General features: G+C 36.4%; 53 protein-coding genes and 1 other annotated feature. Of the genes, 23 read left to right on the top strand and 30 right to left on the bottom strand.

The genetic code is table 11. The features are described 5' to 3' along the window. Positions 1-490 precede the first annotated feature (490 nt). Positions 491-1,921 (bottom strand): MocR-like pyridoxine biosynthesis transcription factor PdxR, encoded by a 1,431-nt coding sequence (gene pdxR, locus AC2CGN_RS22135; RefSeq protein WP_429981797.1) that lies wholly within the window; start codon positions 1,919-1,921, stop codon positions 491-493. A 355-nt stretch (positions 1,922-2,276) separates the two neighbouring features. Between pdxR and qoxA the strand changes: the two genes are divergently transcribed. The 4 genes from qoxA to qoxD all read left to right on the top strand — a co-directional run bounded on the left by qoxA (position 2,277) and on the right by qoxD (position 6,052). Then, positions 2,277-3,155, top strand: coding sequence for a cytochrome aa3 quinol oxidase subunit II (gene qoxA, locus AC2CGN_RS22130; RefSeq protein ID WP_484516269.1), 879 nt, complete (start codon positions 2,277-2,279; stop codon positions 3,153-3,155). A 68-nt stretch (positions 3,156-3,223) separates the two neighbouring features. Next, entirely contained in the window at positions 3,224-5,173 is a 1,950-nt protein-coding gene (gene qoxB / locus AC2CGN_RS22125; protein WP_484516267.1) for a cytochrome aa3 quinol oxidase subunit I, read from the top strand. Continuing rightward, a complete protein-coding gene (gene qoxC / locus AC2CGN_RS22120; protein ID WP_283868049.1) occupies positions 5,170-5,766 on the top strand; it encodes a cytochrome aa3 quinol oxidase subunit III in 597 nt (198 codons plus the stop codon). The genes qoxB and qoxC overlap by 4 nt, the downstream gene beginning before the upstream one ends. A 1-nt stretch (position 5,767) precedes the next feature. Further along, positions 5,768-6,052: a cytochrome aa3 quinol oxidase subunit IV gene (qoxD, locus tag AC2CGN_RS22115; protein WP_484516265.1), complete on the top strand. Its 285-nt coding sequence runs from the start codon at positions 5,768-5,770 to the stop codon at positions 6,050-6,052. 61 nt (positions 6,053-6,113) lie between these two features. Here the strand turns inward: qoxD and AC2CGN_RS22110 are convergent, their stop codons facing one another. After that, on the bottom strand, positions 6,114-6,668 hold the full coding sequence (locus AC2CGN_RS22110; RefSeq protein ID WP_484516263.1) for a helix-turn-helix domain-containing protein: 555 nt from the start codon (positions 6,666-6,668) through the stop codon (positions 6,114-6,116). Between the two features lie 145 nt (positions 6,669-6,813). Between AC2CGN_RS22110 and AC2CGN_RS22105 the strand changes: the two genes are divergently transcribed. From AC2CGN_RS22105 to AC2CGN_RS22090, 4 genes are all read left to right on the top strand, one after another. Then, the gene (locus tag AC2CGN_RS22105; protein ID WP_484516261.1) at positions 6,814-8,013 is read left to right on the top strand and encodes an MFS transporter; all 1,200 of its coding nucleotides are present in this window, start codon (positions 6,814-6,816) and stop codon (positions 8,011-8,013) included. A 216-nt stretch (positions 8,014-8,229) separates the two neighbouring features. Beyond that, a complete protein-coding gene (locus tag AC2CGN_RS22100; protein ID WP_484516259.1) occupies positions 8,230-9,756 on the top strand; it encodes a spore germination protein in 1,527 nt (508 codons plus the stop codon). A gap of 16 nt (positions 9,757-9,772) precedes the next feature. Continuing rightward, a complete protein-coding gene (locus AC2CGN_RS22095; RefSeq protein WP_484516257.1) occupies positions 9,773-10,894 on the top strand; it encodes a GerAB/ArcD/ProY family transporter in 1,122 nt (373 codons plus the stop codon). Further along, entirely contained in the window at positions 10,881-12,005 is a 1,125-nt protein-coding gene (locus AC2CGN_RS22090) for a Ger(x)C family spore germination protein (protein WP_484516255.1), read from the top strand. The genes AC2CGN_RS22095 and AC2CGN_RS22090 overlap by 14 nt, the downstream gene beginning before the upstream one ends. A gap of 1 nt (position 12,006) precedes the next feature. Here AC2CGN_RS22090 and AC2CGN_RS22085 read toward each other — a convergent pair whose 3' ends face one another. From AC2CGN_RS22085 to AC2CGN_RS22070, 4 genes are all read right to left on the bottom strand, one after another. Then, on the bottom strand, positions 12,007-12,951 hold the full coding sequence (locus AC2CGN_RS22085; protein WP_484516253.1) for a nucleoside hydrolase: 945 nt from the start codon (positions 12,949-12,951) through the stop codon (positions 12,007-12,009). Positions 12,952-13,093: 142 nt separating this feature from the next. Beyond that, positions 13,094-16,264 carry an ATP-binding cassette domain-containing protein gene (locus AC2CGN_RS22080; protein WP_484516252.1) on the bottom strand — a complete coding sequence of 1,057 codons (3,171 nt, stop codon included), beginning with the start codon at positions 16,262-16,264 and terminating at the stop codon, positions 13,094-13,096. Positions 16,265-16,412: 148 nt separating this feature from the next. Further along, on the bottom strand, positions 16,413-16,823 hold the full coding sequence (locus tag AC2CGN_RS22075; protein WP_484516251.1) for an SRPBCC family protein: 411 nt from the start codon (positions 16,821-16,823) through the stop codon (positions 16,413-16,415). Continuing rightward, the gene (locus tag AC2CGN_RS22070) at positions 16,820-17,146 is read right to left on the bottom strand and encodes an ArsR/SmtB family transcription factor (protein ID WP_283868043.1); all 327 of its coding nucleotides are present in this window, start codon (positions 17,144-17,146) and stop codon (positions 16,820-16,822) included. Before AC2CGN_RS22070 ends, AC2CGN_RS22075 begins: the two co-directional genes overlap by 4 nt. Positions 17,147-17,559: 413 nt before the next feature. Between AC2CGN_RS22070 and AC2CGN_RS22065 the strand changes: the two genes are divergently transcribed. Together AC2CGN_RS22065 and AC2CGN_RS22060 are read left to right on the top strand one after the other, a co-directional pair. Further along, on the top strand, positions 17,560-18,192 hold the full coding sequence (locus AC2CGN_RS22065; RefSeq protein WP_484516249.1) for a TetR/AcrR family transcriptional regulator: 633 nt from the start codon (positions 17,560-17,562) through the stop codon (positions 18,190-18,192). A 124-nt stretch (positions 18,193-18,316) separates the two neighbouring features. Further along, positions 18,317-19,003 carry a M23 family metallopeptidase gene (locus tag AC2CGN_RS22060; RefSeq protein WP_484516247.1) on the top strand — a complete coding sequence of 229 codons (687 nt, stop codon included), beginning with the start codon at positions 18,317-18,319 and terminating at the stop codon, positions 19,001-19,003. A 278-nt stretch (positions 19,004-19,281) separates the two neighbouring features. Here the strand turns inward: AC2CGN_RS22060 and AC2CGN_RS22055 are convergent, their stop codons facing one another. After that, entirely contained in the window at positions 19,282-19,998 is a 717-nt protein-coding gene (locus AC2CGN_RS22055; protein WP_484516245.1) for a Dph6-related ATP pyrophosphatase, read from the bottom strand. 352 nt (positions 19,999-20,350) lie between these two features. On the opposite strand from AC2CGN_RS22055, the gene AC2CGN_RS22050 reads away from it, so the two are divergent. Both AC2CGN_RS22050 and AC2CGN_RS22045 read left to right on the top strand, forming a co-directional pair. Beyond that, the gene (locus AC2CGN_RS22050) at positions 20,351-21,346 is read left to right on the top strand and encodes an NAD(P)/FAD-dependent oxidoreductase (protein ID WP_484516243.1); all 996 of its coding nucleotides are present in this window, start codon (positions 20,351-20,353) and stop codon (positions 21,344-21,346) included. A 31-nt stretch (positions 21,347-21,377) separates the two neighbouring features. Beyond that, a complete protein-coding gene (locus tag AC2CGN_RS22045; RefSeq protein WP_484516241.1) occupies positions 21,378-21,623 on the top strand; it encodes a ferredoxin in 246 nt (81 codons plus the stop codon). A 79-nt stretch (positions 21,624-21,702) separates the two neighbouring features. On the opposite strand, the gene proS is transcribed toward AC2CGN_RS22045, so the two are convergent. The 7 genes from proS to AC2CGN_RS22010 all read right to left on the bottom strand — a co-directional run bounded on the left by proS (position 21,703) and on the right by AC2CGN_RS22010 (position 28,669). Continuing rightward, positions 21,703-23,139, bottom strand: coding sequence for a proline--tRNA ligase (proS, locus tag AC2CGN_RS22040; protein WP_429987306.1), 1,437 nt, complete (start codon positions 23,137-23,139; stop codon positions 21,703-21,705). Positions 23,140-23,475: 336 nt separating this feature from the next. Further along, positions 23,476-25,197: a putative bifunctional diguanylate cyclase/phosphodiesterase gene (locus AC2CGN_RS22035; protein ID WP_429981775.1), complete on the bottom strand. Its 1,722-nt coding sequence runs from the start codon at positions 25,195-25,197 to the stop codon at positions 23,476-23,478. Between the two features lie 392 nt (positions 25,198-25,589). Beyond that, on the bottom strand, positions 25,590-25,760 hold the full coding sequence (locus AC2CGN_RS22030; RefSeq protein ID WP_054771784.1) for a hypothetical protein: 171 nt from the start codon (positions 25,758-25,760) through the stop codon (positions 25,590-25,592). Between the two features lie 269 nt (positions 25,761-26,029). Then, a complete protein-coding gene (locus AC2CGN_RS22025) occupies positions 26,030-26,179 on the bottom strand; it encodes a transcriptional regulator (RefSeq protein WP_283868035.1) in 150 nt (49 codons plus the stop codon). A 162-nt stretch (positions 26,180-26,341) separates the two neighbouring features. Further along, positions 26,342-26,863 carry a DinB family protein gene (locus AC2CGN_RS22020; RefSeq protein WP_484516238.1) on the bottom strand — a complete coding sequence of 174 codons (522 nt, stop codon included), beginning with the start codon at positions 26,861-26,863 and terminating at the stop codon, positions 26,342-26,344. A gap of 110 nt (positions 26,864-26,973) precedes the next feature. Further along, the gene (locus AC2CGN_RS22015) at positions 26,974-27,936 is read right to left on the bottom strand and encodes a tyrosine recombinase XerC (protein ID WP_484516236.1); all 963 of its coding nucleotides are present in this window, start codon (positions 27,934-27,936) and stop codon (positions 26,974-26,976) included. 319 nt (positions 27,937-28,255) lie between these two features. Continuing rightward, the gene (locus tag AC2CGN_RS22010) at positions 28,256-28,669 is read right to left on the bottom strand and encodes a hypothetical protein (RefSeq protein ID WP_429987303.1); all 414 of its coding nucleotides are present in this window, start codon (positions 28,667-28,669) and stop codon (positions 28,256-28,258) included. Between the two features lie 75 nt (positions 28,670-28,744). Here AC2CGN_RS22010 and AC2CGN_RS22005 point away from each other — a divergent pair, with 75 nt between their 5' ends. The 3 genes from AC2CGN_RS22005 (at position 28,745) to AC2CGN_RS21995 (ending at position 32,070) form a co-directional block, all read left to right on the top strand. Next, positions 28,745-30,235: a circularly permuted type 2 ATP-grasp protein gene (locus AC2CGN_RS22005; RefSeq protein WP_484516234.1), complete on the top strand. Its 1,491-nt coding sequence runs from the start codon at positions 28,745-28,747 to the stop codon at positions 30,233-30,235. Beyond that, positions 30,189-31,154, top strand: coding sequence for an alpha-E domain-containing protein (locus AC2CGN_RS22000; protein WP_484516232.1), 966 nt, complete (start codon positions 30,189-30,191; stop codon positions 31,152-31,154). The genes AC2CGN_RS22005 and AC2CGN_RS22000 overlap by 47 nt, the downstream gene beginning before the upstream one ends. A 61-nt stretch (positions 31,155-31,215) precedes the next feature. Beyond that, positions 31,216-32,070 carry a transglutaminase family protein gene (locus tag AC2CGN_RS21995; RefSeq protein ID WP_286924375.1) on the top strand — a complete coding sequence of 285 codons (855 nt, stop codon included), beginning with the start codon at positions 31,216-31,218 and terminating at the stop codon, positions 32,068-32,070. 472 nt (positions 32,071-32,542) lie between these two features. Here the strand turns inward: AC2CGN_RS21995 and AC2CGN_RS21990 are convergent, their stop codons facing one another. Then, positions 32,543-33,418, bottom strand: a complete 876-nt coding sequence (locus AC2CGN_RS21990) for a tyrosine-type recombinase/integrase (protein WP_484516230.1) — start codon at positions 33,416-33,418, stop codon at positions 32,543-32,545. A gap of 334 nt (positions 33,419-33,752) precedes the next feature. Here AC2CGN_RS21990 and AC2CGN_RS21985 point away from each other — a divergent pair, with 334 nt between their 5' ends. After that, positions 33,753-34,547 carry an enoyl-CoA hydratase/isomerase family protein gene (locus AC2CGN_RS21985; RefSeq protein ID WP_484516228.1) on the top strand — a complete coding sequence of 265 codons (795 nt, stop codon included), beginning with the start codon at positions 33,753-33,755 and terminating at the stop codon, positions 34,545-34,547. Between the two features lie 47 nt (positions 34,548-34,594). On the opposite strand, the gene AC2CGN_RS21980 is transcribed toward AC2CGN_RS21985, so the two are convergent. Further along, the gene (locus tag AC2CGN_RS21980) at positions 34,595-35,410 is read right to left on the bottom strand and encodes a hypothetical protein (RefSeq protein ID WP_484516226.1); all 816 of its coding nucleotides are present in this window, start codon (positions 35,408-35,410) and stop codon (positions 34,595-34,597) included. Positions 35,411-35,634: 224 nt separating this feature from the next. On the opposite strand from AC2CGN_RS21980, the gene AC2CGN_RS21975 reads away from it, so the two are divergent. Next, on the top strand, positions 35,635-36,810 hold the full coding sequence (locus tag AC2CGN_RS21975; RefSeq protein ID WP_484516224.1) for an aminotransferase class I/II-fold pyridoxal phosphate-dependent enzyme: 1,176 nt from the start codon (positions 35,635-35,637) through the stop codon (positions 36,808-36,810). A gap of 80 nt (positions 36,811-36,890) precedes the next feature. On the opposite strand, the gene AC2CGN_RS21970 is transcribed toward AC2CGN_RS21975, so the two are convergent. Together AC2CGN_RS21970 and AC2CGN_RS21965 are read right to left on the bottom strand one after the other, a co-directional pair. Further along, positions 36,891-38,090, bottom strand: coding sequence for an AI-2E family transporter (locus tag AC2CGN_RS21970; RefSeq protein WP_286924370.1), 1,200 nt, complete (start codon positions 38,088-38,090; stop codon positions 36,891-36,893). 64 nt (positions 38,091-38,154) lie between these two features. Beyond that, positions 38,155-39,105, bottom strand: coding sequence for an LCP family protein (locus AC2CGN_RS21965; protein ID WP_286924369.1), 951 nt, complete (start codon positions 39,103-39,105; stop codon positions 38,155-38,157). Positions 39,106-39,279: 174 nt separating this feature from the next. Between AC2CGN_RS21965 and msrA the strand changes: the two genes are divergently transcribed. Further along, complete coding sequence (gene msrA / locus AC2CGN_RS21960; RefSeq protein ID WP_429990225.1) at positions 39,280-39,801, top strand: peptide-methionine (S)-S-oxide reductase MsrA; 522 nt, start codon at positions 39,280-39,282, stop codon at positions 39,799-39,801. 128 nt (positions 39,802-39,929) lie between these two features. Here msrA and recQ read toward each other — a convergent pair whose 3' ends face one another. From recQ to AC2CGN_RS21935, 5 genes are all read right to left on the bottom strand, one after another. Next, complete coding sequence (gene recQ, locus AC2CGN_RS21955; RefSeq protein WP_484516222.1) at positions 39,930-41,708, bottom strand: DNA helicase RecQ; 1,779 nt, start codon at positions 41,706-41,708, stop codon at positions 39,930-39,932. 8 nt (positions 41,709-41,716) lie between these two features. Then, positions 41,717-42,820, bottom strand: a complete 1,104-nt coding sequence (locus tag AC2CGN_RS21950) for a hypothetical protein (RefSeq protein ID WP_484516220.1) — start codon at positions 42,818-42,820, stop codon at positions 41,717-41,719. Positions 42,821-43,063: 243 nt separating this feature from the next. Then, the gene (locus AC2CGN_RS21945; RefSeq protein WP_484516218.1) at positions 43,064-44,248 is read right to left on the bottom strand and encodes an MFS transporter; all 1,185 of its coding nucleotides are present in this window, start codon (positions 44,246-44,248) and stop codon (positions 43,064-43,066) included. A gap of 139 nt (positions 44,249-44,387) precedes the next feature. Next, positions 44,388-46,067, bottom strand: a complete 1,680-nt coding sequence (gene argS / locus AC2CGN_RS21940; RefSeq protein ID WP_484516216.1) for an arginine--tRNA ligase — start codon at positions 46,065-46,067, stop codon at positions 44,388-44,390. 46 nt (positions 46,068-46,113) lie between these two features. After that, positions 46,114-46,332 (bottom strand) — a binding site (T-box leader). A gap of 221 nt (positions 46,333-46,553) precedes the next feature. After that, entirely contained in the window at positions 46,554-47,078 is a 525-nt protein-coding gene (locus AC2CGN_RS21935) for a GNAT family N-acetyltransferase (RefSeq protein WP_429981762.1), read from the bottom strand. Positions 47,079-47,343: 265 nt separating this feature from the next. On the opposite strand from AC2CGN_RS21935, the gene AC2CGN_RS21930 reads away from it, so the two are divergent. Together AC2CGN_RS21930 and AC2CGN_RS21925 are read left to right on the top strand one after the other, a co-directional pair. Beyond that, entirely contained in the window at positions 47,344-47,808 is a 465-nt protein-coding gene (locus tag AC2CGN_RS21930; protein ID WP_429981761.1) for a DUF4429 domain-containing protein, read from the top strand. A 40-nt stretch (positions 47,809-47,848) separates the two neighbouring features. Then, entirely contained in the window at positions 47,849-48,184 is a 336-nt protein-coding gene (locus tag AC2CGN_RS21925; RefSeq protein ID WP_429981760.1) for a hypothetical protein, read from the top strand. 319 nt (positions 48,185-48,503) lie between these two features. On the opposite strand, the gene AC2CGN_RS21920 is transcribed toward AC2CGN_RS21925, so the two are convergent. Beyond that, the gene (locus AC2CGN_RS21920; RefSeq protein WP_429985327.1) at positions 48,504-48,671 is read right to left on the bottom strand and encodes a hypothetical protein; all 168 of its coding nucleotides are present in this window, start codon (positions 48,669-48,671) and stop codon (positions 48,504-48,506) included. Positions 48,672-48,977: 306 nt separating this feature from the next. On the opposite strand from AC2CGN_RS21920, the gene AC2CGN_RS21915 reads away from it, so the two are divergent. After that, entirely contained in the window at positions 48,978-50,582 is a 1,605-nt protein-coding gene (locus AC2CGN_RS21915; RefSeq protein ID WP_283868015.1) for an ABC-F family ATP-binding cassette domain-containing protein, read from the top strand. Positions 50,583-50,632: 50 nt separating this feature from the next. Here AC2CGN_RS21915 and AC2CGN_RS21910 read toward each other — a convergent pair whose 3' ends face one another. The 4 genes from AC2CGN_RS21910 to AC2CGN_RS21895 form a co-directional block, all read right to left on the bottom strand. Further along, positions 50,633-51,376 (bottom strand): amidohydrolase family protein, encoded by a 744-nt coding sequence (locus tag AC2CGN_RS21910; protein ID WP_484516213.1) that lies wholly within the window; start codon positions 51,374-51,376, stop codon positions 50,633-50,635. A 171-nt stretch (positions 51,377-51,547) separates the two neighbouring features. Then, complete coding sequence (fabF, locus tag AC2CGN_RS21905; RefSeq protein WP_429981757.1) at positions 51,548-52,783, bottom strand: beta-ketoacyl-ACP synthase II; 1,236 nt, start codon at positions 52,781-52,783, stop codon at positions 51,548-51,550. 29 nt (positions 52,784-52,812) lie between these two features. Next, positions 52,813-53,370, bottom strand: coding sequence for a TetR/AcrR family transcriptional regulator (locus AC2CGN_RS21900; RefSeq protein ID WP_429981756.1), 558 nt, complete (start codon positions 53,368-53,370; stop codon positions 52,813-52,815). Positions 53,371-53,451: 81 nt separating this feature from the next. Continuing rightward, positions 53,452-53,922 (bottom strand): DinB family protein, encoded by a 471-nt coding sequence (locus tag AC2CGN_RS21895; RefSeq protein ID WP_429981755.1) that lies wholly within the window; start codon positions 53,920-53,922, stop codon positions 53,452-53,454. 202 nt (positions 53,923-54,124) lie between these two features. On the opposite strand from AC2CGN_RS21895, the gene AC2CGN_RS21890 reads away from it, so the two are divergent. Both AC2CGN_RS21890 and AC2CGN_RS21885 read left to right on the top strand, forming a co-directional pair. Further along, positions 54,125-55,093: a S66 family peptidase gene (locus AC2CGN_RS21890; protein ID WP_484516210.1), complete on the top strand. Its 969-nt coding sequence runs from the start codon at positions 54,125-54,127 to the stop codon at positions 55,091-55,093. A gap of 406 nt (positions 55,094-55,499) precedes the next feature. After that, on the top strand, positions 55,500-56,306 hold the full coding sequence (locus AC2CGN_RS21885; RefSeq protein WP_484516209.1) for a S1C family serine protease: 807 nt from the start codon (positions 55,500-55,502) through the stop codon (positions 56,304-56,306). Between the two features lie 175 nt (positions 56,307-56,481). On the opposite strand, the gene AC2CGN_RS21880 is transcribed toward AC2CGN_RS21885, so the two are convergent. Together AC2CGN_RS21880 and AC2CGN_RS21875 are read right to left on the bottom strand one after the other, a co-directional pair. After that, the gene (locus AC2CGN_RS21880) at positions 56,482-56,682 is read right to left on the bottom strand and encodes a cold-shock protein (protein WP_004230088.1); all 201 of its coding nucleotides are present in this window, start codon (positions 56,680-56,682) and stop codon (positions 56,482-56,484) included. Between the two features lie 355 nt (positions 56,683-57,037). Continuing rightward, a partial coding sequence (locus tag AC2CGN_RS21875; RefSeq protein WP_484516207.1) for an IS4 family transposase occupies positions 57,038-57,671 on the bottom strand: 634 nt, incomplete at its 5' end.

Here is a 57,671-nt window from a genome sequence, read left to right as displayed (position 1 = left end):
GTGCCTATTACCCTTATACACAGTTGTGGGAAATTTAAAATATAATAAGTAGTGACTGCCTTGATTTTTTTCATCAGCAGTAAAAGCTAAAAAATTGAGACTGTTAGAACAGGTAAAACACAGAGACAAAATTAACGATACGTGTTGTGAATGTTATAACCTCTTTTAAAAAAAGTGGGTTTTTTACTTGTAGCTTTTTAATAACCCCCTTAACATTTAAATCACACTGAATTAGATAACTACCTCTTACCTAACGAATTTACATGGCAACAAAGGGTTTATCCTATCACCTACCTAATAACTTACAGATTTCATTACCTGTGTGAATAATTGTGAATCAATCCACACTTCAATGATAGTAGATAGCCTTTATGGATTTTTTTCTGATCCATGTCTATATCATAAATAGTTTACGAATATTTTTAACCATCCACTTTGCCACTATTTTAATCATCCATTTGTCTATAATTTACAAAAATTCATCTTCTTACTATAAGCTATTAAGAGCTTGTGCAAACCTTTTAATTCCTTCATCGATTGAATCCATATCTTCTCTAGCATACGTAAAACGGACAAAGCCATTCTGGGATCCCATGGTTGAACCAGGAACATAAATGACTCCTTGTTTAATCGATTCTTCCAGTAATTTTGTTTCACTATAATTCTTCAACACTTTACACCATATGTGGATACCGCCTTGAGGAATAGAAAACGCCACCTGGTTTTTTAAATAAGTATCGAGACTTTGAACAATTGTATTTCGTCTTTTTTCTAATTCTCTAATTAAACTTTTGATATGCAAATTAAAGTTTATTGATTCTAAAAAATCATTGGCTATCCACTGTGTAAAGCTAGAATGACCAAAGTCAATTTGTTGCTTTGCATCAGATAACCTTTCAATAACGGATGTGGGACCAACAATCCATCCAATCCGTAATCCTGAGGCAACAACCTTAGACAAAGAGCTAATGTATAAAACATTGCCATTTTTATCTAATGATTTTAGGGTAGGAATTTTATCCCCAGAAAATGCTGTCAAGCTATAGGGATCATCCTCTACAACTGGAATACCAAGCTTTGAGGATATATCTAAAATAGCCTCTCTTCGCTTAATATCTAAAGAAGTGCCTGTTGGATTGTGAAAATCAGGATTTAAAAAAATCATTTTAATACGATGTTTTTTATATAATGTTTGCAAATCGTCTGGATTGATACCATCTTTATCAACAGATAAATAGTGTATTTGTAAGCCTGCAGATTTAAAGATAGGCAGATTATAATTGTACGAAGGATCTTCGATTGCAATTGCATCTCCAGGCTTTAATAAGCATTGAACAATCAAATGTAATGCTTGCTGCGCCCCTGATGTAATCAGTATGGAAGAAGGTTTTGTGTCAATTCCTCGGCTATCTTTAATATGTTTCATGAGGGTAGTTCGAAGTATTTCACTCCCCTGTGGATGATCATATCCAAGGCTACCAATAAAAGAGCGTGTTGCTGTAATTTCTCTTAATGAGCTTTTAGGGAAAAGATCTTCTGATAATTCTCCTGTCGCTAAATTTATTAATTTGTGTTCCACTGCTTCCTTTCTTATTTTTTGTGTGACAGGTAGATTTGGTAAAAAGGAGCCTGCCTCAATATATCGATTCCAGCTAGGAATTCTTTTCCTTGTGATCCCCCATATATCCTTACTAATGGTTGTGCCACTTCCTCTATTCCGTTCAATAAGTCCCAATGCTTCCAATTCGTCATATGCACTAACGACTGTACTTCTATTTACGTTCAAAACGTTTGCTAAGTATCGCTCTGATGGTAAAGGTTTATCGGGAGGAAATGTCCCATCTGCAATACCTTTTTCAATATATTCTGCGAGTTGTTTATAGATAGCTTTTTTAGCATTTCGATCAGGTTTCCAATCCATATATACTCACCTCTATAGAGCATGATAATTTTTTTTAGCAGTATCAGATTAGCTAAAAAATCAATCATAATATAACATCTTCTGTCACTAACCATCCACTTTATTATTACTTTCACCATCCACTTTAAAATTCAATCCCTATCATCCTATAAAAACCCTTACTAGACGTGTATTTTTCTCGATAAAGCTATACTGAAATTATTTTTTTCGTTTTAGAACATTCTGTGTTATCTTGCAAAACGCCTTGTCTTTCAAAGTATGTGCCTCTATGATAAAAATCAATTGTGAATCAAAATCCATACAAAACCTATAGTAACCGATAGCACTTCAAAGAATTAGTTAAAGGGGTTTGTATATGAAAAAAAGTTGGCTTAAATTAGTCAGTCTTTTCACTATTGTCACTATGTTAACCGGCTGTGACCCGTTATTAGTATTAGATCCAAAAGGTCCTCAGGCTCAAGTACAAGCCAAAGATATTATGCTTTCTATAGGAATTATGTCTTTTATTGTACTAATTGTTTTCGTGATTTTAGCTTATATGTTAATGAATTATCGTGCTTCTAAGCAAAGTCCCGACTATAAGCCTCCCCACATTAAGGGGAGTACAATGGTTGAAATCATTTGTGTAGGCATACCTGTTTTAATAGTTGCTTACATGTCTATTATTTCCGTTCAAAGTAATTATAAGGTGGAATCGACGCCAGAAAAATACAAAGATGAGAAGCCATTGGTCATTTATGCTTCAACCTCTAACTGGAAATGGCATTTTAGTTATCCAGAAGAAGATATTGAAACCGTAAATTATTTGTATATTCCTGCAGAGCGACCAATTGAATTCAAACTTTATTCGTATGGACCGATTACTAGCTTCTGGATTCCCCAGCTTGGTGGTCAAAAATATGCAATGGCCGATATGGTGAATACATTGCATTTGGCTGCAGATAAGCCAGGAGAGTTTATGGGAAGAAATGCAAACTTTAATGGAAAAGGGTTCGCTGAAAACACGTTTAACGTTACAGCAGTGACTCAGGATGATTTTGAAGACTGGGTAATGGAAGTAAAAGCAACAGCAGATCTATTAACGGAGGAAAAATTTAATACGTTACTAGAACCAGGGCATGTGGGACAGTCCACTTACACAGGAACGCATTTAACGTTTTTGCCAGCACCTGAGGGTGAAAATGGTGGACATCAGCATGGTTCTTCTCACGTAAAAGATCATGCATCTCAATAAAACAATCTTGAAATTCTCGAAATGAACTAGTTTACGATAAGGTTGATGTCGAAAGGAGACATAGTCAGATGGATTACTTTGAACGATTTGCGATACCCCATCCAAGCCCGGCTATTTATGCCTCAATGGTCGCTATTGGTCTTACGGTGATAGCGATGATTGTAGGATTAACCTATTTTAAAAAATGGGGCTACCTTTGGCGTGAATGGTTAACAACAGTTGACCATAAACGAATTGGTATTATGTATTTAATTTCAGCCCTTCTTATGCTTTTCCGTGGTGGAGCGGATGCTATTATGATGCGAGCACAAATGGCAGTACCTGACAATAAGTTACTAGATGCCCAGCATTATAATGAAATATTTACAACACACGGAACTGTAATGATTATATTTATGGCCATGCCGTTTATTATGGCCTTTATGAACTACATTGTGCCACTTCAAATTGGGGCAAGGGACGTGGCCTTCCCACGTTTGAATGCTCTAAGTTTTTGGCTTTTTTTCATGGGGGCCATGCTATTAAATATTTCCTTTGTCATTGGCGGCTCTCCTGATGCTGGCTGGACGAATTATTTCCCTCTTGCTAGTAATGAATTTAGTCAATCAGTAGGGACGAACTATTACTTGTTTGCTCTACAAATTTCTGGTCTCGGTACATTAATTACTGGTATTAACATGATTGTTACGATTCTTAAAATGCGAGCACCAGGTATGACATTAATGAAAATGCCAATGTTTACATGGTCTTCTTTCGTCGCAAATGTAATTATCGTTTTTGCCTTTCCAGTATTAACGGTTGCACTTGTCATGGGAACTTTTGACCGCCTATTTGCTACGAATTTCTTCACATCTTCCAACGGGGGTATGGATATGCTGTGGGCGAATTTCTTCTGGGTATGGGGACATCCGGAGGTTTATATCCTGATTTTACCGGCCTTTGGACTTTACAGTGAGATTATTTCTACATTCTCTGGCCGCAATCTCTATGGCTATAAATCGATGGTCGGTTCAATGGTTATTATCTCCTTCCTATCGTTTTTAGTATGGACCCATCATTTCTTTACGATGGGACAAGGTGCTTTAACAAATAGTATTTTTTCAATAACAACGATGGCCATTGCTGTCCCTACTGGAGTTAAAATCTTTAACTGGTTATTCACCCTATGGAAAGGAAAAATTGTCTTTACAACGCCGATGTTATATTCCATGTTGTTTATCCCTACGTTTACAATAGGTGGCGTAACAGGCGTGATGCTTGGTATGTCTGCGGCTGACTACCAATACCATAATACAATGTTTTTAGTAGCACACTTCCATATGGTAATTATTCCAGGTGTTGTATTTGCGATGTTAGCAGGCTTACATTACTATTGGCCAAAAATGTTTGGCTTTATGTTAAATGAAAAAATAGGCAAAGTAACCGCCTGGATTATTGCGATCAGCACCTTACTAGCCTTTATGCCAATGTTCTTCTCTGGCTTAGATGGACAAGCACGGCGTATGTACACTTACTCAGCCTCCACAGGTTTTGGTATGTGGAATATGGTTTCTTTTATCGGTGCAATTGGCCTTACAATTGGCTTTATTTTAATTGTATACAACGTTTATTACAGCATACGTTATGCTCCAAGAAACGTTGGCTCAGATCCATGGGACGCACGTACATTAGAATGGGCTACACCAAGTCCTGTGCCGTACTATAACTTTGCAAAGGTGCCGTATGTCATTTCAACGGAGGCCTTATGGGATGCAAAATATCGTCAGCATGATTTGTTCCCAGAGCAATTTGAAAACATTCATATGCCAAATAACAGTGGTGTACCTTTCATTTTAGGCTGTATTTTCTTTGCTTGGGGCTTTTCATTTGTATTTGGTATGTGGATTCCAACTATTGTTACAACTATCGGTATTTTTATTTGTATGGCGCACCGTTCGTTGGAAAAAGATCCAGGACATTATGTTTCTGTCGAAAAAGTGAAAGCAACGGAATCGAAATTGCGAGGTAGTCAATCATGAAAATCGATCAATCACTTCCTTTAGAATATAGTACACAGCAAAATCAATTGAATATTTTAGGCTTTTGGGTTTTTATTGGTGCTGAAATCATGCTTTTTGGGACGCTGTTCGCAGCTTATTTTGTTTTAGTGGATCGCACTGGAAATGGCCCTACAGGAGCTGATATTTTTGAAATTACACCTGTTTTATTTGAAACTTTTATTCTCTTAACAAGTAGCTTTACCATTGGCTTAGGCATACATGCCATGCGCAAGGGTTATACGAAAGCGATGATAACGTTCTATGTTTTGACGCTACTACTTGGTGTAGCATTTATTGGTTTTGAAGTGTATGAGTTCATTCATTATGTGCATGTTGGTGCAGGATTACAAACAAGTGCCTTTACAGCTACCCTTTTGACAACATTAGGGACGCATGGTGCGCACGTCACTTTTGGGGTGTTCTGGGGTATGTTTATTGTCTACCAACTAATTCAGCGTGGGTTGACGCCTGAGACAGCCAATAAATCTTTCATCTTCTCCTTATACTGGCACTTTTTAGATGTGGTATGGATCTTTATCTTCAGTTTCATTTACTTGAAAGGAATGGTTTGAAATGAGTGATTTATTCCCACTAAAACAAGTTATGGGATTTGCCCTGTCAATTATCCTTACCATCTTTGCAGCATGTGTGTATTTTTTTGATATATCATCGCCCATTACCATGACAATACTTTTAGTCACAGCATTTATTCAGGCTGGCTTACAGGTAGTCGTCTTTATGCATGCTGGTGAAACAGAGGATAAACCTGCGATCTTTACCAATATTTATTATGCGTTGATCATTGCGCTCGTTACCATTTTTGGGACGTTATTATGTATGATTTGGGGATATCTCTAGACGAGAGTATGAAAAAAGTCGTCCTTTACTTGATGAGTAAGGACGATTTTTTTATGACAAACTATCGAGTTGTGTAGCTTAACGAGAGCATCAAATGTACTTTTTCGTTGGAACGATTAATGTATGTGTGAAGCTCTTCGCCATTAAATTTAATGACATCCCATTGATTTAATTGATGAATTTTTTCTCCTACCTTCATCTCCAATTGCCCGTTTAATACAAGGACAATTTCTTCTGATCCCGCTAAGTGACATTCACTGTACGCACTATTTGGTTCGATACAACCTCTATACCATTCCGTTCCATGTGTATTAAATAATGGCTCGACAAACCAATCATTATTATTTCCTGAAAATTGGTAATTTGATCCAAATCTATGCACTTCTATATTTTCCTTAAATGATAGTAAAGAGACAAGTGGAATATTAAGCCCTCTACATATTTTCCAAAGAATATTGACGGTTGGATTCGTTTCCCCTCTTTCAATTTTTCCTAACGTCAATTTACTAACATTACTTACATTTGCTAAATCATCAAGACTCATCCTTTTGCTTTTTCGAATTTCTCTTAGATTAAGCCCAACTTGACTAGATAAGTCAATATTTTCCTCATTCAACGTGTCGCACCCCTTCTGTTGACTTCATACATTTAGTATATTATAGTATACAAGTCGGTTAATTATAGTTTATTTATTTGTTTAGAAAGTTAACTATAGTATATCAAACAATCATTCATATTTACAAAAAGAGGTGTTTTCAGTTATGACTAAATCAAAAAATCTTACAATTATTTGGAGTGTTTTTTCATTGTTTATACTCTCTATGAATCTACGAGCTTCCATTACATCCATCTCACCAGTATTGAAAAATATTCAAATGGATTTACAGATGTCTAGTGTAGTAGTAAGTTTACTAACTGCCCTACCTGTTTTTTGCATGGGGATTTTTGCTCCATTGGCTGGGAAGTTAAGTGAAAGATGGGGTATTGAATTGACGATTGCTTTATCCGTTTTATTAATTGGTGTTTCTACGGCATTGCGTTTTGTAGCGACTTTTCCATTGCTTTTATTACTAACAGCTATTTTTAGTGGGATAGGTATCGCCATTACAGGCCCACTGATCTCTGGCTATATTAAAAAGGAATTTCCTAAATATTCTTCTACTATGATTGGTGTATATTCAGCAGGGATGGGAATTGGAGCCTCTTTAAGTGCTGGTTTAGTCGTGCCTGTTATGCATGCTTTTCATCAATCGTGGAATGCAGCTTTAGCAATATGGTCAGTATTCGCACTTATGGGAATCATTGTTTGGATGCCTATTATCAAAAAATCAAAGCAAGCTGAAGTAACAATCGAGAAATCTGGCAGTCAAAAAAGCCGATTACCTTGGGGAAATCGATATGTTTGGCTCCTTATGATAATGTTTGGTTTACAATCAGGTGTTTATTACGCCCTGGCGACCTGGCTCGCTCCAAAAGTGCAGGACGTTGGTTATAGTGATGCCTACGCCGCAACAACGGTAACTATTTTTTCCGTTATGCAAATGATTTGTAGCTTTATTATTCCGATTTTAATTAATAATAGTGTAAAGAGAAAACCTTGGATGCTACTTTGTGCGTTAAGTTCTTTTATCGGCATTCTGTTATTAATAACTGGCGGGATGTCACCCATTTTCTGTGCCACATTAATGGGCATTGGTGCTGGAGGCCTATTCCCATTAGCTATGATTCTACCATTAGATGCAACTGCTACGCCAAAAGAAGCAAGTGAATGGACTGCCATGGTTCAATTTGGTGGTTATATTATTAGTGGCATTATTCCGATGCTTGTTGGTGTTATAAAGGATGTAACAAACACTTTTGACTTTGCATTTTTCGCATTATTATTTATTTTAGTTGTATTAATGCTGATGACGTTTAAAGTTAGAGCAAAAAATGATTCAAATACTTACTTCCTTCAATAGAGAAAAAAGGTCGAAGCTACCATTAGCACGAATCATAAGTGATTTGTGCTATTTTTTTCTAATTAGCAATGGGTGAAGGAGTACTAAATAAAGACTGCTATTTTAGGCTATACATTTAGCGATGCCTATTAGAAGATGTACAAAATAAGTATAGAACGCCCTTCAAAAGTCAATTCTATAAACTAAGTTAGTAATGAAGGGAGCCTATAATTCTGCATGCAATTTAAACTACCTTTCAATAAAAAACAACCACCATCTGTCGAAGCGGCGCCTAAAGAAAAAGAAAATCTTGTGAGGGTCGCTATTGCAACAGATCATTTTATTCAGTCGATTAAAAATGCTACAAATAATCCAGCTGATTTAATCATTAAGACGATTCCACCGAACCTTACGCTTTTTTATATCGATAAATTAGTTGACAATCAGACTTTGAATAATGATATTATCGCCAATTTACAAAACAAACCACATGATACGCCAAATTCTATTGAGGCTGCACTTTCTGTTCCTGAAGTCGTTATATCCAGTCTACTAAAGGAAGCAATAGATGGTATCGTCAATGGTTCTGTTGTTATTCATGTCGGGGGCTTCCCGCAAGTACTTTTAGTCAATATCGCTAATAGAGAATCTAGAGCTTTAGCAGCGCCTGAAAATGAATCACAAGTAATTGGCACACAGGTTGGTTTTAATGAGAGTCTTTCCACAAATATTTCCGTAATCCGCCGTTACATAGTGTGTCCCGATCTTTGTAATGAAAAACTAAAAATTGGCACGCGCACCAATACTTCTGTTGCACTCTTATATATGAATGGGATTGCTAATAATCAAATGGTGAATACCTTGCGCCAACGAATCACAGATCTTCATCTCGATGAACTACTCGATAGTGCAGTGCTCTCTGAAATGATTGACGATAACTCTCTATCTGTCTTCCCACAGATGTTGTTAACTGAAAGACCAGATAGGTTTTGTGATGCGATTTTAGATGGCAAAATAGGCATGATTGTAGATGGTAGCTCCTTGGCCATTATTTGTCCGCAATCATTTACTGAATTTTTTCAAAGTCAGGAGGATCAAAACTTAAGATGGCAAATTGCCACGTTTGTTCGATTATTACGACTTGCTGCCTTCTTTTTATCCGTCTATTTAACACCTTTTTACGTAGCAGCTTTAACCTTTCACTATGAAGTCATTCCTCAAGCCTTTTTGGTGCCATTAAGTGAATCTAGAGCCTTGGTTCCTTTCCCACCTATATTCGAGGCATTACTATTGGAGTTTATCATTGAATTACTACGAGAAGCTGGGGCAAGGCTACCAACTAAAATTGGTCAAACCATTGGTATCGTAGGTGGTATTGTTATTGGGACAGCAGCTGTGCAGGCAGGTATTACAAGTAATATTTTACTGATAATTATTGCTTTAAGTGCACTAGCATCATTCACGTCACCAAGTTACATGATGGGCAATGTGATTCGACTAATTCGCTTCCCGATTATTATACTAGCAGGATTTTGGGGCTTTTATGGCATCATGCTGGCTTTTTGTTTCATTCTTATTCATCTTTTACGTCAAACAAGTCTGGGTGCCCCGTATCTGTCTCCTTTCTATCCACCTAGGATGAAAGAAATGCGGGATAGTATTATCAGGATGCCTATTCCGTTAACAGCGAAAAGACCTGCTTTAACTAGAGCAAAGGATAAAAATAAATTCGAACCTGAGCCTGTAAAACCGGAAAAAAGTTGAACTGAAGGTGAAATAAATGAAAAATCCTATACAGCTTAGCCCTAAAGAGATGATCAACGCTTATATGCTTTTTTTTGTCGTGCATGGCGCTCAAGTTGGGGTTGGTATACAGGGATTTCAACGCATTATCTACCAAGAGGCAAGACAGGATGCATGGATTTCAGTTCTTCTAGCTTGTATTGCCACACATATCGTCGCCTTTTGTATGATTAAAACATTAGAGATCTATGGCTCCAATGATCTATACGGAATACAGCAAGATATCTACGGAAAATGGATGGGCAATTTTTTAAATGCTATGTATGTCTTTTATTGCTTTGTCGCGTTTTTTTCTGTTTTACGAAATTATATTGAAGTTATCCAGGCATGGATATTCCCCAGTATAGGGACGTGGTTTCTTTCAGCTACTTTACTAATCATCATTATCTATGCCTTTACTGGCGGGCTTCGAGTAATAGTGGGTGTGTCTTTTTTCAGTGTTATTCTCTCTCTTTGGATAATTCCGATGTTAGCCTTCCCGCTGAAGTATTCCAGCGTAGACAGTCTTTTTCCTATTTTAGAAAACGACATTCGTTCCATCTTAAAAGGTGCACACTCGATGACATTTACCATTATTGGCTTTGAAATTTTAAACGTTTTTTATCCCTTTGTAAAAGATAAAAAAAATATTCGAAAACCTGTGCATTTAGGGTTATTGTTTTCAACTTTTATTTATTTATCAGTCATGCTAGTGTCGATTACCTATTACAGTGAGGGAAAGCTAGTGAAAACAATATGGGCAACATTGACTTTATTTAGTTTTATCAGCTTCCCTTTTATAGAGCGTTTTGAATTTGTAGCTGTTTGTTTTTGGATGCTGATTATTATACCGAATCTATGTCTGTATTTATGGGCTGCTTACCGTGGAGTAATTCGATTAGTCAATATTCGAGGTACAACATTTGTTTGGATATTCTCTTGCTTTGTGTTTATCGCCACATTAATTATCCAAACACGCACACAGATTAATACGATTAACACAATATTTGGACATACAGCCTTTTATGTTGTCTTTGTCTACCCTATTTTACTATGGCTTTTGGCTATACTAAAAAAGAACTTCCGATTGAAGAAGGTGCAAAAAAATGAACAAACTTAGATGCTGTTTTATTGTACTTCTCTCCCTAATTTTTTTATATGGTTGTGTACAGACAAATATTTTGGATAAAGTGGGATTAACAACATTAATCGGCTACGATGTAGGAACAGAGAAAAAAATTTCTACAACAGCGGTAATTCGTGAAGTCAATCCAGAATTCCAAAGTAAGGTGGAGGTCTTGACGACAGAAAACGATACAAGTAAAGGCAATCGTATGGAAGCCAATCGAAAGCTTTCTAAAAAAATTATGGTCGGTCAAATGCGGGTTGTTTTGTTTGGCGAAGAATTGGCGAAAGATGACCTCCACTATTATATTAATACCAATTTAGAAAATGCTAATGTCAGCAATAGTATTTATATGGCAGTGGTAGAAGGTAAAGCAGCACCATTTCTGAAATATGAATATAAAGATATTGAAGATATCGGCCAACATATATTCAGGCTTATTGAACAAAATATTGAACAAGAATATATGATTTCGGCAACGCTCCATCAAATAGCTCATGATTATTATTCAATTGGTAAGGATTTAGCGATGCCGATTGTCAAAAGAGATGGTGAATTTGTGAAGTTAAGTGGCGTAGCTCTGTTTAAAGGTGGAAAAATGGTTAGTTCACTCCCTGCAAGAGATAGTTTTTATGTAAAGATTGTTAGGGATACATTTAAAGTTGGCTTATATGAGGCAATTTTGGAAAAAGAGGATATTCCACCTAAATTAAAACATAAATCTTCAGACAAAATCACTGTAGCTTTTGATGCGATTCATTCGAAAAGAGATATGGTATTGGTGGATGCATCGAAGCCAGAGTTTGATTTAAACATTCAAATTCGATCAAGGGTATTAGAAGTTTATCCTGACATCAATCAAGGCCATCGAGAAAGTGTGGCTGCACTTGAAAAAGCGATCGAAAAAAAACTGGCGAAGGAAATTACAAGAGTGATTGCCCATAGTCAGGAAGTCGAATCTGATATTTTTGGTTTTGGAGAGAAGTATCGAAGCGCTGTAAGACATTCCAATCTAACCAAAGATAAATGGCATAAGATGTATAAAGACATGAAAATAAATGTAAAAGTCAAATTTGTGATCTTAAGAGACGGCGTTTTTGAATAAGTTATTTATGGCCTGTCATAATGGACATAAAATTATGAAAGAACATATCATAATAGATATCGAACGCAATGCGGTGTCTTTTTTTTCCATCATTTAAATTCTCATAGGGTCGTGTTTCCGCTATACTTTGCCCTCTAGCAGGTCCCTCTAATTTATCGACAACTGTTACAGGGTACGACTCATAAATGAACATATTAGGATAAATCGTTGCCATAAGTGTTAATGCATCATGTACGGGGCTCCCAAGAAGTGAAGGGTCCCGTTCTTGATAAAATCGGGTATAATATTGCATTAAGGGTTTGAGGATTTTCGTTTTTCCAAAAGAATCGATATAATCAACCATTCCCGGTGTGACAATGGCCTTTTGTGTGGCATTCAAAGGAATGATCGTTACATTCGTAGCGTAAGTGAGTACAATATTAACTGCAAATGGATCTCCATGAAAATTTGCTTCCGCCACTGTTGTGACATTGCCAGGCACCCAAAATGCCCCACCCATCATATAAATTTCCTTCACATTCTTCATGAGTTTATTATAGAGAATAAACATCGTCGCAAGTGAGGTAAGACGACCGATATTGACGATTATTAGCTCATCTTTATATTTTTCAATAATTTTGATGATCTCCCAAAAGTTTTCGATTTTTATTTCGGGATCTTCATTCGGTATAATGGGACCAAGCCCTCGTTCCCCATGAATTTCTGGATAATATGTTGGCTGTTCTCCCGTTAACGGAATCTCTGCCCCCAAAATAACAGGAATTCCCTTAGGAAAGTCAAATAATTTCATTACATAATAGATATTGGATACTGCATCCTCTCTCGATACATTTCCGTAATCAGCGACTAGCCCTACGATTTCTATTTCTTGGTTTAATCTTGCATAGATTAAAGCAACGGTATCATCAATTCCAATATCACCAAATAACAATACTTTTTTTACCAAAGAATATCTCCCCTTTTAATACCCATCCATTAACTTATAATACGGTCGAGGTGTCAAAGACGACACTGTTTGAATTTCTTTGGAAATTGTTCAACAAAAAACCCATTTGCAACGGATTACTGCAAATGAGTTTTTTGGTTTTTTAATTATTCAGCTCAAGGTATTGATAAATCGCCATCATCTCTTGTTTATTCAGCTCTCTAATGCGATTGAAAATAGGAATATCGGCAACAGCCTCAAGTTGTGTGCCTTCTGAAACAACATCTTTTACTGTGCCAGTTAACCAAGTTTGTACGTCAATGCCATCGACGATTTCCTTTCGTCCTTCTTCATTGATTCCACTTGCTTTACAACTCACACAAGGAACAGATAATTTAAATATACCATCATGAAGATTATCCTCTGAAATGACTTTCTTCCCTTTACAGAATGGGCATGGATGACTTGTTTTCACCTTGTTAAGTTGCGTAACGATTTTTTTGTAGCCAAATGCCTCATAGACATACGTTAGTTTTTTGAATTTTCCATTGGTGAAATATTTATCGATAATGGCTTCTCGAGTTTCGTTAATAGTAGCAAAATCACAGATGGTAATTAGATTTTTATTGCTTATTGCTTTCATGTTATCCTTAATACTATCCCAGAATGGCAGCGCGTTTTGTAAAACGATTTCATAACCGACAAATCTTGCAAGCTCTAATTCAAGCATTTTCAACGATACCTTTGTTTCCCTAGGTAGTAAGGAAACATCGGTTGTAAGCGACATATCTCCCCCAACGATGGCTTTGATTTTTTCTAGCTCCGGTAATTCCCCAACTGTTTTTATAACCTCATCAATCGGTTGATGAATAATTTCACGTATATCGAAATCACCGAATTGTAATTTCTTTTGGTGATTGAGGACCGAACCATGACATATTGGGCAAGGTATCATCACTCTAGTTTCTTTCATTTGCTCTTTAATGATTGATTTGGAAATGACAATATAGCGACCAATAATAAAATTAAAGCCTTCCCATTTTTTTGAGGATTTCGTTGCTTTATCATAAAATGATTTTTCCCAATAACCATATAAAAATGTATGCTTTTCATCTTCGGTCATGTCATTATAGCTTTTACTAATATCTTGCCCAAGTTCATTTTTTATCTCTTCAAAGAGGAACTCCAGTTTGGAATGTTGATAGTATTTTAAGACCTCCATCACATCTGGATGTAGTAATCCATCCCAAAATGGAACGTTTTTGTCTTGAATGACAAGCTCAAAATCAAATTTTTCGATTTCTAATCTTCCTGAACAGCTTGGACAATGATTTTCTTGACTAAAGAAATCGAAGCTTCTTGTATCCTTATTTGTTGGATGTGCAGCAATAATGCGATTTATGAGTCCAGCTATTTCATATAAAAAACTATATTGACTATACAGATGTCTTTCAAGATCAATAGCTATGACGGGGGCTATCTTGATTGATTCATATTCACCATAAATGAGACGGGCCATTGAGGATAGGCTTTTTAAGATGCCACCTTTATAAACATTTTCTGCATTTTTAAAATAACTTATAGGATGGTCTTCTAAGTATTGAATACCATTTCTTGATTCCAGCGTGGATGCGATTTGTAATGGAGCTGTATCTTTTGCATAGTTATCCTGATTAAAATAGTGTTCATGGCTCACCACCTCAAGATGTGTCACTGGCTCCTGCTGTCTTTTACCAAAATCAACAATAAAATCTGAGCTTTCTAACATATAGGCATTGTGCTCAATCATCATGATGGAGATGGATTCTTCTTGTAAAATGTCTCTGATACTATCAATAAATTGATTTAAAATGTTTTGAGATAGCCCTTTAGAAGGCTCATCAAAGATAAAGAGTGTATGTGGATTTCGAGAATTTGCAAACAACTCTGACACTAAATGCACACATTGGAATTCACCAGTTGATAGGGATTGTGTTTTTCTTTCCAGCGTCAAATAACCAAGTCCAAGCTTAATAAGCAAGCTTAGACGCTTATGGGCAATATCTTCATTCGGAAGTTCGTCAATAATATCCTCAATCGAGCGTAGAAAAATATCATCAATATCCTCACTATATTTGGTTAATTTCTTTTTAATATCGAGGAATGTTGCGACAGTGGAACGGCTAGTAATCGATTGGTTGCGATCTTGTCCTATCATCACTAGTTTATCTTTTGGATAGCGCTTTACAAAATCCTTTGCAATACACTCATTGACAAGTGTTGACTTCCCACAGCCTGACTCTCCTGTAAAGGTTACCAGTCGGTTTTGAGGGATTTCTATTTCGTCCATTTGAATATTTCGGCAATGTAATTCATGGAATTGATAGAAGGTAGTTGGTTTTTTCTGATTTCGTTCCCAAAAGACTGGCTGTGGTCGAGGAGATGCATCGACGATTTGTCCACCATATTTGCCACTACCTGGTCCAAAGAATATAGGCTGATTAGCCGTGTCTAGCACTGTATCGGAATGATCGATAAGCCAAATTTGATTTTTAGAGCCTAATTGCTGTATTTGTTCTAAAATTTTAACTAGGGTGTTATGATCAAGACCAACAGAGATTTCATCAATAATTATGACCGTATTTTCACTTGTTGCCATAAATTCTGCTAAGTAAAGTCTAGTTAATTCCCCTCCTGACAAGGTGCCCATAATGCGATTTAATGTTAAATAGCCAATATTCATTTGGATAATATTTTGAAGAATATGTTGTTTCTCTTCACTAATTTTTAATTCCTTTGTCAGGGAAAAGATTGTTTCGATGCTTAAATTGTGAATGTCAGATATACTAAATTGTTCATTCCATAAAGTTACTTTATGTTGTTCTACTTCCTGACTATAGCGCTTGCCCTCACATTTTTTACATTCTATATTTTTTGTTGTACCGCGTCCTTTACAAGCAGGGCACCAGCCCAATGCATTGTTAAAGGAAAAAACCTCAGGAGACAGATGGAATTCATCTGCCAGTCGATCACGAATCTCTTTAAAAACACCCGTATGCGTGCCAATTGTTGAACGTGGATTTGTAGAAATGGATGATTTCCCTAAAAAAAGAACTAAGGGCATGTCCTCCATTTTGATGGCACTGAAATTTGTTTCCATAATATTTGGAAATAAATATTGATATTCTGCCTTTGGCAATAAAGAAACAAGGCGTTTTTTTGATTCTTCCCCAATTGTTTGACAAAATGTAGTTTTTCCTGATCCTGACAAACCTGCAATTCCTAGTGATTGATCCTCTGGTAAGACAACATCTAACCGATTAATATTGTTAGCAATTAGTTGATTGATCTTCATTATATTATCCTTCCATATACTAAATTAAGTAGGTGCTTAAGGTTTTTCAAAGATCCCCTTGCTTTCTTTGAAGAGCTTCCTTCAGAAAATGAAAGAACACAATTCTTGCTAAGGAATTGCGCTCTCATTTGTCTCAATTTTGTTTGAACTAAGCTAATACTTTTTCAAGCTGCGAACTCATATTCGTCCAAGCGTATTTTGCCCCTTCGATAGCTCCTTGACGAGCTTTTGTTTCTTCACTAAATCCACCTTGATCAAGATGTAGCTGTGTTGAACCGTCTGCTGTTTGTGTTAATGTCCAAGTAACGGTCGTAGTTTCTCCAGCACTTGTCCAAGTATATGATAATTTATGTGGCTCTTCTATTTCAAGCACCTCACAATCGACAATGCCATCCCACCATTCGTTTGGCTCAGCACGGAACTGAAATTTATGGCCTATAATCGGCTGAAAATCATTGCTCCAAATCCATTTTGCAAGTGTATCCGAATCTGTCAGGGCATGCCATACCTGCTCAATCGAACTTGTAAATTTAAAATCTAATGATACATCTGGTTTCATTTTTTCTCCTCCAATAGTAAATGTAATTTTGAAATTCTTTCTTTCCAGAAACCTTCATAAATTGATACCCAATCTTGTATTTCTTTCAATGGAGCCGCATTCAGCCTATATCTCGTTTCTCTACCCTCTTTTCGAGCAATAACAAGACCAGCATCTTTTAGGATGGTCAAATGTTTAGATACAGCTGTACGCCCCATTTCAAATTGAGCCGTTAATTCATGAAGCGGTAACTCATCTGCCTTTGCTAACAAATTGAGCAATTGACGCCTAGTTGGATCAGCAATGGCTACATAAACGTCACGCTCTTGATGCTTGTTACTCAAAACCACCACCCTTTCTAATAGGACACTAAATGGTGTCTTAATTATATGACACCATTTAGTGTCCAGTCAATTATTATTTTAGTCAAAATGATATTGGTTTTATACCATTGCAAAACATATGTTCAAAATGCAATAAAGTTACAGAAGTTAAACCCTTCGAACTCCCTATCTGAACAACGTTAAGACAGTTTTACTTGTCTTAGAGAATCTACCAGCACCATTTTTTTAGAATTAAAACGCACACATCCTCCTAAGTACATTGCTCAAAATAATTTTTTGTAACCCTTTGGACGCTTATCAAAGCAAATAAAACTACATCATACTGTCTTTACATTGACCTTATAGGTAAACATTTATATAATGAAATTAACCTAATAGGTAAAACCTCATTTCTTATAAAGGAGTGACCGATGTTGACAAAGTTATTAGATTTAAACCCTCAAAGGAGGGACGCTATTCTAAATGCAGCATTAAAAGAATTTTCATCAAAGGGGTATGACAATGCTTCAACAAATGTAATCGCAAAAGAAGCCGGAATTTCTAAAGCTCTTATGTTCCACTATGTAAGTAGCAAGCAGGAGCTATTTCTTGTTGTGTATGATTACTTCTCTGACCTAATTAAAAATGAATATGTTGAATTGATGAATTATGATGAAAAAGATATTTTTGACAGATTACGTCAATCGTATCAATTGCAAATTAAATTATGGGCAAGGTACCCCTGGATTTTTGAGTTTCATAAAATTTTACAGCCCACTAAATCCAAAGAGATTAGTAAGGAACTCGAAAACAGAGTACACAAAGAACATTCAAGCTGTTCTCCTAAATTATTTGATGGAATAGATGAAGCTAAATTTAGAGTAGGGTTGGATATTGAAAAGTGCAAACAATTTATACGCTGGGTTAATGTTGGATTTACCAATGAAATATTAGAGGATATTAGAGATTCAGATTCTCAGGCTATAAACTATGAACTCGTAGTTGAAAAACTTGATGGATATTTTGATGAACTGAGAAAAGTATACTATACGTCAAGTAAAGAATAAGGGGTTGGGAAATGTGCTTTCAACACGAAAACGTATGTACTTATCAGTATTGTATTGCCACTTCCCCTTGTGGCATTAGTCATTTTTAATAATGTAGGTAAAGAATGACAGAGGAGGAATAATGATGATTGATGCGCGTGAGCCGATAATTATAGGGTTTCCTTTGAGGGGGGAATGGCACTCTCCTAACACTCCAGGGACAAAAATTCCGAGTCATGGTACAAACAAATTAGGATCAAGATATGCTTATGATTTTATACAAGTGGATTGGGAAAGAAAGGGTTGGCCGGCTTATCGCGTTAGCTTGGCGCAATATCTACTTTTTGGGGTTCCCTTAGATGAATATTATTGTTGGGGGCAAGACGTATACGCTCCTTGTGATGGGATCATTGTCAAAGCAGAGGATGGTTATAAAGAACTTACACGAACAAGAGTACTTTCAGATATGACTAACGCTTATAAAAATGCTCATTATTTCGATCCAAAGAAAGACAACATACAATCAGTTGCTGGTAACTACATCATTATAGAATGTGGCGACAATGTATACGCTGCATTAGTCCATCTTCAAACAGGCTCCATTCAGGCTTCAGTTGGGCAGAGTGTAAAAAAAGGTGAAGTAATTGGTAGAGTGGGACATTCAGGTAACTCCTTTGCGCCGCATTTGCATTTTCAGCTTATGGATAGTAGTGACATCGCTACTGCAAAAGGATTGCCTTGTGCTTTTGAACAATACGAATTATTTAAAAATGGGACATGGGAAAAAGTAAATAATAGTATTCCAACAAATAAGGATAGAATAAGATTTTAAAAATCCAATACATAGGCATGAATTGAAACTGCATAAAGGGGTACCGTCAGGAAAATGGACTTGTAAATGCGCATTATCCTGACGGTACCCTAGCAACAAGCAGGAACGTTACAATGGCTTTATTAACATTTCTTTTAAAGGCTAAGGCAAAATATACTTTCAATAATTTAAAGGCCAATCCACAGAATGGAGATTTTATTCATTTAACGCAAATGAACTGAAAGCAAAAAGATGAAAACCATGATTATCAATGTTTTGTAATAAATCTAACTTTGGGCTCATTTTCCCCCCCTTTTTTTAGATTCTTTTTTTGCAAGTTCCAAAGGTAAAAATGCGTATCCTCCATCTCTAATAATCGGACATTTTCGAACAGTAATTGGATATTGGAAAAGAGGACCATCAATAACCGTTGTGTGGAATTCTCCACCTTCCCCACAAGGGTCAATGTTTCGGGCTTCAAGTTCCTTAATATAATCTGGTGTAAGAACTCGCCCTAAATCATCCTCCGTCATGCCTAAAGATAAATTGACCGTGACGATCATCGTAACAAATCCTAGGTGAATAAATTCATCGACAGCTTCTCGATGATCCATCTCCCATAAAGGCATGCCGAGCTTTAATCCTACCTTTTTTGTGATCTTTTCATGCCAGCAGCCATGTGCAGGCATATCTAAATCACCAGTAACCAATACCTCTGCCCCTTGATTTTTAGCCTGTTCTAAAAGACCTAAAAATACACTTTCATATTCTGCCCAACTTGCAGCAGCTGTATAGACAGGTAAACCTATCGAGTCAGCTTGTGCCTGTATTACCTCCGGTGGCATTCCATGTGATCTAGAACGCTGCCCTTCTTCCTCCAACATGACGATAAGACCCATCGCTTGGCCAACTTGTGATGCTTTATATATGGCTAGGACACTATCCTTTCCTCCACTAAAGGAAGCTATAAATTTGTGTCCTTTCGCGCCATTTTTCCAATCGATTAATGCTACCATTTATTTTATTCTCCCTTTTCTTAGTTAGCTATTATCAATAATTAGTTTGCACCATAATGGTGAGTCGCGAAAATAATCTACCAAGTTATTTATTTCATCAAACTGAAAGTGCAGAATATAGGTAACATGATTCTGTAGCAGTGTGTGAAAACAATAATTTTGGTAAGGGTTTGAACAATCATTTGAATGTTTTTGATACGACACATTTATCGTACTACATTTTGAAAATATTCATAACTAAATCTATCATTATTTAATTTAGAGTAAATATTAAATCTTTCACAGAATTTCAGCTACATTTCATTCTTGTTATCTAAGATATAACCATAAAGAATTAAGGAGAGTGAAATTAATGCCACAAGATGATCAAGTTTTTGACATAACTATTATAGGAGGCGGACCAGTAGGATTATTTGCTGCCTTTTATGCAGGTATGAGGAAATTATCCGTGAAAATTATTGAAAGTCTTCCGCAGCTTGGTGGACAATTATCCGCATTATATCCTGAAAAATACATTTATGATATCGCAGGTTTCCCGAAGATTCGTGCTCAAGAACTTGTCGATAATTTAAAGAAGCAAATGAATCAATTCACCTCCTCAATTTGTCTTGAACAATCGGTTGAATATGTAGAAAAACAAACTGATGGCATATTTAAGCTGATGACAAATTCTGAAATTCATTATTCAAAAACAATTATCATCACAGCTGGTAATGGCGCATTTCAATCAAAGAAGTTGACACTTGCAGCCGCAGAAAAATATGAAAATAGTAATATTCATTACTTCATTAATGATGTAAATAAATTTGCTGGAAAAAGAGTCATCATATTCGGTGGTGGTGATTCTGCTGTTGACTGGGCATTAATGCTAGAATGGATTGCTAAACAGGTAACATTAGTGCACCGTAGAGAAGTATTCCGTGCGCACGAAAAAAGTGTAGAATATTTACAAAACTCCACAGTTCAAATAATTACACCATTTGTCCCAGCTGAACTAATCGGAGAGGAACGAATTGACAAGGTCGTTTTAGAAGAAGTAAGAGGAACCCGCAAAAAAACAATTGACGTAGATGACGTTATTGTAAATTACGGCTTTGTTTCCTCCTTGGGTCCCATAAAAAATTGGGGGTTAGAGATTAAAGATAACTCAATTGTAGTAAACAGTCGTATGGAAACAAATATAGCGGGCATTTACGCAGTTGGAGACATTTGCACACATGAAGGCAAGCTGAAATTAATTGCAACTGGATTTGGAGAAGCACCTATTGCTATTAGTAATGCAAAAGTATATATTGATCCAACAGCAAATATACAAACGCCTCATAGTACAAGCTTAATGGAAAAATAGAAAGTCTAAACTATTTAAACAGGAGGAAAAAATGAAATATACAATTGTTGATAAAGATACTTGCATCGGTTGCGGTACATGTAGCGATGTTGCACCAGAGATTTTTTGCCAAGATACTAAAGGAAATTCACATGCACTGCTTGATAACAATAAAGGAACTGTTCAAGTACCAGAAGAACTTTATGATGATCTATATGATGCTTATGAAGGGTGTCCATCCGAATCCATCAAAATAGCAGATAACTCTTTTGATGGAAATCCAAATAAATTTGAATAATTAGCCTCCCATTATTGTACATCACCCCAATTATTAGACAATTATCTAACAATTGGGGTGAATTTTTTATCACAATTTTTTAATATGCCTGAGCAAACCAAACGGTATGCTTTGCTTCGTTTCCGCAGCAAATACATGTCGTTTTAGCTGTTGGTGGATTAAATGGAATGTTACGAGTCGTATATTTTGTCTCTTCTTTCACTTTTTCCTCGCATGCATCATCCCCACACCATCCAGCAAGAACCCAGCCTGGAATAGTGCTATTATCTTTGGCTGTTTTAATGTGCTGCTGTAATTGTAATAGGGTGTCAATCGTTGTATGAGTGTTTGCCTCACGGAATTGACGAGCTTTTTCAAGTAAACGCTTTTGCATCGTCGTTAGTTCTTCCTCAATGGCTGTCACAACATTAGACAAATCAATGGTTTGTTTTTCATTTTCATCACGTGCTTTCAGTAAAGCTTGATTGTTTTCAAGGTCTCGAGGTCCTAATTCAATACGAACTGGCACACCTTTTAGCTCCCATTCATTAAACTTAAAGCCTGGCGATTGGTCTGAATCATCAAGACGTACCCGAATACCTTTTGCCTTTAGTCCTGCAAAAATCTCATCCAAATGCTCCATAATTTGAGGGTTCTTTTTCCATGGACCCACAGGAATCAATACTACCTGAGTTGGTGCAATTTTTGGTGGTAAAATAAGCCCTTGCTCATCACCATGCACCATGATGACAGAACCAATTAAACGAGTAGAAGTACCCCAGGACGTTGTGTGTACATATTCGTGCTGGTTCGCTTTATTTAAATATTTAATATTAAAGGCTTCAGCAAATTTTGTACCTAAATAATGGGATGTACCAGCTTGAACTGCCTTGCCGTTTTTCATCATCGCCTCAATGGAATACGTATCGACAGCACCTGCGAAACGTTCAGAAGGCGTTTTTTGTCCATCATAGACAGGAATCGCCAATACTTGCTCCACAACTTCCTTATAAATCTCTAGCATTTGCATTGTTTCCTTACGGGCATCATCTTCATCTATGTGAGCTGTATGTCCCTCCTGCCAAAGAAATTCAGATGTCCGAATGAAAGGAAGTGTTTTCTTTTCCCAGCGGAAGACATTAGCCCATTGATTAATAAGAACTGGTAGGTCACGGTAGCTTTTGATCCAATTTGAGTAAAGATGGCCAATCATCGTTTCCGATGTTGGACGAAGCGCCAAGCGTTCCTCTAATTGCTCACCTGCTGCCTCTGTCACCCAAGGAAGCTCTGGTGAGAACCCTTCAATATGATCCTTTTCCTTTTGGAAGAAGGATTCAGGAATTAGCATTGGGAAATAGGCGTTACGATGTCCTGTTTCTTTAAAACGACGGTCCATTTCCTCTTGAATATGCTCCCAAATTTCATAGCCATCTGGTTTAAAGGCAATACAGCCACGAACCGGAGTATAATCCATTAAATCTGCCTTTTGAATGGTCTCAATATACCATTTCGAAAAATCTTCTAGTTGTTTTGACATGTGTGTTTTCCTCCATTTTTATAAAATAAAAAGCACAAAAGCATCCTCTGAATAAGGACGTCTTTGTGCTAGATTGACGTGGTACCACCTTTAATTTAGTTTTAAGCGGTAAACTTAAAACCCTCTAACGTTTGGTAACGAAAACGATCCGGTTATGTTTGCATAACATCTCCGTGGTAGGTTTTCAGATAAGAAGCGGTGATATAGCTCTCAGCAGCTGCTATATTTTCTGGTTCACAATTCTTTCTTACTTGGCCACATCATCAATTTCTATATTTTCAATAACTTTAGCAAAACAGTTAAAAAATATCAATCATTTTGAGTTAACTTTCATATTTAAAAGTCGGATTTATTCACTGATACACTATCATCAATCAGTTTTGTAAAGTCTTCTACCGATAGTGGTTTACTAAAATAATAGCCCTGTACGTACTCACAGCCCTGCTCACGAAGCACTTTTAACTCGGCTTCTTCCTCTACGCCCTCTGCTACTACCTCAAGGTTTAATGCATGTGCTAAAGAAATCATCGCGGAAATCATGGCGATTCCTGACTTTTCTGGGACAATATCACGAACAAATGCACGATCTATTTTTAAAACATCTACAGGGAATTTCTTTAAGTAATTCAACGATGAATAGCCCGTTCCGAAATCATCTAAAGAAATCGTTATTCCTAGAGCTCTTAATTGCTTAATTGTATCAATTAAGTCCTCTGTGTAATCCAACATGCTCATTTCTGTAATTTCAATTTCTAATAAATGAGGATTTATTCCTGTTTCTGCAATAACGTCTCGAACCATGTCAACAAAGCCTGTTGTACTGATATGGATAGGAGAGATATTAACAGCCACTCGTAAGTTTAAATGGTAGTTTTCGTTCCAAGCACGTGCTTGCGCAGATGCTTTTCGTAACACCCAAACACCTATATCATTAATAAGTCCACATTCCTCTGCAAAAGGAATAAAGCGGTCAGGTGGCATTTGACCTAATTCAGGATCATACCAGCGAAGTAACGCCTCCATTCCAATCACTTTATCTGTTTTTAAATCTATTTTTGGTTGATAATGTAGCTCTAAAATATCTTTTTTTAAAGCTTGATGTAATTTTGTTTCGAGTAATAGCCATTTATCATTTGCCTCTTCCATATTTGGACGGTATAAGCGATATTGATTGCCGCGTGTAGATTTTGCTGCATACATAGCAATATCAGCATTTTTTAATAGCTCTTCAATGGAACTTGCGTGATCTGGGAAAATACTAATGCCAATACTAATACTTGCATAGAACTCATACGTATCGACAATAAAGCTATCATTAAATACACCAATGATTTCCTTGGCCATCTCCTCAATACGGCTTACATCGTTAAGAATCATCACAAATTCATCACTATTGTGTCGGTAGAAAGAATTAGATGTATGATCAATATTGCGTAGGCGATTCGCCATCTCTACTAAAAACATATCCCCGATAATATGACCAAGTTCATCGTTAATGTTTTTAAAACGATTAACATCAATGAAAAACAACGCAAACTTTTCTTCTGTACGTCGGGATTGATGGAATTCATTTTCTAAACGTTGTTCTAATTTACGACGGTTTGGTAGTCCTGTTAATTCATCGTGATAAGCAATGTGAGTAATTTTTTTTATATCCTTCTGAGCAGTAATATCAACTCGTATAGCAATATATTGATATGGCTTTCCGTTATCATCCAGGAACGGAATAATTGTTGTTTTTACCCAATACAGGCTGCCATCCTTTGCGCGATTACATACCTCGCCATTCCACATATTCCCCTTACCAATTGTTTTCCACATTTCTCTGAAGAAAGATTTTGGATGGAAGCCCGAATTAAGCAAACGGTGATCCTGACCTAATAATTCTTCACGCGTATATTTTGATATTTTGCAAAAATGATCATTAACAAAAGTGATTTTTCCAGTTCTGTCTGTAATGGCAACAATGATTGAACTATTCATGGCTGAAAAAATATCTTGTAATTCTTTCAAACTGTAGTTAACTTGATTGATACTACTAGGCGTGATATTCATCATTTTCATTCTCCGTTCATTAAAATAAGAAGGGTTTGGTACTTTTGCTTTATCTTACTTCGAGGTATAAAGTTGTGGTATAGTGCCCTTTTTTATGTAATTATATTATAGTCCTAGAAAAGCAGTTAATTCAACCCAAATATCAAAAACATTCAAATCTGGATTTGATAAATTTCAAGGAAATCGACAAAATTTAGGTGCATTAAACATACATTATTTCTCTTATTTTAAAGATATGTAATTCTATAGTACTATCTAAAATGTTATCTTTAGGCTTTTTATCTTTAGAATATATGATTTTGATGTAATTTTTACGATACTTAAATAAATTCTTCTTTTAGGGTACATTCAAAAATGCCTTACTGTCACATACAGGCAGTAAGGCATTTCATGCGCTAAGAGATTTCATATTCTATTCGGCCTCCCAATGCTTTTGCTTGTTCATTGTATGCATCTAATTGCTCCTGCGATAAATTTAAAATGTAATAATGAAAATTGATTGGTTCAAGTCCGTGTTTCTCACATACTTGTCGATAAAATTCATAGCCTTCTCGATAATCTGTCATCCTAATAACTTCCTTTCAAATGTGTAGCTTAAATAATAATAATTGTTCTATAACAGAAACATTATTTGTTAAATAATATATAACAGATGAATTCTCAAGTCAATAAGTTGTCTGATATTTCTTTTAACTTCTTTTAGTAGAAGTCAAGCCCATTCTGGATACTATTATGCCGAGGCATAATTGATTTATTTAAAAGCCCAGTCCATATCAATTAGTATGGCTGGGCTTTTCATAAAATATTCACATCGGCTTCCGTAATAATCACATCCTTAAACGCCTAATTGTTTGGCTTGCATGTTATAAGCAGAAAGTTGCTGTTGAGATAACTGTAGGACATAATAACGAAAAGAAATTGGTTCTAATCCATAACGTTCACACATTTCACAATAAAATTCATAGCCATCACGATACTTTGACATAAGAGTTCCTCCTCTAATCAAACTGTTTTATAACAGTTGTTTTTATTTTTATTTAATATATAACAGTTTTCTTTAGTCGTCAAGTATTTGCTTATAAAATAAATATAATGGACGACAATAAAAAACCAATATCTCCATCTTCAAATGGAGATATTGGATGTTCTATAAAGTGTTAGAGGTTGACTCTAATGCACCTTTGATCTCTTTTATTTGTTCAATATGTCGCTGTTCATGTAAATATATTTGTTCAATCCATTGATCAAGAGGCAATTCACCAAGTGCTGGATGCTTCACGGATTTCTCAGCTAATATGGATTTATCCTCGATTGTATCAAGAAAGGTAATTAATTTTTTTCTTGAAGCATTCAATAAATCCATTATTTGCTGAACAGTAAATAGATCTTCAGCCGGTTCAACAATTTTCGGCGCTATAATTTTATTAGATCTGTCGGCAATTTGTTGAACATTTTTTCGTATTGTTTTTTGAGCATCTACTTGCTTTAATCCCCATGCAATCGCTTTAATAGTGGATTCCTCCACTAAAACTAAATGATGGCAAACTTGCGCTATACTCCAACTGCTTGCTTCGTGCTTCCCATTGAACTGAGTATTAGTTAACAGCTCGATTTCAGCCAATAAACTATTCCTAGTTTCCATTAGCTGATTTGTAATAAATGAATTCAAAGGCTTCTCCCCTTACTTTGTGTTTATTGAACTCTATTCAGCATATGTTCTATTATGACATATTCTCTTTAACATCGTAGAATTCCTTTAAATTTGTAAGATATAGTATTTTATTTATTGTGGACAATATTAAATGGGTTATTTTCGAGCACCTGTTGAAGTTGTTCATCTTCAATATGCGTATAAATTTGCGTTGTCGCCACACTTGAGTGCCCCAGTATATGCTGAAGGCTACGGATATCTGCCCCTGCTTTATACATCATGGTAGCAGAGGTATGTCGGAGTTTATGCGGTGTCAATCTTTCTTTTTGAAGTCCTGATTGATGATTAATCTGTTTCACTATTTTAGCTACGGTTTGCCGAGTAAAGCGTGTTCCCTTTTGAGAAACAAATAGGGGCTCTTCTCCCTCTCCTTTATAGGCTGTCTTTCCACAAGCTTCATAGTCTGTGAGTGCCTGCATACAGCTATCATTTAAATAAACTGTCCGTTCTTTATTTCCTTTACCTACAACAGTTAGATATCGACCTTGTATGGATGATTTATTTAACTGACAAAGCTCTGATACTCGAATTCCTAAATTCAAGAAAAACATCATCATGCAATAATTTCTGGGTGAGGCATGATTAGATTGAATGCCGTCGATAAATTGTCTAGCTTCCTCTATATTCATATAAATTGGTCGTTTTCGCCCAATCTTTGGTGTTTCTAATTCATCGGCTGGATTTTCTTCGATAAGACGTCGCTTTCCTTTTAAATATTTAAAAAATGATTTTAAGGTAGCAACCTTTCTTGCTCTTGCAGATGCAGAATTTCCACGCTGCACCTCGCAATATTCCATAAATAAGTAGAGATCTTCCAGTGTGATGTCACGTATTTCTTCTATTGTAATAGTAGAAATATCGATAGAGGTGATATTGCCCATATCTAAATCCTGTTGGACAGCTAAATGAAATCGGAAAAAGAGTGTCAGATCATATTCATATTCTTTTCTTGTACGCTGAGACTTTCCTCTAATAGTTGTTAAATAAACAAGGAAGTCCTTCATGAATTTCGGTAGCTTGGTCTTTTGCATCAAATCCCTCCAATATGCTCTATTTTACCATGAAAAAATGTTCCCAAATATAAATTTGGGAACTTTATGATGAAAAAAATGCCCTTTTTTATTGCACAGAACATTTGTTCTATTTTAAACGTTAAAAAAGACGATTCTCTTTAGAAAGAAAATCATCTTTATTTTTTGAAAATTCCCCGTTTTATGCATAAAGCGTTAGAAGAATGAATATTTAAATCTAGTATACTTAATTGCGATGAGACGATTTAAAAAAAGACAAGATGGGGTATAATACATGTCGATTCGTCTCATAACGCGAATGGGATTATTTGGATTATATCTACTTCATAAATATGCTGTATGTTCCATCTACATGCTTTGACAATGTCCAGTTTGTTGAAAGCATTCGCTGAAGCTTAGTGATGGTTTCTTCATGACAAGTTAGATTCTGAATGCCTGCTTCTAATAATTGATAGTCCTTCCCTTCTTCTAATTGAAAACGAAGATGAAGTAAACGTTGAATGCCTGGCAATGTTACATATTTTATACGATAGTTACCATGTAAGGCATCTAAGAACAATTGTTCCCCTTCTTGAAAAAGTGCTAATGTTTCTAAAAATTCGTAATTAGGTACCCTTTCTTTCCAAATCGACACATCCCCTGTGTGCAATGTTTGTACAATTTCCTCATCTGTAATATCTAATTTTGAAAGCTTATCTAGCTCATATGCTTGCATTAAATTAATAATTGTCATTTTACCTGCTCCTTTTATGTATTCGCTATTAGTTTAACATTTTTTCTTTACTACTTAAATTCGGAGGCGATCCATATGATGAATTTATATGAATCTGGTTTATTTTTTGATGAAATGTTAGATGGCAAACAGCCGAAGCCTCATTATCGGTCTTTTTATCAGAAGCTGAATGCTTTTTCGAAGGCGCAGTTAGACGAGAAATATCAGCAAGCCCAATCTAGTTTTCTAAGACAAGGAATTACCTTTACCGTTTATGGAGCTCAAGGTGGAACGGAGCGTACAATGCCCTTTGATTTTGTACCCATTATCATTCCTTATAAGCAATGGGAAATAATTGAAGCAGGTGTTAAGCAACGTGTGCAGGCCCTAAATTGCTTTTTACAAGACATCTATGATAAACAGACCATTATTAATGATGGATTAATTCCAAGGCAGCTCATAGAGAATAATCCTTATTATTATTACCAAATGCTTGGAGTAAAGGTTCCGATCAATAATCATATTTTCTTAGCTGGAATCGATTTAATTCGAGATGAGTATGGCACTTATTTTGTGCTTGAAGATAATTTACGTAATCCATCCGGTATATCCTATGTTTTTCAAAACCGTTATGTGATGAAGGAAGTGTATCCTGAATTTTTCTCAAAGCATACCATTCAGTCTCTCGATAAACAAATGGCCTTCATGAAAAAGGCTCTTCTCGCTCATCGACCACGATGTTTGCCACCTGATGCTGAGCCTAGGGCAGTTTTATTGACAGCAGGGATGTACAATTCAGCTTATTACGATCATGTTTTTTTAGCACAGCAACTCAATATTCAGCTTGTAGAGGGTCGTGATTTAGTTGTTCAAAATGAAAAAGTGTATAAAAAAACAATCTATGGTTTAGAGCAGATTGATATAATTTATCGTCGAATTGATGATGATTTTTTAGATCCCATTGTTTTTCGGGAGGATTCACTACTTGGTGTTCCACATATAATGGCAGCTTATAAAGCCGGGAATATTGCGATTTTAAATGCTATTGGGAATGGTGTTGCTGATGATAAGGCGATGTATGCCTATGTACCTGATATGATTCGCTACTATTTAAAAGAAGAGCCAATTTTACAAAATGTCACGACCTATCATCTAAGTGATGACAGCCAGCGGACTTGGGTTCTAGCGCATATGAAAGAGCTAGTAATCAAAAATGTCAGCGCTTCTGGTGGCTACGATATGCTAATTGGGCCTCATGCAAGTGAGGATGAAATTGCAAGATTTAAACAAAAAATTAATGAAAAACCATCTCAATATATTGCACAGCCAACTATTAAATTATCTAGGGCTCCAGCCTTTCAAAATAGTCGGTTCTATCCTTGCCATGTAGATTTGCGTGTATATGTGATGAAGGGTGAGGATATTAATGTGTTACCTGGTGGTTTATCGCGTGTAGCACTAAAGGAAGGCTCACTAGTGGTGAATTCGTCACAGGGTGGTGGCGCAAAAGATACATGGATATTAAAGGAGGAATGGCAGCATGCTAAGCCGAGTAGCCGACGCACTTTACTGGATGGCAAGATATAGTGAACGTACGCAAACAAACGCACATATATTACAGGGACAGCTGTTAAATATGTTGGAGCAATCTGGGAAAGAGCATGAGTATATTGACCATTGGGAAGCTATATTAAATATTTGTGCCTCAAAGGAAGAGTATTTGTCCTGTTTTGAAAAAATTCGAGTGAATCCTCTTATTGAATATTTACTTTTTTCGAAAAAGAATTGTAATGCCCTTTTGACAACTGTGAGTGCTATTCGAGAAAATGCACGTGTGACCCGTGATAGTATCCCTACGGAACTGTGGGAATTGCAAAATTCATTTTATTTGTCTCTTAAAGAGGAAATAATGGGAAGGCAAATGCCTATTCCAATTATTGTGCTGAATTCTTTTTTGCAAAATGTTCGTAAGACTTCTTTAACAGTTACAGGATTAATTGAGGGGTCCATGGATCGTGATTTACCTTTTTACTTTATGCAAGTTGGGAAATGGATGGAACGGGCCGAAAAAACGATTCGCATGATATTAATCGTATTGGAGCAACATAAACACGTTGCGATACCCATGAATGAAGTGGATGGTGCCTTTCTACTTGAATTATCAGAGGCAACAGAATCTTATTTACGCAAACATCATCAAACAAATTTGCTCTGTGTTATTCAATATTTATTGCAGGATAAGCATTTCCCTCGATCTTTCATGTTTTGTCTACAAAAATTAGAGGAGGCGTTTATCCAAATAGAAAAGGACTCTCTTTCAGAAAGGTTTTTAGAGTTACACTCCCCTTTGAAAAGCTCAATCTTCGCCATGACGAATATGGATTTATGGAATTTTACTTTAGAGGATATTATTTTATTAATGGAGGAAAGATTGCGCCAATGTATTGAATTTAGTCAAACATTCGCGACAGTTTATTATTTATATGAACCCAGCATACAACCTTGAAGGGAATCAAATACAGCTCCCTTTCAACAAGCAAGTCAGTAAACAGAAGGAAGCGGACACAATGAAATTTGAAATTCAACATACTAATAAGTTTCAATATGAGTCTGAAGTTGACCAAAGCTTAAATACAATCCGCTTAAAGCCAAGAAGCGATGAGCGTCAGCGCTTATTATCCTATCGAATTGCTATAACCCCCTCATCCTTAACACGTGAGCATACCGATATTTGGGGGAATACAGTTGGAACTTTCTATATTCCTGAGCAGCATCAGGAATTGGAAATTCAAACTACTTCTATCGTGAGTATTCAGCGTGCGCCGTTTATTCATCGTATTCAATATTCTCCAGAGATGCAAACGATATTTCATTCTCAGCTATTTTATGAACACTATCTGCCCTATTTAAAATTTACCCATTTTACGTATATGACAGAAAATCAATTAGAGGAAGTGTATCATGCCATTGGTCATGCTGAAAATCCAGTCCTTTTTTCACTTAATTTAATGCAGTATTTATATTCAACATTTGAGTATGACCCTAGTGCAACGGATGTGACAACAACTGCAAATGAAGCCTTTGTGCTTAAACGTGGTGTATGTCAGGACTTCACCCATGTCATGCTCGCGGTGCTAAGAGCGAAAGGAATTCCAGCTCGTTATGTAAGTGGCTATCTATACGTTGATGAACACTCAGCTTTAGTCGGTGATATTGCGACACATGCCTGGGTGGAAGTAATGATACCTGGGATCGGTTGGATTGGTTTAGATCCAACAAACAATGTGGAAGTTTTAGAAAACCATATTATTTTATGTATTGGTCGTGATTACTCCGATATAAGTCCTGTCGAGGGAGTTTATACAGGTGGAAAACATCATTTAACCGTTAAAGTGAATGTCAAAGCGTTAAATCATTTATAACAAAATTAAAAAGTCGGATTCCTGGACGAAAGGGAACCGACTTTTATAAAATTTAATTTATATTCCTATTATTTTTCAATTTTAAAATTATAGTATTATATTTATCTAAACTTATATTTTTTATAACAAACAATAGGAAAAATGAAACGGAACAAACTCCTATAGAGGTAAACATAATAAATTTAAAAACAAATTGATAGGTGAAATATGGTGGGGAAAATAATACTATACAACAACTTGATAACAATATTAAAATCCACCCAGGAAAAATTTGGACAATGAAGTCAGAACTTTTTCGCTTCATGAATTTCATTAACTTCCTAAAAATAAAATACATAAGCTGGATATAAACAATAATTATTAGGGCACTAATAAGGATATTCAAAATAGATCATTCCTTCTAAAACTTTTTACAATTACTCATCAAGGGGGACTGTCACCTTTGTTCTTTTCTGGTTCTCTTGTTAGAAAGTTATTTAAAACGCTCTTGTCTTTCTGTTAGCACCCATTTTCGGACATAACCCATTGTTTGCTGAATATGTTCAATTGTTTTTTCACTTTGAAACGCCTTCTGCATAACGGTATAACGTAAATCTGTTGCTCTGACATTCATGCCAATATCCTTAGAAATAGCCTGAAAAATTCGCTCTACTGTCTTTGTTGAAATTGATTTTGAATGGCTAGCCTCACTGACCCACATCCATTCCCCTGCTTCTTGCTGATGCATCTCCTCTGTCGCACCTTTATAGTGTTTCAACATGTCTACTAAAATTGGAGAAAGTTTAATTTCTCGGCGCCCATTGTGGTTAGCAATATAGATGAACGTTGAATCCGAGTGCATATGCGTCCATTTCATTCGTACAAGCTCTGCTGGCTTACAACCTGTTTCCAGCAGCATTTGCACAATACAGCCATTACGTCTAGCCAGCCAAGCATGCTCTTGAGTTTTCGCATATTGAAAATAAGTTGGCCAGACATTCGTAATGTTCATCAATTGCTTCGTTGTCAGTAATTTCAATGCCTCTTTTTGTCTCTTTTTTGGCTGTAAAATGACCTCATAATCAAATGGTTCCACCCACTCTCGTAAAAAAACGAAATCAACAAAGCCTCGTAATGTAGCCATTTTATGATTAAATGTGTTGATATTTACGTACGTTTCCTTTAAGTAATTACTATATATAAATAACAATTCTTTGAACTGATGATTCACATCCAAGTAGTTTTTCTCATGGGCAAACGCTAAAAATTGCTTCCCATCTAAATTGTACTGTTTTTTGGTAGCAGCACTTTTCTTTAAAGAATGTAAGAGTAATAAATAGCTATTCCATGCCTGCTCTAATGTGACCAAGAATTTCCCTCCCTAATAACTGTGCGTGTTTTTTGTATTTTATTTTACTATATTATGGGTGCGTAGGTTATATTTATTTTAATAAATGATAATGTCGGATAATCTGTAATAATCATACAAAATACCGCTTCTCAAACTAGTATAGTAGTATCTTTTGTTTTTTTATTTTCCTACAATAGCAACTCCCCTTTCTTCTGTTGTAGTACAATTTCTTTAAAATGCCTTTATTCTTGTAACACAAAGCAAATTTACATGAAAATTCGTATTATTTAGTGTTTATTACCGTTTGTGTTATATAATAAACGTATGAACTAATGTAGGGGGCGTTTCGAGTATGCAAGTGAAAACAACTCGATTAGAGGCAGAAGAAGCAAAAATTATTTATCAGGAAACAGCAGGACTAGCGATCATTACAATTCATCGTCCACAGGCGAAGAATGCACTAACCGCAAATATGTGGGATCAATTAGCTAAGATAGCCTTACAAGTTTTAGACAATCCTAAAAACAAAGTATTAATTTTACGGGGGTCTGGTGAAAATTTTACGGCTGGCTCCGATATTAAAGAATTTAATGCCATTTCTCTCGAAAAAGCCGAGGAAGCCTTTGTACATATGGAAAAAACAATCTCTACGATTGAGCGTTTACCCATTCCAACAATTGGCGTTATCAATGGACCTGCAATGGGGGCAGGCTTAGAACTTGCCTTAGCCTGCGATATTCGCATCGGCTCAGAAAAAGCGAAACTTGGAATTCCTGTTGGCAAATTAGGGATTACTTTAAATAACAAATTTGCACAGCGCTTAGTACAACTTGTTGGGCCTTCTACAACGAAGGATCTAGTTTTTACAGGCCGTATGTTTAAAGCCGAGGAAGCGTTTAAGCTTGGCATGCTAAATTATTTAGTTGCTGCAAAAGATATTAATAAATACATGATTCGTATGGGTAAGCTTGTGGCAGGAATGTCCCCCGAATCACTATTAGCCGTTAAACAATCTGTTCAAGAATGCGTGGACAGTGTGCCATCGTTATGGAAAGGCTCTACACCATTTGTCGGAAATGATTTTTCAGAGGGCTGTCGTGCATTCGTCGAAAAACGTCAACCTCAATTTACACGCCAATCAAAATAAAAAAATAGGTCCTCTGTACGCTTAAATGCGAGTAGAGGACCTGTTTTTTATGTTTTTATCTTTAATATGGCTAATTTTATGTGAAGATGAATGGCATCTAGTTCGTAACCAAAATGCTGAAAAAAATCGGATTGCACATTCTTTTGTAATGCATACAATTGTTCAGGTAATGAATAATCGATTGGTACCTTAAGCTGTAATGTAATTGTGGTAAACGCATGCTCCCCTAATGTTAATTGCACTTGCTCAACCTTGTGAACAATATCATGCTGGGCACAGCAATATGTCAATAGCTGTACATAGACATGCTTACCAATTTCTATATATTCCTGTTGGAAATCAGGACGAACAATCGTTGTCTCCCCTATTTTTTCACGTTTTGACGAAAAAATTTCCATTCCTCTTTGAACTAAGCGTTTAAAAAAGTTTTGCTCTACTTGGCGATACGGTATAGGCATGACATGTTTACCTTGGGTTTGACGAATAAAGCGTGCTTTGTCAATTTCCTTTTGAGATCGCACATCTTCCACATAATAATAGTTTTCGATTGACCCAAGCTCTAGCTGACGAGCTATTGTTTTTGTCATTTTATCAGACGTACCTATCAATAAAATAGACTGTACCTTATATGTATCAAGTGCTTTTTTTACTTCCTCACGATGAGCATCATCTGTAAAAATAGCACGGCGAACGGCTGTTATTGTGTTTTTTTCAAATTTTGCGGAGAGACCTGCTACTTTCACACCGTTAACAATCAGTAGACCATCATCAATAATAGCCTCAACACCAATTTTATGCGCGAAGACAAGGGCACTTGTACTTTTCCCTGTCCCACTTGGTCCACTTAAAGAATGCACTTCCATATTGTTCATCTCCCTTTCCTGTTTTTATGATAGCAGATATGTTTCCAATTTTCCGTCATTTTTTATATTTCCAGCATTCCCTAAAATAGTTACGCTAATCTACGCAAACATCTTCTCCTTTTCAGAAAAATATTCTTTTTTCAGAATAACTTTCCCTTTATGTGCTTTAGTATGATAAAATGTGAACTACTATTCTGTTATACAACTATAAGGAGTGTACTAGTTTGAAAATTGTACCGTCTAAAAAAATGTCATTATTCACACCAGCAATCTTTGGAGATTTAAAAAACCATGCCAAGCTTCAGCAAGAAAAAGGCATGAAGATGATTGACTTAAGCTTAGGAAGTCCTGACCTTCCCCCACATGCAAAAATTCGTGAGCATTTGTCCTATAGAGCAGGTTTAGCAGAGTCCTATGGCTATACATTAACGGGTACGCAACGCTTTTACGATGCAGTAAGCCGCTATTATAAACGTCGTAGCAATATAGAGTTAAATCCTGCTTCTGAAATTATTCAAACAATTGGCTCTCAAGAAGGGTTAGTGCATTTACCAATCGCCTTTTGTGACCCAGGTGACATCGTGTTATCGACAAACCCTGCGTACGTTGCCTACGATGCAGGAATTCATCTTGCAGGTGCGACACCCTATTATATGCCTCAAACAGCTGACAACGACTATTTACCAGATTTAGATGCGGTTCCAGAAGAAATTGCCCAAAAAGCAAAGCTATTGATTTTAAATTTACCAGGCAATCCTGTCCCTGCAATGCCATCTTTAGCCTATTTCGAAAAAGTCGTTGCTTTTGCTAAAAAATATAACATTATTGTCCTACATGATGCGGCCTATTCCGAGTTTTACTTTACAGGTGATGGCCCGATTAGCTTCCTTGCCGCTCCTGGTGCCAAAGAAGTTGGGATGGAAATTAACTCATTATCCAAAAGCTTTAGCCTTGCAGGTACACGTATCGCTTATATCGCAGGAAACGCTGAGATGATTGCCATTTTAAAGCAATTAAAATCAAATCTAGATTTTGGCATATTTGAGCCTATTCAAGATGCAGCCGTTGTTGCGCTTGATAACGCAGAGGAAATTACAGCAAGCCTTCGAGCAACATTTTCTGAACGTCATAAAACATTAATGAATGGCCTACGAACAATCGGATGGGATGTAGCTCCTTCAGATGGAGGGATGTTTGTATGGGCGAAATATCCATATGATATTGATTGTACAGAATTAGCCTTTAAGCTAATTGAACAAGTTGGCGTTGTGACAGTTCCCGGTACGGTATTTGGCTCAGCTGGACAAGGCTATTTACGTTTAGCATTGGTACAGCCAAAAGAAGTGCTACAGGAAGCGGTCAATCAATTAGCGCAAGTCCAATTAACAGCACAATCTTAAGTCCTTGGTATTAGGTTTATACCTATCACAATAAACTCCATAAAAAACAGTTACTGCTTTTACGCAGTAACTGTTTTTTCTCATACTTCATATTGCTGATGTTCCTCGTCTTCATAACGATTATATCGCTGTTTAAATAGTTTAAATAAATGGGTTACAAGCACTTTAAAGATAGCGTATCCCGGAATTCCTAAAATAACACCTGGTACACCAAATAAGGAACCAGCCGTTAATAATACAAAAATAATGGTGATTGGATGGATGCTAAGCGATTTCCCCATTATTTGTGGTGAAATAAATTTCCCTTCAATAAGCTGTACCACTGTCCAAACAATTGCGAGCTTTATCAGCATAAATGGTGATGTTACTAGGGCGATAATAACAGCAGGTGTAATCGCAATGACAGGCCCCAAATATGGAACGACACTTGTAATCATTGCAAGGAACCCTAGTAATAAGGCATATTTCATGCCAATAATTAAAAAACCAATTGTTACCATGGCACCAATGCACATCGACACTAAAATTTGACCCTGTATGTAAGAGCTAATTTGCTTGTCCATATCGTGAAAAATTTCATGCACCTCTTTACGCATACGAGGTGGACAGATGTTTAACATAAATTTCGGTAACTTTTCACCATCTTTAAGTAAATAAAATAATATAAATGGCACCGTTACTAATGACAGAATAATGCCCGTTAAAGTTGAAAGGAAGCCAGTAATACCAGATGCAACACCCTGCGCTAAGTTCGTCGCTGTATCTTTCACCGTTTCAATTAAATCGGTTGTGACATTCTTAACAACCTCGTCATAGTTAAAGTTTATTTTATCTAAATACTCATTGAAGCGAGAATGTGTTAAGTACTCCACAATATTTTGCGTCAGTGCCATAAAATACCCTGGAAACTCCTGCGCTAAATTTGTAAACTGATCTCGAAGAAACGGATAAACAAGAACTACTAGTAATGTAATGAAACCGATGACAGCGATGTATAAAATCAAAATACCCCAGACTCTTGGGATACGCCAATTTTCTAGAATGCCTAATAATGGACGCAATAAATAATAGGCGATGATGGCAAGTACCCCAGGTAAAATTACTACCTCAAATAATACTTTCAGCGGGGTAAATATAAAAGAAACCTTTTGGAACATGAAAATAACACATGCCAGCAATAACAAAGTAATGAGTGTAAAAAATAAGTTTTTCCCACCTAAAAAGCGGATGAACTTAGTCGAAAACAAATTAGACCGCTCTTTTGGTCTTTCTTTTTCCATATACCCACCCCAATCCAAATGCTTTACCTTTATATTACAGGATAATGTTGACTTATGCGAACCATCACTCCAGCTTCATACCCAAAAAATCACTTAAAAAGGCTTTATTTTTCTCAACATCAATAACGATCGAATCCCCTGCATGACTAAAGGTCTTGAATTGATAGCTTCCTTCAATTGGGATAGTGGCCTTTTCAATTTTGACCTTCCCTTTTGACACCATTTTTAGTACCTGCTGAATTTCCCCAGAGGAGGAATAATCCGTTGTGACATACCCTTGTGCTGCTCCAACAAACTTTGGTAAGTTCAAAATATTTTGAGGTGCTAACACTTCATTCTTTAAGGCTTCAATGACCTTTTGCTGACGTGCCACACGGCCAAAATCACCCTCTGCATCATGTCGGAAGCGAGCATAGCCAAGTAATTCTTTCCCGTTTAGGTTATGCACACCCTGCTTTAAGGCAACACCTATCTTTTCAGACATATCTTTTTCAACATCTATTTCAACCCCCTTTGGCGCTAAAATATCTACTAATGATTCAAAATTTTTAAAATCTATAATGGCATAATGATGAATGGGAAGACCAAACATATTGCTAATTGTTTCCTTTAATAATTGCACACCACCTAAATAATAAGCTGTATTGAGCTTATATGATTGGTAGCCGGGAATATCTGCATATATATCCCTCATTAATGATACTAGCTTGACATTATTTGTTTTTTTATCCCAGGACAAAACCATCATTGTATCCGTACGTGATTTTTCCTCCCCACGACTATCAATGCCTAATAATAAATAATTCTCAATATCTCCTTTAACTGTATCACCGCTAAAATCCTCTTGTGCGACTTTTGTGTCATTTGCTAGCTCAAGTCCGCTTCGATATTGCATCACAGAATAACCAACTAGGACGATGATACATAGCAATAGCAATGAAAATAATGCCCTTCCTTTACGCAATCGACGTTTTTTGGGACGTTGTGAGCGTCTTGTATACTCTTGCTCTTCCATATTGCATAACTCCTCTATTGTAATATAGTTAATGTAACGATTCACCATAAGGAAAGTTTCATTAAAATATTGTGTCTCCTACAATTATCCATCTACTCGTTATTTTACACCGAAAGTGTCAGTAGAGAGCAAAATAATGCTATAATATTTTCACGTTAGAAAGGATGATCAACTATGATAGAAAAAGCTACATTTGCTGGCGGTTGTTTTTGGTGTATGGTCAAGCCATTTATTGAATGGGATGGCATACATAAGGTTACTTCAGGTTATATGGGTGGCCATTTAGAAAATCCTACTTATGAGGATGTTAAAAAAGGCACTTCTGGCCATTTAGAGGTAGTAGAAATTGAATTTGACCCTAGCATCTTTAGCTATGAGCAGCTTCTAGATATCTACTGGATGCAAATTGATCCTACAGATGCTTATGGCCAATTTCATGACCGTGGTGAATCCTATACAACCGCAATTTTTACCTATTCCGAAGAACAAAAACAGATCGCCGAAGCATCCAAAGAGAAATTAGCAAAAAGTGGACGCTTTGATAAGCCTATTGTAACCACAATTCGCGATGCTCAACACTTTTATCCTGCAGAAGATTATCATCAGAATTATTATGAAAAAGAGCCTGAGCATTATCAAAAGGACCGAGCAATTTCGGGTAGAGATCAATTTATTTCAGAGCATTGGAAAAAATAGTATCTTTCCGGGGATAGAATCAAAAGAGACTGTTACAAAATTTAATGTCAGAAAAGCGTGAGAAATCAAGGTTATGATTTCTCACGCTTTTTTGTTTTGAGCAACAAACCCTAGTCACACGATTCAAACTAAATATTGGATGCTTCCTTCAAAAACGATTGGAGTGCCTCGAAGAATCGTTTGCCGTATTTTTCAAACTTTACTTCACCAATTCCACTCACACGTCGTAAGCCTTCAAGCTCCATTGGCTTTTGCTCGCATAATTCTCGTAATGTTTTATCAGAGAACACCACAAATGGTGGTACTTGTTCCTCATCTGCAATCTGTTTTCGCAATGCTCTTAAATGCTCAAACAGCGGATCATTGTCTGCCAGCTTATGGACAATAACAGCTTCTTTTCGCATAACCTTGCGATTGCCAAGTAAAACCGCCTTGCCTTCCTCTGATACAAAGATCGTTGGATACGTACCGTGCTTAACGGCTAGTAATCCTTCCGCGATTAAAAATTCAATAAAACTAGAGACATCTTTGGAAGAGTACTGCCCTTTTAAAATGCCATAAGTTGACAACCGTGCAAAGCCAAATTCCGTCATCTTTTGATTTTTGGAGCCAATTAGCACCTGAGCCACCATTGTCTTGCCAAATTTTTGCCCCATCCGTACGACACAGGCTAGCACCTTTTGCGCATCTTCCGTTACATCCTTGATCTCTCGCCCATCATTACAATTACCGCAACGACCACATGGCTCTCCTGCCTTTTCACCAAAATAGAGGAGAATTGCATTTTGTAAACATCCCTCTGTATGACAGTAATCCACCATCGTTTGTAGCTTTACTAGTTCCTGGGTAATTCGGGATTCATCCTGTGTCTGTTCAATTAAGAAGCGCTGTGTTTGAACATCCCCTGATGCATACAGTAAAATGCAGGCACTTGGTAAACCATCGCGTCCTGCACGCCCTGCTTCCTGATAATAGCTTTCCATATTGCGTGGCATTTGATAGTGAATAACGAAACGTACATTACTCTTGTCTATCCCCATGCCAAAAGCGTTAGTCGCCACCATAATACGCGCCTCATCTTTTAAAAAACGTTCCTGCTCTAACATGCGCATCTCCTCTGCTAGGCCAGCATGGTACTTTGCAACAGATTCTCCAGAACGACTTAAGACATCATAAATTGCATCCACAGCCTTTCGTGTGGCAGCATAAATAATGCCTGCTTCCTGCTTGTTCTTTGTGAGGTAATTTTTAATATAACGTTCTTTGTTTTCACCGATCAAAACTGAAAAGGCTAGGTTATCTCGTGCAAACCCTGTAATTACCGCTGATTGCTCGTCAATCTCTAATAACTGTCTAATATCCTCACATACAGCTGGCGTTGCTGTTGCTGTAAGGGCTAAGACTGTTGGCTTTTGTGGCCACAATGTAAATAATTTTTGGATCGCTCGATAACTTGGTCTAAAATCATGTCCCCATTGAGAAATACAGTGGGCTTCGTCTACAGCTAATAGCGGTACTGACAAATAAGAGAGTGCCTGTAAAAATGCAGCACTTTCCAATCTCTCTGGTGCAATATAAAGCAGCTTTAAATAACCTGCACTTGCAAGCTGCATTGTTTCATTCACTTCTTGTACAGATAGGGTACTGTTAATATAAGCTGCTGGAATATTTGCCGCACGTAATGCTTCCACCTGATCTTGCATCAGAGAGATAAGAGGGGATATCACAAGCGTTAAGCCCTCCAGCATAAGAGCTGGAATTTGATAGCAAATTGATTTGCCACCTCCTGTTGGCATTACACAAAGACTGGATTGTCCTTGTAATGTTTGCTGAATAATTTGTGCCTGTCCATTACGGAATGAATCATAGCCAAAATGATGTTGTAGCATTTGTCTTGCTTGCTCCATCCAACTTTTCACTCCTCAGTAGTTAGACGAATAAGCTTATACTCGCCCTGTTCATTTTTTATCATTTCATAAAGCATCTTCGAATTAGCAAGTGCCTCCTGACCTGCAGAATTCGTCAGTAAATATTCTGTTTTTGCACGCACAACCAAACGCTGATTTATCACTTTAATGTTTTTTATAGTAGTCTTGGAAAAATTAATTTTCGCCTGTTTAGAGGCATAATAAGAGACCATATTTTTCAAAGTATCCTGTAAATCGTCTGCTCCAACAATAGATTCCATTACACTAGCGTCTTGAATATCAACAGCTGCCTTTAAATGCTTATGAAATACATCTAAAAATTGCTTAATTTCATCTTCATTATAAGCAAAAATATTTTTTCCATACTTTTCAATCACCTGCGTTACAGCAGCTTGATCCCCCTGTTCTATATAGGGGTACAAATTTTTGGATTGGGATAGTCGATCACTAACCCTCATTCCTTCCTCAATCCACTCATCTACTAGTTGAGCTATGTCTTTAAATGGCAATATGTATGGCTGTGAAACTTCGTTTTGCTGACGATTAAAGTAGATACCTACAAATTCACCATTCTCTGCCTCCAGTACAGGACTCCCTAGAGGTAATGGTTGTTCTACATCTATATAATAAGCAGCAACTTTATCACTATATTTATGGATAATGTGTGGCAATCCATCGACATAAACCGAAAGCTTATTTAAATCTCCCTTATATACTGTTGGTACCTTTACAGAGGTTTTATAGGATACTTGTAAAATGGCGATATTATGTGCTGTAGACATATAATGCACAGTCGCTTCCTTAAGCTTATTATTCGCAAATTCAACGAGGGCAATTGGCTTAGAGGCTACGAGTGCCCCATTTGTGACTATATAAAGCTTATCTTGATCCTGCCTAACAATAAGTCCTGCACCAATACCGTTTTCACCAACAACTTTTACCTCTGGCACTATTTTCTCTTCCTGCTTTGTTACCGCTTTTTCTGATTTTGTCTCTGCATTTTTTGTCTCAAACAGTTCTGCCACTGTTTGATTACTACAGCCTGTTAATAGAATAGCTGTCGCACCCAAAATGAGCATCTTCTTCCGCATAGCTTCACCAATACTTTCTTTCAGCTTCTTTCTTTATCTATCATAAACAAGGTTTATTTACGCTTCAAGTTTACATAATAATATTATTATGTAAGTTATATTATAAACATATTGGCTGCTTCTTTTAATCAATTCCTTATACCTATAAAAATTGTTTCTTTTAAAACTTTGTTATGAAAATTGACTTATAAATCGTAGCAAAAATAATTTTCAAAAAAAGACATGCTTAAACAATTTCGCATGCTAGAGAGAATTTTTCTTTAAACGATAAGTTGTTGCCATAATGGCAAGCATAATAATCATGAAAATAGCAAAAGTCACTGTATGATTGCCAGTAATATCATAGCAATAGCCGATTACAATTGGAATGATGGCGCTTATTATAAATCCGCCAGACAACACCATAGACGACCAACTATTCGCCTCCTCATTTGTTTCTGCCTCATCCAATGGCAATAATAGTCCAATTGGAAATAAACCACTTAATACGATACCGATAATAAACACCGCCATTAATAGCAACGTACCTGAGCCTACCCATAATAATGCAAACCCTAATATGCCTAAAACACCTAAGGCAAAGAGCCAAGCTATACGACTTGTCCATTTTTCCATTAGTATCGGAACTACTATGTTGCCAATCATTTGTATAAAAGACATCAATGTTAACATGGAGCTTGCTTCACCAAGTGAATAGCCCTTATCCTGCAAAATTGGTACCAACCAGGACATCACTGAAAAAAATAGTGATGTTTGTAAGCCGAAATAAATTAGAATTGTCCAAGCTCTGCAGCTTTTCCATGGATTTCGTATTACATGTTCAGACTTTTCATCTTTCCTTGATAGCTCCCGCTCCTCTTTTTGTACTAACAGAAACCACATTATCAGAGCGCTGAATGCTAGAATTGACCAGCTACCTAGAGCTATCGTCCAGCTGCCATCAAAATGACGATAAAGATTTACGGTTAGTGCTGCACTCAGTGTTGCGCCTGTTCCTATTCCAAATGAATAAATTCCGACAACTGTAGTGAAACGATTCGGAAATTTCTTCTTGATGTAGGCATTTAGCATTGGACCAATAAGCGCAATCGCAAACCCTGCAAGAAAGCTTGTAACTACAAGTAAACCATAACTTTCTTTTAAAAAACGCAATCCATTTGCAAAGGCAAGAAGGACAATTAAGAGCGGAATAGCTGTTTTTGTGCTCAATTTTTTTTGTAATGGTACAGCAACAGGTGCAAAGAGTCCCATACAAAATACTGGTATAGATGTTAAAAAGCTCATTTTCGTATTAGATATATGTAATGACTCCAATAAAACATTATAGAGTGGTCCAATGGCGGTTACTGCTGGACGCATATTGAGGGCAACGAAAAAAATACATACAACCATTAGCACCGAGGAAGCCTTCCATTGCTTATTTATCATATTTGTTTAACCTTCTCTCTAAGCTATAAATTTTACCATTATTGTCAGACCTCCGATTTCATTCTATTCCCTTTTATCATTTTTTCAAGTACTGGTCAATTTAAATAACATCTACCACAGTGTAGTAGATGTACTTCGCTTACATTTTCTTTGGTGCTGCAATACCCAATAATGCTAATGATTCTTTTAAAATGATAGCGACGCATTGACAGAAAGCTAATCGTGAGCCTCTAATATGATCTTCAGCTACTATTTTATTTTGGGCATAGTATTTATTAAATAAACGAGCTAAGTGTAAGGCATATTTAGCAATTTGTGATGGATCCGCCTGCTCAAAGGCATTGGAAATTACTTTCGGAAACTGTTCTAGTAGTAAAATAACTGGCCATGCTTGGTCACCCAACTTTTCAAAAGATACTTCATTGCTTTGTTCATTAATTTTTTCCAAAAGGGATGATATACGTGCATAAGTGTATTGAACATATGGACCTGTTTCCCCTTCGAAATTCATCATTTGCTCAAGAGAAAACTCTATATCATGTAAACGATCATTTTTCAAATCATTAAATATAACCGCTCCAACACCAACTTGATAGGCAACACTATCTTTCTGCTCTAGCTTTGGATTTTTTTCCTCAATATTGCGTTTTGCTGTAGTAATCGCTTCTTTCAGCACCTCACCTAATAAAACAATTTTGCCTTTACGAGTTGACATTTTTTTACCGTCTTTTAGAATCATCCCAAAAGGTACATGTTGTAAATCTTTTGCCCATCCATATCCCATTTTCTCTATAACCCTAAATAGTTGATTAAAATGGAGGGACTGTTCATTGCCAACCACATAAAATATTTTTTTAGGGTCATAGTGCTGTTTACGATAGAAAGCAGCTGCCAAATCACGAGTTGCGTAAAGTGTCGCACCATCTGTTTTAGTAATTAAACAAGGTGGCATAGGTTCTACTTCCACAACAAATGCCCCATCAGATTTTATAAGTAGCTCTTTTTCTTCTAGTTCCTTGACAACTGTTGCCATTTTGTCGTTGTAGAAGGCTTCACCATTGTATGAATCAAAGTGGATTCCAAGAAGTTGATAGATAGTATTGAATTCCTCTAATGATGCATCTCTAAACCATTGCCATAGAGCAAATGCCTCTTCATTCCCATCCTCCAATGCTTTAAATGCAGCACGTGCCTCCTCATTAAGGGTTTCGTCCTGCTCAGCTTCTTCATGGAATTTCACATAAATTTTTAATAATTCTTCAATCGGCGCATTCGCAATCGCTTGTTGATTGCCCCATCGTCTATAGGCAACAATTAACTTACCAAATTGTGTTCCCCAGTCTCCTAAATGGTTGATACGAATTGCTTGATAGCCATTTTTTTCGGCAATATTAGCTAAAGCGTTGCCAATTACAGTAGAACGTAAATGCCCCATAGAAAATGGCTTCGCGATGTTAGGAGAAGAAAAATCAATAACAATATTCCCTTTTGATTCCTGCTGACTTCCATATAAATGTTGTTCTACTAATATTTTAGTAAGCATCTGTTTTGTAACGATTGACGGATTAAAAAATATATTGACGTATCCTCCTATTACTTGAACATCCTTTATGATTTCACATGTCAAATTGTTTTTTATCTCTTCAGCTATACTGTGAGGTGATTTTCTACATGTTTTAGCAAGAGTGAAGCACGGAAAGGCTACATCTCCTAGCTCCAATTTTTTTGGTTTTTCTAATAAATGTTGAATTTCTTTCTCTGTAAGCTGATCCTTTAATGCAACAGCAATGCTTTTGGCTATTTGTTCCTTCATGTTCATTTCATCTTCCTCCTCTAAAAAAATTAAAAAAGCTCCCGTCTCTAATAATAGAGACGAGAGCATAGTTATCCCGTGGTACCACTCTAGTTGTCATTCCAAATGACCACTTTCCATTGTTAACGAGGTGACTCCCCGATATTCTCTACTCCTAATTCGAGAACCTTCTCCAAAGTGCGTTTCATTTACGGCTTCTGCATCAGGCTTCCACTATCCCTAATTCGCTTTCCAGTTATCCATAAACTACTCTCTTTTTCATTGAATTTAACTGTAATTTCAAAATATTTTACAGTAGCTATAAATGAAAGTCAACTTTTGGTTCAAAGAATACTTAGTGAGACAGCTTATATTCTGTTCATGGTCCGCAGTATTTCTGGTAGGTCATTGAGGTGAGAAAATAATAGCAAATTCACTACATCCATCACGGGTGATCTTTTACGGATTATTTAACTAAAGCACCCCTAAAGCACAAGAAAATAACTAAATCGATTACTGCAAATCAGAGGGTAACAATCCATATACAAAACTATCTGTCCATTCATTTTTATTCCAAAAATCTTGTATGAAATGGGCTTCCTTTCTCATGCCTATTCGTTCACACAATTTTTGTGAAGCTGTATTCCGTGCATCAAGATTAGCTTGTATACGATGTACATTAAATTCATCAAATAGTTTATAGACCAAACTACTTACTGCTTCTGTTGCCAAACCTCTCCCTGCTACTTCATTTGAAAAACTATAGCCAATCTCAACAGTGTCTTTCATATCTGTATACCATACGGATAAATCACCAACTACTTTAGTCTTGTATATAACTGCCAAGCTTAACATTGATTCTTTAGTGAGTACACCGTTTGTTAGCTTCTTATTAAATCTTTCCTGCATATCCTCATGTGTCCACTTATTATGTAATAGGAACTTACATGTATCATCATTATTATAAATAGCAAATACATCCTGTAAATCCGTACTCTTAAAAGGTCTAATTATTAATCTTTCTGTTGTAATTTCCAAGTTAGCTCGCCTCCCTCAAATTCATTCTACAAAATAAAACAATGACCCACAATGTTTGGGAACCAAGTGAATGGTTATACGATTGAGGAAATTAAAGTAGCCTTTGAGGAAGTAATTGAACAAGGTAAACAGTCCAATACAGATTGTGAGACAGATAATTAATTACAGTTGTCTGTTTTTATTTTCATATTTAATACTGACACAATTTGGGCTATTTGGTATAGTTTATTCCATAGAAAAAAACTTTAAAGGAGGAAATCTAGCAATGTCGAAAGTATATGAGTTTAAATCTAATGGAAAATTCACTGTAATTGTGGATGACTACAACGTAAAAATTCAACCCAAAGGTTTTTCAAACTTCATTAACAAAGGTGGTTCAAAAGGAGAAAAATCAATTCCTATTAAATCGATTACTGCCATCCAATTCAAAGAGCCCGGACTCACTACTGGATATATTCAGTTTGCTTATTCCGGATCTAGTGAAACAAAAGGTGGAACAATGGCAGCTGTAAAAGACGAGAATTCAATCACGTTTGTAAAAAAAGAATTAAAGCAAGCACGAGAAATGGTAGATTTGATTGAATCAAAACGTCATGCTGATTCGACTACTGCTCAATCTACAGCGGTAAGTGCTGCAGATGAAATTATTAAAATGAAAGAACTACTAGATGCAGGAATTTTAACACAAGACGAATTTGAAGCAAAGAAAAAGCAATTGTTAGGGATATAAGTCACTCAAAATGAGTGGCTTTTTAGTTAAGGAGGATTAAATGATTAAAATACATACATTAAAAAACTTACAACAACGTGATGTTTTTGAATTCATGAGCGGTGATTTTAAAAATGAACATTGGCATGAATCTTCAATTTTTTTAACAGAAGAAGCATTTGCTTTTTTACATCTACATATATATAAAGTTTTACCGAATTTTAATTATTTTGGTCCAAATTCAGTTAACCTTAAACAATGGAATCAAATCGCTTTCATTGCATGTACTTTAAATAATTCAATGGACATCGATTTCATCCGTTTTTTTAACAAAATAGATGATTGGGAACAAAAAAATTTCGAAGAGCACACTTGTTTCTCGATTTGTGGTCCATAGCAATTTCATAAAATTTAATATTCACCACAACAAAAATAGACCAGGCACTCATTTTTGAAGTGAGTCCTGAACAATTGTTTATATGTGGTAAACTTCTAAAATTGATCTCCAAAATTAACACATATTATATTTTCGTCATTATGAATCATCCTGATTACGTTGTAACCTTGTTCTCACAATAGATTTAGGGTAATTTAAGCTAATAATTTCTAATGTTCTTCATGAGTAAAATAAGCTAGATAAACCTATAATCGCTAAATATCTGGTTTACATTTGAATAAAAAACGTACTGGCACTATTGTTTCGTAACTCATGACATCTACCATCTATTACAGATATTTCTATATAAAATGGTGAATGTTAACGGATCTTCAAGTAAAATTTCAACATCCTTCTTAATTGCTAACTCTTCCAAAAAGTTCCGTTCTAACATTCTAATAACATCTAAAGTTGATAACTCTTTTACCTGTTTTTTATAAAATTCCATGTACCTTTGTTAACGAACATTTTATTCCTTTTACAATTTTATTTAAAACCTTTATAAAAATCCTTCATTTCTTTTAAATGATTCCAGTATCCACCACCTGGTTTAGGAACAGGATTTCCTTATAAATCTTGAAGAGTACCCCAGAAATCCTTTTCTGGTCTTCTATGTCGTTATTCAAAGTTTCTAAATTTCTTTTTTGTGCTCTTGATAATTAAATGATGCTAAACCTTGATTTAATAATGTTTATAGACTATGGAACATATTTCATGCTATACTAGAGCCATTGTGAAAAAAGGAGGAACTTGCATGATTCAAGTAAGTAATGTAGGTCTTCGCTATGGCGATCGTAAACTATTTGAAGACGTAAATATAAAATTCACACCGGGGAATTGCTACGGTTTAATCGGGGCAAATGGTGCCGGTAAATCAACATTCTTAAAAATTCTTTCTGGTGAAATTGAAGCACAGGAAGGTCATGTATCAATGGGTAAGGACGAACGTTTATCTGTCCTTAAACAAAATCATTTTGAATACGATGAGCATACAGTTCTTGATACGGTCATTATGGGTAACAAACGCCTATATGATGTGAAAACTGAAAAAGATGCAATTTATGCAAAGGAAGATTTTAGTGATGAGGATGGCATGCGTGCAGCTGAGCTAGAAGGTGAATTTGCAGAGCTAAACGGTTGGGAAGCTGACTCAGAGGCAGCAACATTATTAAACGGTTTAGGTATCTCAGATGATCTTCACTATATGCTAATGGGCGATCTTGAAGGCTCTGATAAAGTCAAAGTATTACTTGCACAAGCACTATTTGGTCAGCCGGATGTTCTATTACTCGATGAGCCTACCAACCATCTGGACTTAAAAGCTATCCAATGGTTAGAAGAGTTTTTAATTAACTTTGAAAATACTGTTATTGTTGTATCCCATGACCGTCACTTCTTAAATAAAGTGTGTACACATATTGCGGATTTAGACTTCTCTAAAATCCAATTGTATGTTGGGAACTATGACTTCTGGTATGAATCTTCTCAATTAGCGCAAAAAATGGCGCAAGACCAAAATGCCAAGAAAGAAGAGAAAATTAAAGAATTACAAGCGTTTATCGCTCGTTTCTCTGCAAACGCTTCTAAATCAAAACAGGCAACATCTCGTAAAAAAATGCTGGATAAAATTGAGCTAGATGATATTAAACCATCAAGCCGTAAATACCCATTCATCAACTTCCAAATCGGCCGTGAAATTGGGAATGATGTATTAACAGTTGATGGACTAACAGCAAGTCAAGAAGGCGAAACGTTATTTAAAGATATTCGCTTCTCTATGAATAAAGAAGATAAGATTGTTTTACTTGGTAGCCCAATGGCAAAAACAGCGCTTCTTGATATCTTAATGGAAGAAAAGGAAGCGGACGCAGGTACATTTAAATGGGGTGTGACAACTTCTCAAAGCTACTTTGAAAATGATCACGATAAATATTTTGAAGGCTCAGAAAAAACATTAGTGGATTGGCTTCGTCAATATTCTCCAGATGATGAAACAGAAAGCTTCCTACGTGGCTTCTTAGGTCGTATGCTATTCTCTGGTGAAGAAGTGAAAAAATCCCCTTCTGTACTATCAGGGGGAGAAAAAGTACGTTGTATGCTATCTAAAATGATGCTTGCAACAGCAAACGTTATTTTACTAGATGAACCAACGAACCATCTTGACCTTGAATCGATTCAGGCATTAAATGAAGGACTTATGCGCTTCAAAGGGGCGATGCTCTTCACATCACATGACCATCAATTTATCCAAACAATTGCGAACCGTGTCATCGAAATCCGTGAAGACGGCTCGATTTTAGATAAGCAATTAACATATGATGAATTCTTAGAGTGGAAAGATAGCCAAGGTTTAAGCTAATTCCACGTATAAAATCCTCTACCGTAAGCCTTGGTAGAGGATTTTCTTGTTTATTTAAAATACCATTGAAAAGCATTCTTATAAAGGATCTTATCAGCAGCCTGTTCATCAAAAAGCTGTTGAATCAATTCAATATCTGCATATTCAAAAGGTCGTTTTGCTCTAGTAGACGGTAAATCTGTTCCAAACATAAGCGCATCTGGATTTACTTCATAAATGGATTTTAAGGTATTTTTAACATCCAGTTCCACACGACCAAAGCCAGTCGCTTTTACATGTACGCCTTTTTCAACCAGTCTTAATAAATGGGGTAAACCTTCTTCCGATAATCCTAAATGATCAATAGAAATGGCTGGTAATTCTCCAATCGTCAATGCAATCCCTGGTAGCTCTTTTGCATCCATATAAAGTTCACTATGCCAGCCCACTAAATCATAAACTCTTCTGGCAAAGGTATCTAGCTTTGATAGATCTTCTGAACCTCCTCGTTTAATATTAAACCGTAATGCTCGTACCCCGTTGTTATGTAAATGAATAATTTTATTATCAGTCACTGTAAAAGGCAATTGAGTAACGCCGCAAAAAGCTGGCCCCATTTGAGTCAATGCTTTCAACAAGTATTCCTGGTCAAATCCTTGAAACGATCCTGATACAATCGCCCCACCCAAGACGTTGAATTCAGTAGTTTCATTTAGATAATCTTCGACAATAAAGTTTGGAGGTGTGTATCCCTGATTTTCTTTTATCGGAAAATCAAAATCAATAATATGAAAATGTGCATCAAAAATTCTCATCTGCCATCTCCTCTTCTATACCTAAATTTAATACATCATGAATATAAGCATAAATATAAATTTTCACTACAATACCATAAGAAAAACTTATTGACGAATGACACATAAAAAGATGGCATGAACATCCAATTTCATACCATCCTTTAATGAATCATCTATTTTTTTGACTACCTATTCCTCAAACTTCTTAAAAGCCAATACTGCATTATGGCCGCCAAAGCCGAAGCCATTCGACAAGGCTAGATTGACTGGCTGATGTATCGCCTCGTTTGGCACATAATTTAAATCACATTCTGGATCTGGTGTTTCATAATTGATTGTTGGAGGTATAATACTGTCCAATATACTTTTTAAGGTAATGACAGCTTCTATCCCTCCAGCTGCCCCAAAGAGGTGACCTGTCATAGATTTTGTAGAACTTACCTTTAAGTGATAGGCATGTTCACCAAAAACGCTTTTTATTGCCCTTGTTTCAGATTTATCTCCATCTGGTGTACTAGTACCGTGTGCATTAATATAATCAACAGCTGACAAATCAATATCGGCCATTTTTAAGGCTAGATTCATCGCATTTGCCGCTCCTGTAAAATCAGGAGATGTAATATGATAAGCATCTGTTGTTACGCCATACCCTACTATTTCACCAAGTATTGTTGCACCTCTTTTTTTCGCATGTTCATATTCCTCAAGAAATACTACACCTGATCCTTCTGACATCACAAATCCATTCCGATGGCTGTCAAATGGACGACTTGCCTTTGTTGGCTCATCATTCCTTGTAGACATGGCTTTCATACGAGAGAAACCAGCAAAGCTAAGGGGATTAATTGGCGCCTCTGTTCCTCCTGCCAAAATCCCATCTGCATAACCATGTCTAATATTTAAGAAAGCCTCTCCAATTGCTTGATTCCCCGTTGCACAGGCTGAAACTGGTGAAAAGCTTGGGCCTTTAAAGCCCGTTTTTATCGCTATAATACCTGCGGCCATATTGCTAATCATCATGGGTACCATAAAGGGAGAAACCTTACGTGGACCATTATCCAGCATGTTTTGATGATTTGCTAAAATAGTATCAATGCCTCCAATACCTGAGCCTATATAAACGCCTAAACGAGTTTTATCAATACTCTCCATATCTAAGTTTGCTTGCTCCAAAGCTTGCTGTGCAGCAGCAAGTGCATATTGAATAAAAACATCATATTTACTAATTTCTTTTTTATCCATAAACTGAGCGGCATCAAAATTAGTGATATACCCTGCAATTTGGGTAGAAATAGCAGAAAATTCCTCTGATTGTAGTTTTTTTATTCCAGACTTTCCTTCTATAATATTTGTCCATAAAGCTTGCACTGAATTACCTAATGGTGAGACTACACCATATCCTGTTATTACTACTCTTCGTACCATGAATAACTCTCCTTTACTTTTTCCATGAATTATTGTAAAAGTCCCTTTAATTGGTCAAGCATTTTAGTAAAGAAGCTTTCCCCTAATACGCGCTTATATTGTAGTGCTCCCTTCGTACTTGCTATTAGCATAATGGCAAGCGCCTCCAAATCCTCAGTCGTTTGTAATGAGTCCTCTTGCTTTGCATCTTTCAGTAAATCCACAAAGTAATCGATTTCCATTTGACTGAGCTGTTGAATTTTTTCCTGCATTTGCAATGGTAAATCATTATAATCTGCCTGTAATGCAGAAATCGGGCAAACACCGTCCTGTTCTAGAAATTTGACTCGTTGTAAAATCAAGGCGAAAGGCTTTTCTTCAGCATTTATAGCTGCTTCTTTAATAGTTGTATATGCCCCCTCAAGTCCATTTTGAATCCTTTCGCAAACAGCAATCCCCAAGTCTCCTTTCTTTTCAAAATGGTAATGAATACTTGCTTTTGTGACGCCTAATTCTTTAGCTAAATCATCATAACTAAAAGCTGAAAATCCTTTTTCTTGAATTTTTTTCAAGGCTAATTCGATAATTTGTAATTTACGATTTGTCATGACTATATACTAACTTACTAGTAGGTAAGTGTCAAACAAAAAAACAGCAGACCAAAATATATTTGTCTGCTGCCTTATATTTTATTGCATTTCCTTTGTCGGTCCCATCACACCTGGCACTGGGAGACCTGCTTGTCGTAGCAGCACTGTCATCTGTCCACGATGATGTGTTTGATGATCGATTAGAGTACGTAATAATGCGCCTCTTTGAGTTGGACCTGCAAAGCCCTTTACTTCCTCGACCAAATCTTCGTCTGATAGCTTTGCTGCTTCCACTTTAATACTATTTGCTATTTTTTCGTAAACTGCTACAATCTCAGCAGCCGTAGCTGGAATAGGATCTTCTTGTCGAATCATCGGCACCTTTAAACCTGCTAAATAACTAAAGTAACCTGCCGCGCCAACTAAATGCCAGCCTAACCAACCAAGTGTACTATGGCCTTCCACGATGCTTTGTCCTAGCTTGTCATCCGTTACCGCCTTTAATACTTGAATTGTCCCTTGAGATGCTGCTGTCCAATCATTTAAAAAATCATCTACTAGTCGATACATTAAGATGCCCCCCATTTTTGGTAATTTCATTTCTATCATAGTAAATTCCAAACTCTCTTACAAGTTTCTATATCTAGTTTACATAATAATATTATTATTCGAATCATTCTAGCCCAATAAATTGTAAAATCATGTATAATAGCCTTGTCTAATAAAAAATAGAAAGAGGTATTTTATGTTTTCCCCTTTAAAAAAAGGCGATATGATCGGCATATACTCGCCTTCCAAACCAGCTACTGTAACAGCAAAAGCTCGCTATGAACGTGGAAAGAAGCGTCTGGAAGCACTAGGCTTAATCATTCGTGAGGGTTCTTTAACAGGTAAAGATGATTTTTATCGCTCTGGTACCCCGAAGGAACGAGCTCAAGAATTCAATGCCCTTCTACGTGATCCTCAAATAAAAATGATTTTACCGACAATGGGCGGTACAAATGCTAATAGTATGTTGCCTTATTTAGATTATCAAGCATTTCGTCAAAATCCAAAAATGCTTGTAGGTTTATCTGATGTGACCGCTATATTACTTGGAATGTATGCAAAGACAGAAATTCCTGTTTTTTACGGTCCTTCTGTTGCTTCAACATTTGGTGAATTTCCGCCATTTGTGCAATATACGGAACAGTATTTTAAAAATTTGTTTATGTATTCTCTATCCATTCCCTACGATATGCCTGTTCCACCCATTTGGACAGATGACCGACTAAATTGGTTAAAAAAAACTTCTGAAAAAACACAACATCCGAATTCTTGGATTACGGTCCAGTCTGGTGTTGCTGAAGGACGTCTAATGGGTGGAAATATCAATACAATGTACGGTTTTATTGGAACCCCCTTTTTTCCACAAATAAAAGAAGGAGATATTTTATTGCTTGAGGATACATCCAAAACCATTGCAGTTGTCGAGAAAAACTTTACTATGCTTAAATTACATGGCGTTTTTGACAAAGCTGCTGCAATCATTTTAGGCAAACATGAACAATATGACGATTTAGGAACTGGGAAAAAGCCTTTTGAAGTCCTGCTAGAGATACTTGATGGTAACAATATTCCTATTATTGCGGAAGTCGATTGCTGCCACACCCACCCTCTTCATGCCATGCCAATTGGTTTACGTATACGTGTCGATGCATCAAAAAAACAAATTAGCTTTTTAGAAAGCTGGTATTCTTAACATTCGTGTGCGCCTGTTAAACTTCACGTATAATGAAGGAAAGTAGTTTAATGAGTTTGCCTATGAGAACAACAAGGACTCTCTTGTACTATTTATCATTGGCTGTAGCGACATATGCAATACTGACTCGGTGAAAAAAATACCTGTCAAACAGCTAGATGAACAGCAAACTGCTAAAACGAGCCGTGCTTGGATCCTAGTCCTCACCTGATGGTTCGACAGTTTACTTTCAAGGAGAAGGTAATGCTAATACGCTAACGACAACAAAATATTTTGCCAAAAAACATTGGACTAATCCGTATAGAGGACATGATGGTGACGATTTATTATTACGTCGACCTTACAGAAAATCGAGTCAGATTTACTTTCTGCGGCACCTTTTATTTTGGGTATGGGGGTAATATGAATGCATGATATACATAGGTCAACTGAGGAAGAACTAACAGAAGAAGAATTGATTGAGCTTGTCCTTGCTGAACAGCAAAAGGCATTAGCTCAAGAACGAGAGGAACGCCAGCAAGGTAAAAAACCTAAAAAACAAAAACCGATAATCAAATGGGTTGTCTGGAGTATGGCGCTTGTATTATTTATTAACACATTTGCTATAATCTTTCAAATTTACTCCATCCCTGCTATTGAATTTTTGAAGGTATCAACAAGGCTATCCGCACAGGACGATATCAAAACTTATAAAAAATCGGTGGTAGAAGTATCTACTGGCAGTAGTAAAGGTACAGGTTTCTCCATTTCAGCAGATGGACTTATCGTCACCAATGCACACGTTATAGAAGACGCCCATACTCTTTCAGTTATTTTTCCTGAGGAGGGCATTATGCAAGCAAAGTTAGTGCAAAGCTATCCTGATGTTGATTTAGCAATATTGCAAGTAACTGGTGATGAACTACCATCCCTTCCACTTGCTGAAGATCCCAGCTATAGTCAAAATGAGCATGTCTATTTTATTGGCAATCCATTAGCCTTTACCGGCATTGCTAATGAAGGTACACTACTTGAATCAACATATCTTGAGGATTGGCAAGAGCCTGTTATGATGATGAAAGCACCTGTGTATCGAGGTAACAGTGGAAGTCCTGTGTTAAATAATGATGGTGAGGTAATTGGAATTGTATTTGCCACGATGAAAAAAGAGCCATATGGTCAAGTAGGTTTATTTGTACCTGTTCAAGAATTACATCGTATTCTCAATAATTAAAGCATACTGCTCCTGCTTATTCTCTCTTTTTGCGAGATAAGCAGGTTTAATTAGTTTACATAATAAATTTATTGTTAAAATAGAAATATACCTTTAATCCTGAAAGTATACAAAAAAAGGCATCCTATGGAAATAGGATGCCTTAAGTTTAACGAAAGTAATTTTAATTAAAGAATTAAAGTTTAGTTACGTTAGCAGCTTGTGGTCCGCGGTTGCCATCTACAACTTCGAACTCTACTTTTTGACCTTCGTCAAGAGTTTTGAAACCTTCGCCTTGGATAGCTGAGAAGTGTACGAATACGTCGTTTTCACCTTCAACTTCGATGAATCCAAAACCTTTTTCTGAGTTAAACCATTTTACTGTACCTTGTTTCATTTAAGAAAACCTCCAAAAAATAAAAGTGAACAATATGTAATTTCTTCAGCGAATGAAAAAAATTCACATATTACAAAGAGTACCGAACTAACGCGATCACTTTTTGTAATATGTGAATTCATGTTTCCGGTGAAGCAATTAAATTGTTAACTTAAGTATAACCACCATTCATAATTTTGTCAAATAAAGAAAATTGTTTTTTTATTTAATTTCACTAACGTTGCATGAATTTTGATTGAATTTTCTGTTTTCAATTTCTTGCGTTTTTAAGAAATTGAAAGACACTTAAACAAAAGTAGTAAACACCCTTTTTTTACTATAACCTTTGACTGGGGCAACTGACGATTCAAAATCCTTATGGTACTGTATTTCCTTCTATTTTCCGAAGCCAAATACGTGCCGGTTTCCATAGTACTGCTTTTAAGTACCTACTAATTTGTAGATACGTCCGTGAACTGTTTGTGTGAAGCTGTGCTAGCACGTTTAAGCAGTATACGATCATCGCAATGAACACTTGATTGTGCACAGCTTGCTCGCTTTGCCCGTAGAACTTTCTAATGTTCAGATGCTGTTTCATCCACTTGAAAAACAGTTCAATTGCCCAGCGTGACTTATACAGTTCAGCGACTTCATCTGCACTTAAATCAAAACGATTTGTTATCAGATATAGCTCTTTACCATTTGGATCCAGTATTTCGATACGGCGAAATACATTTTCAGCACGATTTTGCGTGTTGCCAATCAGAATCATTTCATCCGATAACACAGATGACTGTTCAGATACTTCAAACGATTCAACCACACGTGTTACGGCGTTTTTTCGTAAGCGTGAGACAAAGAAAAATCCATCATCTGTCATGCGGTCAAAACGCTCATAATCTAAGTAGCCTCGGTCAAACACGTACATGCATTCCTTGTCATCAACGAGAATTTCAAGCTGACCACGATCATGTTCTTTCGCGTTCGTTAACTCCGCTTTATCAGGGTAC

This window comes from Lysinibacillus sp. DFXJR4, assembly GCF_057196045.1.
The sequence above is the reverse complement of the archived record's forward strand: the minus strand, read 5'-3'. Positions and strand labels throughout refer to the sequence as shown.

What these genes read in the sequence shown, in the direction of transcription:
- pdxR (WP_429981797.1), bottom strand. Translation starts at nt 1,921, where the DNA reads ATGGATTGGAAACCTGATCGAAATGCTAAAAAAGCTATCTATAAACAA.
- qoxA (WP_484516269.1), top strand. Translation starts at nt 2,277, where the DNA reads ATGAAAAAAAGTTGGCTTAAATTAGTCAGTCTTTTCACTATTGTCACT.
- qoxB (WP_484516267.1), top strand. Translation starts at nt 3,224, where the DNA reads ATGGATTACTTTGAACGATTTGCGATACCCCATCCAAGCCCGGCTATT.
- qoxC (WP_283868049.1), top strand. Translation starts at nt 5,170, where the DNA reads ATGAAAATCGATCAATCACTTCCTTTAGAATATAGTACACAGCAAAAT.
- qoxD (WP_484516265.1), top strand. Translation starts at nt 5,768, where the DNA reads ATGAGTGATTTATTCCCACTAAAACAAGTTATGGGATTTGCCCTGTCA.
- AC2CGN_RS22105 (WP_484516261.1), top strand. Translation starts at nt 6,814, where the DNA reads ATGACTAAATCAAAAAATCTTACAATTATTTGGAGTGTTTTTTCATTG.
- AC2CGN_RS22100 (WP_484516259.1), top strand. Translation starts at nt 8,230, where the DNA reads ATGCAATTTAAACTACCTTTCAATAAAAAACAACCACCATCTGTCGAA.
- AC2CGN_RS22095 (WP_484516257.1), top strand. Translation starts at nt 9,773, where the DNA reads ATGAAAAATCCTATACAGCTTAGCCCTAAAGAGATGATCAACGCTTAT.
- AC2CGN_RS22090 (WP_484516255.1), top strand. Translation starts at nt 10,881, where the DNA reads ATGAACAAACTTAGATGCTGTTTTATTGTACTTCTCTCCCTAATTTTT.
- AC2CGN_RS22080 (WP_484516252.1), bottom strand. Translation starts at nt 16,264, where the DNA reads ATGAAGATCAATCAACTAATTGCTAACAATATTAATCGGTTAGATGTT.
- AC2CGN_RS22075 (WP_484516251.1), bottom strand. Translation starts at nt 16,823, where the DNA reads ATGAAACCAGATGTATCATTAGATTTTAAATTTACAAGTTCGATTGAG.
- AC2CGN_RS22060 (WP_484516247.1), top strand. Translation starts at nt 18,317, where the DNA reads ATGATTGATGCGCGTGAGCCGATAATTATAGGGTTTCCTTTGAGGGGG.
- AC2CGN_RS22055 (WP_484516245.1), bottom strand. Translation starts at nt 19,998, where the DNA reads ATGGTAGCATTAATCGATTGGAAAAATGGCGCGAAAGGACACAAATTT.
- AC2CGN_RS22050 (WP_484516243.1), top strand. Translation starts at nt 20,351, where the DNA reads ATGCCACAAGATGATCAAGTTTTTGACATAACTATTATAGGAGGCGGA.
- AC2CGN_RS22045 (WP_484516241.1), top strand. Translation starts at nt 21,378, where the DNA reads ATGAAATATACAATTGTTGATAAAGATACTTGCATCGGTTGCGGTACA.
- proS (WP_429987306.1), bottom strand. Translation starts at nt 23,139, where the DNA reads ATGTCAAAACAACTAGAAGATTTTTCGAAATGGTATATTGAGACCATT.
- AC2CGN_RS22035 (WP_429981775.1), bottom strand. Translation starts at nt 25,197, where the DNA reads ATGATGAATATCACGCCTAGTAGTATCAATCAAGTTAACTACAGTTTG.
- AC2CGN_RS22030 (WP_054771784.1), bottom strand. Translation starts at nt 25,760, where the DNA reads ATGACAGATTATCGAGAAGGCTATGAATTTTATCGACAAGTATGTGAG.
- AC2CGN_RS22025 (WP_283868035.1), bottom strand. Translation starts at nt 26,179, where the DNA reads ATGTCAAAGTATCGTGATGGCTATGAATTTTATTGTGAAATGTGTGAA.
- AC2CGN_RS22015 (WP_484516236.1), bottom strand. Translation starts at nt 27,936, where the DNA reads ATGCAAAAGACCAAGCTACCGAAATTCATGAAGGACTTCCTTGTTTAT.
- AC2CGN_RS22010 (WP_429987303.1), bottom strand. Translation starts at nt 28,669, where the DNA reads ATGACAATTATTAATTTAATGCAAGCATATGAGCTAGATAAGCTTTCA.
- AC2CGN_RS22005 (WP_484516234.1), top strand. Translation starts at nt 28,745, where the DNA reads ATGATGAATTTATATGAATCTGGTTTATTTTTTGATGAAATGTTAGAT.
- AC2CGN_RS22000 (WP_484516232.1), top strand. Translation starts at nt 30,189, where the DNA reads ATGCTAAGCCGAGTAGCCGACGCACTTTACTGGATGGCAAGATATAGT.
- AC2CGN_RS21995 (WP_286924375.1), top strand. Translation starts at nt 31,216, where the DNA reads ATGAAATTTGAAATTCAACATACTAATAAGTTTCAATATGAGTCTGAA.
- AC2CGN_RS21985 (WP_484516228.1), top strand. Translation starts at nt 33,753, where the DNA reads ATGCAAGTGAAAACAACTCGATTAGAGGCAGAAGAAGCAAAAATTATT.
- AC2CGN_RS21980 (WP_484516226.1), bottom strand. Translation starts at nt 35,410, where the DNA reads ATGGAAGTGCATTCTTTAAGTGGACCAAGTGGGACAGGGAAAAGTACA.
- AC2CGN_RS21970 (WP_286924370.1), bottom strand. Translation starts at nt 38,090, where the DNA reads ATGGAAAAAGAAAGACCAAAAGAGCGGTCTAATTTGTTTTCGACTAAG.
- AC2CGN_RS21965 (WP_286924369.1), bottom strand. Translation starts at nt 39,105, where the DNA reads ATGGAAGAGCAAGAGTATACAAGACGCTCACAACGTCCCAAAAAACGT.
- msrA (WP_429990225.1), top strand. Translation starts at nt 39,280, where the DNA reads ATGATAGAAAAAGCTACATTTGCTGGCGGTTGTTTTTGGTGTATGGTC.
- recQ (WP_484516222.1), bottom strand. Translation starts at nt 41,708, where the DNA reads ATGGAGCAAGCAAGACAAATGCTACAACATCATTTTGGCTATGATTCA.
- AC2CGN_RS21950 (WP_484516220.1), bottom strand. Translation starts at nt 42,820, where the DNA reads ATGCGGAAGAAGATGCTCATTTTGGGTGCGACAGCTATTCTATTAACA.
- AC2CGN_RS21945 (WP_484516218.1), bottom strand. Translation starts at nt 44,248, where the DNA reads ATGATAAATAAGCAATGGAAGGCTTCCTCGGTGCTAATGGTTGTATGT.
- argS (WP_484516216.1), bottom strand. Translation starts at nt 46,067, where the DNA reads ATGAACATGAAGGAACAAATAGCCAAAAGCATTGCTGTTGCATTAAAG.
- AC2CGN_RS21930 (WP_429981761.1), top strand. Translation starts at nt 47,344, where the DNA reads ATGTCGAAAGTATATGAGTTTAAATCTAATGGAAAATTCACTGTAATT.
- AC2CGN_RS21925 (WP_429981760.1), top strand. Translation starts at nt 47,849, where the DNA reads ATGATTAAAATACATACATTAAAAAACTTACAACAACGTGATGTTTTT.
- AC2CGN_RS21920 (WP_429985327.1), bottom strand. Translation starts at nt 48,671, where the DNA reads ATGGAATTTTATAAAAAACAGGTAAAAGAGTTATCAACTTTAGATGTT.
- AC2CGN_RS21915 (WP_283868015.1), top strand. Translation starts at nt 48,978, where the DNA reads ATGATTCAAGTAAGTAATGTAGGTCTTCGCTATGGCGATCGTAAACTA.
- AC2CGN_RS21910 (WP_484516213.1), bottom strand. Translation starts at nt 51,376, where the DNA reads ATGAGAATTTTTGATGCACATTTTCATATTATTGATTTTGATTTTCCG.
- fabF (WP_429981757.1), bottom strand. Translation starts at nt 52,783, where the DNA reads ATGGTACGAAGAGTAGTAATAACAGGATATGGTGTAGTCTCACCATTA.
- AC2CGN_RS21900 (WP_429981756.1), bottom strand. Translation starts at nt 53,370, where the DNA reads ATGACAAATCGTAAATTACAAATTATCGAATTAGCCTTGAAAAAAATT.
- AC2CGN_RS21895 (WP_429981755.1), bottom strand. Translation starts at nt 53,922, where the DNA reads ATGTATCGACTAGTAGATGATTTTTTAAATGATTGGACAGCAGCATCT.
- AC2CGN_RS21890 (WP_484516210.1), top strand. Translation starts at nt 54,125, where the DNA reads ATGATCGGCATATACTCGCCTTCCAAACCAGCTACTGTAACAGCAAAA.
- AC2CGN_RS21885 (WP_484516209.1), top strand. Translation starts at nt 55,500, where the DNA reads ATGCATGATATACATAGGTCAACTGAGGAAGAACTAACAGAAGAAGAA.
- AC2CGN_RS21880 (WP_004230088.1), bottom strand. Translation starts at nt 56,682, where the DNA reads ATGAAACAAGGTACAGTAAAATGGTTTAACTCAGAAAAAGGTTTTGGA.